The 56,735-nt window shown below is 61.6% G+C and carries 50 protein-coding genes (1 of these 50 cut by a window edge); 21 read left to right on the top strand and 29 right to left on the bottom strand.

Going from position 1 to position 56,735, the window contains the following annotated elements:
• The first annotated feature begins 18 nt into the window (after window positions 1-18).
• Both AC1RDQ_RS03340 and AC1RDQ_RS03335 read left to right on the top strand, forming a co-directional pair.
• Window positions 19-645, top strand: a complete 627-nt coding sequence (locus tag AC1RDQ_RS03340) for a response regulator transcription factor (protein WP_057713957.1) — start codon at window positions 19-21, stop codon at window positions 643-645.
• Window positions 646-3,873 (top strand): transporter substrate-binding domain-containing protein, encoded by a 3,228-nt coding sequence (locus tag AC1RDQ_RS03335; protein WP_492586314.1) that lies wholly within the window; start codon window positions 646-648, stop codon window positions 3,871-3,873.
• A 3-nt stretch (window positions 3,874-3,876) separates the two neighbouring features.
• Here the strand turns inward: AC1RDQ_RS03335 and dkgB are convergent, their stop codons facing one another.
• Window positions 3,877-4,680 carry a 2,5-didehydrogluconate reductase DkgB gene (gene dkgB, locus AC1RDQ_RS03330; RefSeq protein WP_150814190.1) on the bottom strand — a complete coding sequence of 268 codons (804 nt, stop codon included), beginning with the start codon at window positions 4,678-4,680 and terminating at the stop codon, window positions 3,877-3,879.
• Between the two features lie 253 nt (window positions 4,681-4,933).
• The gene (locus tag AC1RDQ_RS03325) at window positions 4,934-5,842 is read right to left on the bottom strand and encodes a LysR family transcriptional regulator (RefSeq protein WP_057713960.1); all 909 of its coding nucleotides are present in this window, start codon (window positions 5,840-5,842) and stop codon (window positions 4,934-4,936) included.
• 104 nt (window positions 5,843-5,946) lie between these two features.
• Here AC1RDQ_RS03325 and AC1RDQ_RS03320 point away from each other — a divergent pair, with 104 nt between their 5' ends.
• From AC1RDQ_RS03320 to AC1RDQ_RS03300, 5 genes are all read left to right on the top strand, one after another.
• Entirely contained in the window at window positions 5,947-6,813 is an 867-nt protein-coding gene (locus tag AC1RDQ_RS03320; protein WP_492586312.1) for a pirin family protein, read from the top strand.
• 93 nt (window positions 6,814-6,906) lie between these two features.
• A complete protein-coding gene (locus AC1RDQ_RS03315; RefSeq protein ID WP_090456879.1) occupies window positions 6,907-7,590 on the top strand; it encodes an isochorismatase family protein in 684 nt (227 codons plus the stop codon).
• Window positions 7,591-7,646: 56 nt separating this feature from the next.
• The gene (ycaC, locus tag AC1RDQ_RS03310; RefSeq protein WP_150814187.1) at window positions 7,647-8,273 is read left to right on the top strand and encodes an isochorismate family cysteine hydrolase YcaC; all 627 of its coding nucleotides are present in this window, start codon (window positions 7,647-7,649) and stop codon (window positions 8,271-8,273) included.
• A gap of 222 nt (window positions 8,274-8,495) precedes the next feature.
• The gene (locus AC1RDQ_RS03305; RefSeq protein WP_492586310.1) at window positions 8,496-9,938 is read left to right on the top strand and encodes a mechanosensitive ion channel domain-containing protein; all 1,443 of its coding nucleotides are present in this window, start codon (window positions 8,496-8,498) and stop codon (window positions 9,936-9,938) included.
• A gap of 264 nt (window positions 9,939-10,202) precedes the next feature.
• A complete protein-coding gene (locus AC1RDQ_RS03300; protein ID WP_150814185.1) occupies window positions 10,203-10,643 on the top strand; it encodes a carboxymuconolactone decarboxylase family protein in 441 nt (146 codons plus the stop codon).
• 12 nt (window positions 10,644-10,655) lie between these two features.
• Here AC1RDQ_RS03300 and AC1RDQ_RS03295 read toward each other — a convergent pair whose 3' ends face one another.
• The 4 genes from AC1RDQ_RS03295 to AC1RDQ_RS03280 form a co-directional block, all read right to left on the bottom strand.
• A complete protein-coding gene (locus AC1RDQ_RS03295; protein ID WP_057713965.1) occupies window positions 10,656-12,248 on the bottom strand; it encodes a DHA2 family efflux MFS transporter permease subunit in 1,593 nt (530 codons plus the stop codon).
• Complete coding sequence (locus AC1RDQ_RS03290; protein WP_492586308.1) at window positions 12,245-13,366, bottom strand: HlyD family secretion protein; 1,122 nt, start codon at window positions 13,364-13,366, stop codon at window positions 12,245-12,247. The genes AC1RDQ_RS03295 and AC1RDQ_RS03290 overlap by 4 nt, the downstream gene beginning before the upstream one ends.
• 587 nt (window positions 13,367-13,953) lie before the next feature.
• Entirely contained in the window at window positions 13,954-15,135 is a 1,182-nt protein-coding gene (locus tag AC1RDQ_RS03285; RefSeq protein WP_057713967.1) for an acetyl-CoA C-acyltransferase family protein, read from the bottom strand.
• On the bottom strand, window positions 15,132-15,914 hold the full coding sequence (locus AC1RDQ_RS03280) for an enoyl-CoA hydratase-related protein (RefSeq protein ID WP_150814183.1): 783 nt from the start codon (window positions 15,912-15,914) through the stop codon (window positions 15,132-15,134). Before AC1RDQ_RS03280 ends, AC1RDQ_RS03285 begins: the two co-directional genes overlap by 4 nt.
• Window positions 15,915-16,132: 218 nt before the next feature.
• Here AC1RDQ_RS03280 and AC1RDQ_RS03275 point away from each other — a divergent pair, with 218 nt between their 5' ends.
• Genes AC1RDQ_RS03275 through AC1RDQ_RS03265 form a run of 3 tightly spaced genes read left to right on the top strand, consistent with a single transcriptional unit; the run spans window position 16,133 to window position 19,602 of the window.
• Window positions 16,133-17,239 (top strand): polyamine ABC transporter substrate-binding protein, encoded by a 1,107-nt coding sequence (locus AC1RDQ_RS03275; protein ID WP_057713969.1) that lies wholly within the window; start codon window positions 16,133-16,135, stop codon window positions 17,237-17,239.
• A 39-nt stretch (window positions 17,240-17,278) separates the two neighbouring features.
• Window positions 17,279-18,697, top strand: a complete 1,419-nt coding sequence (locus AC1RDQ_RS03270; RefSeq protein WP_492586306.1) for an aminotransferase — start codon at window positions 17,279-17,281, stop codon at window positions 18,695-18,697.
• Window positions 18,694-19,602, top strand: a complete 909-nt coding sequence (locus tag AC1RDQ_RS03265; protein WP_057713971.1) for a LuxR C-terminal-related transcriptional regulator — start codon at window positions 18,694-18,696, stop codon at window positions 19,600-19,602. Before AC1RDQ_RS03270 ends, AC1RDQ_RS03265 begins: the two co-directional genes overlap by 4 nt.
• Before the next feature lie 134 nt (window positions 19,603-19,736).
• Here the strand turns inward: AC1RDQ_RS03265 and AC1RDQ_RS03260 are convergent, their stop codons facing one another.
• The 16 genes from AC1RDQ_RS03260 to paaF form a co-directional block, all read right to left on the bottom strand.
• On the bottom strand, window positions 19,737-20,051 hold the full coding sequence (locus tag AC1RDQ_RS03260) for a hypothetical protein (protein ID WP_492586304.1): 315 nt from the start codon (window positions 20,049-20,051) through the stop codon (window positions 19,737-19,739).
• A gap of 650 nt (window positions 20,052-20,701) precedes the next feature.
• The gene (paaZ, locus tag AC1RDQ_RS03255; protein ID WP_349735405.1) at window positions 20,702-22,771 is read right to left on the bottom strand and encodes a phenylacetic acid degradation bifunctional protein PaaZ; all 2,070 of its coding nucleotides are present in this window, start codon (window positions 22,769-22,771) and stop codon (window positions 20,702-20,704) included.
• Between the two features lie 57 nt (window positions 22,772-22,828).
• Complete coding sequence (locus tag AC1RDQ_RS03250; protein WP_492586302.1) at window positions 22,829-24,082, bottom strand: OprD family porin; 1,254 nt, start codon at window positions 24,080-24,082, stop codon at window positions 22,829-22,831.
• Window positions 24,083-24,116: 34 nt separating this feature from the next.
• Window positions 24,117-25,763 carry a cation acetate symporter gene (locus AC1RDQ_RS03245; RefSeq protein WP_492586300.1) on the bottom strand — a complete coding sequence of 549 codons (1,647 nt, stop codon included), beginning with the start codon at window positions 25,761-25,763 and terminating at the stop codon, window positions 24,117-24,119.
• A complete protein-coding gene (locus tag AC1RDQ_RS03240; protein WP_492586298.1) occupies window positions 25,760-26,068 on the bottom strand; it encodes a DUF485 domain-containing protein in 309 nt (102 codons plus the stop codon). Before AC1RDQ_RS03240 ends, AC1RDQ_RS03245 begins: the two co-directional genes overlap by 4 nt.
• A 178-nt stretch (window positions 26,069-26,246) precedes the next feature.
• Window positions 26,247-27,323: a 1,2-phenylacetyl-CoA epoxidase subunit PaaE gene (gene paaE / locus AC1RDQ_RS03235; protein ID WP_492586296.1), complete on the bottom strand. Its 1,077-nt coding sequence runs from the start codon at window positions 27,321-27,323 to the stop codon at window positions 26,247-26,249.
• Between the two features lie 34 nt (window positions 27,324-27,357).
• The gene (gene paaD / locus AC1RDQ_RS03230; protein ID WP_057713978.1) at window positions 27,358-27,891 is read right to left on the bottom strand and encodes a 1,2-phenylacetyl-CoA epoxidase subunit PaaD; all 534 of its coding nucleotides are present in this window, start codon (window positions 27,889-27,891) and stop codon (window positions 27,358-27,360) included.
• Window positions 27,878-28,639: a 1,2-phenylacetyl-CoA epoxidase subunit PaaC gene (gene paaC, locus AC1RDQ_RS03225; RefSeq protein WP_492586294.1), complete on the bottom strand. Its 762-nt coding sequence runs from the start codon at window positions 28,637-28,639 to the stop codon at window positions 27,878-27,880. Before paaC ends, paaD begins: the two co-directional genes overlap by 14 nt.
• Before the next feature lie 8 nt (window positions 28,640-28,647).
• A complete protein-coding gene (gene paaB / locus AC1RDQ_RS03220; protein WP_007943393.1) occupies window positions 28,648-28,929 on the bottom strand; it encodes a 1,2-phenylacetyl-CoA epoxidase subunit PaaB in 282 nt (93 codons plus the stop codon).
• Between the two features lie 28 nt (window positions 28,930-28,957).
• A complete protein-coding gene (gene paaA, locus AC1RDQ_RS03215) occupies window positions 28,958-29,947 on the bottom strand; it encodes a 1,2-phenylacetyl-CoA epoxidase subunit PaaA (RefSeq protein WP_223531706.1) in 990 nt (329 codons plus the stop codon).
• Between the two features lie 1,286 nt (window positions 29,948-31,233).
• Window positions 31,234-32,559, bottom strand: coding sequence for a phenylacetate--CoA ligase PaaK (paaK, locus tag AC1RDQ_RS03210; protein WP_057713982.1), 1,326 nt, complete (start codon window positions 32,557-32,559; stop codon window positions 31,234-31,236).
• Window positions 32,560-32,658: 99 nt separating this feature from the next.
• Window positions 32,659-33,870 carry a 3-oxoadipyl-CoA thiolase gene (gene pcaF / locus AC1RDQ_RS03205; protein ID WP_492586292.1) on the bottom strand — a complete coding sequence of 404 codons (1,212 nt, stop codon included), beginning with the start codon at window positions 33,868-33,870 and terminating at the stop codon, window positions 32,659-32,661.
• Window positions 33,863-34,312, bottom strand: coding sequence for a hydroxyphenylacetyl-CoA thioesterase PaaI (gene paaI, locus AC1RDQ_RS03200; RefSeq protein ID WP_492586290.1), 450 nt, complete (start codon window positions 34,310-34,312; stop codon window positions 33,863-33,865). Before paaI ends, pcaF begins: the two co-directional genes overlap by 8 nt.
• The gene (gene paaH, locus AC1RDQ_RS03195) at window positions 34,305-35,822 is read right to left on the bottom strand and encodes a 3-hydroxyacyl-CoA dehydrogenase PaaH (protein ID WP_492586288.1); all 1,518 of its coding nucleotides are present in this window, start codon (window positions 35,820-35,822) and stop codon (window positions 34,305-34,307) included. Before paaH ends, paaI begins: the two co-directional genes overlap by 8 nt.
• 3 nt (window positions 35,823-35,825) lie before the next feature.
• Window positions 35,826-36,617, bottom strand: coding sequence for a 2-(1,2-epoxy-1,2-dihydrophenyl)acetyl-CoA isomerase PaaG (gene paaG, locus AC1RDQ_RS03190; RefSeq protein WP_492586286.1), 792 nt, complete (start codon window positions 36,615-36,617; stop codon window positions 35,826-35,828).
• A gap of 51 nt (window positions 36,618-36,668) precedes the next feature.
• On the bottom strand, window positions 36,669-37,442 hold the full coding sequence (paaF, locus tag AC1RDQ_RS03185; protein WP_492586284.1) for a 2,3-dehydroadipyl-CoA hydratase PaaF: 774 nt from the start codon (window positions 37,440-37,442) through the stop codon (window positions 36,669-36,671).
• Between the two features lie 348 nt (window positions 37,443-37,790).
• Between paaF and paaY the strand changes: the two genes are divergently transcribed.
• From paaY to feaR, 3 genes are all read left to right on the top strand, one after another.
• Window positions 37,791-38,387 carry a phenylacetic acid degradation protein PaaY gene (gene paaY, locus AC1RDQ_RS03180; protein ID WP_492586282.1) on the top strand — a complete coding sequence of 199 codons (597 nt, stop codon included), beginning with the start codon at window positions 37,791-37,793 and terminating at the stop codon, window positions 38,385-38,387.
• Between the two features lie 176 nt (window positions 38,388-38,563).
• The gene (paaX, locus tag AC1RDQ_RS03175) at window positions 38,564-39,487 is read left to right on the top strand and encodes a phenylacetic acid degradation operon negative regulatory protein PaaX (RefSeq protein ID WP_007972019.1); all 924 of its coding nucleotides are present in this window, start codon (window positions 38,564-38,566) and stop codon (window positions 39,485-39,487) included.
• A 101-nt stretch (window positions 39,488-39,588) separates the two neighbouring features.
• On the top strand, window positions 39,589-40,503 hold the full coding sequence (gene feaR / locus AC1RDQ_RS03170; protein WP_492586280.1) for a transcriptional regulator FeaR: 915 nt from the start codon (window positions 39,589-39,591) through the stop codon (window positions 40,501-40,503).
• A gap of 131 nt (window positions 40,504-40,634) precedes the next feature.
• On the opposite strand, the gene tynA is transcribed toward feaR, so the two are convergent.
• Window positions 40,635-42,923, bottom strand: a complete 2,289-nt coding sequence (gene tynA / locus AC1RDQ_RS03165) for a primary-amine oxidase (protein WP_492586278.1) — start codon at window positions 42,921-42,923, stop codon at window positions 40,635-40,637.
• Window positions 42,924-43,156: 233 nt separating this feature from the next.
• Here tynA and AC1RDQ_RS03160 point away from each other — a divergent pair, with 233 nt between their 5' ends.
• From AC1RDQ_RS03160 to AC1RDQ_RS03150, 3 genes are all read left to right on the top strand, one after another.
• Window positions 43,157-43,657: a sigma-70 family RNA polymerase sigma factor gene (locus AC1RDQ_RS03160; RefSeq protein WP_492586276.1), complete on the top strand. Its 501-nt coding sequence runs from the start codon at window positions 43,157-43,159 to the stop codon at window positions 43,655-43,657.
• 40 nt (window positions 43,658-43,697) lie between these two features.
• Entirely contained in the window at window positions 43,698-44,681 is a 984-nt protein-coding gene (locus AC1RDQ_RS03155) for a FecR family protein (RefSeq protein ID WP_492586274.1), read from the top strand.
• Window positions 44,682-44,779: 98 nt separating this feature from the next.
• The gene (locus tag AC1RDQ_RS03150) at window positions 44,780-47,203 is read left to right on the top strand and encodes a TonB-dependent siderophore receptor (RefSeq protein WP_154863640.1); all 2,424 of its coding nucleotides are present in this window, start codon (window positions 44,780-44,782) and stop codon (window positions 47,201-47,203) included.
• Between the two features lie 86 nt (window positions 47,204-47,289).
• On the opposite strand, the gene AC1RDQ_RS03145 is transcribed toward AC1RDQ_RS03150, so the two are convergent.
• Window positions 47,290-48,441: an MFS transporter gene (locus tag AC1RDQ_RS03145; RefSeq protein ID WP_492586272.1), complete on the bottom strand. Its 1,152-nt coding sequence runs from the start codon at window positions 48,439-48,441 to the stop codon at window positions 47,290-47,292.
• Between the two features lie 165 nt (window positions 48,442-48,606).
• Between AC1RDQ_RS03145 and AC1RDQ_RS03140 the strand changes: the two genes are divergently transcribed.
• The gene (locus tag AC1RDQ_RS03140) at window positions 48,607-49,599 is read left to right on the top strand and encodes a diaminopimelate epimerase (protein WP_489848190.1); all 993 of its coding nucleotides are present in this window, start codon (window positions 48,607-48,609) and stop codon (window positions 49,597-49,599) included.
• Window positions 49,600-49,710: 111 nt separating this feature from the next.
• Here AC1RDQ_RS03140 and codA read toward each other — a convergent pair whose 3' ends face one another.
• The 4 genes from codA to AC1RDQ_RS03120 form a co-directional block, all read right to left on the bottom strand.
• Window positions 49,711-50,955, bottom strand: coding sequence for a cytosine deaminase (gene codA / locus AC1RDQ_RS03135; RefSeq protein WP_090456830.1), 1,245 nt, complete (start codon window positions 50,953-50,955; stop codon window positions 49,711-49,713).
• A gap of 121 nt (window positions 50,956-51,076) precedes the next feature.
• Entirely contained in the window at window positions 51,077-51,898 is an 822-nt protein-coding gene (locus AC1RDQ_RS03130; protein WP_492586270.1) for an alpha/beta fold hydrolase, read from the bottom strand.
• 210 nt (window positions 51,899-52,108) lie between these two features.
• Window positions 52,109-52,465: a 6-carboxytetrahydropterin synthase QueD gene (gene queD / locus AC1RDQ_RS03125; protein ID WP_008021670.1), complete on the bottom strand. Its 357-nt coding sequence runs from the start codon at window positions 52,463-52,465 to the stop codon at window positions 52,109-52,111.
• A gap of 75 nt (window positions 52,466-52,540) precedes the next feature.
• Complete coding sequence (locus AC1RDQ_RS03120) at window positions 52,541-53,620, bottom strand: hypothetical protein (protein WP_057713998.1); 1,080 nt, start codon at window positions 53,618-53,620, stop codon at window positions 52,541-52,543.
• 234 nt (window positions 53,621-53,854) lie between these two features.
• Here AC1RDQ_RS03120 and AC1RDQ_RS03115 point away from each other — a divergent pair, with 234 nt between their 5' ends.
• From AC1RDQ_RS03115 to AC1RDQ_RS03100, 4 genes are read left to right on the top strand one after another with little or no spacing between them, the layout of a single operon-like run.
• The gene (locus tag AC1RDQ_RS03115) at window positions 53,855-54,163 is read left to right on the top strand and encodes a PepSY domain-containing protein (RefSeq protein WP_090456824.1); all 309 of its coding nucleotides are present in this window, start codon (window positions 53,855-53,857) and stop codon (window positions 54,161-54,163) included.
• Window positions 54,163-54,483 carry a PepSY domain-containing protein gene (locus AC1RDQ_RS03110; RefSeq protein ID WP_057714000.1) on the top strand — a complete coding sequence of 107 codons (321 nt, stop codon included), beginning with the start codon at window positions 54,163-54,165 and terminating at the stop codon, window positions 54,481-54,483. The genes AC1RDQ_RS03115 and AC1RDQ_RS03110 overlap by 1 nt, the downstream gene beginning before the upstream one ends.
• 3 nt (window positions 54,484-54,486) lie before the next feature.
• Window positions 54,487-55,155 (top strand): response regulator transcription factor, encoded by a 669-nt coding sequence (locus AC1RDQ_RS03105; protein ID WP_057714001.1) that lies wholly within the window; start codon window positions 54,487-54,489, stop codon window positions 55,153-55,155.
• Window positions 55,152-56,468: a sensor histidine kinase gene (locus AC1RDQ_RS03100; RefSeq protein ID WP_492586268.1), complete on the top strand. Its 1,317-nt coding sequence runs from the start codon at window positions 55,152-55,154 to the stop codon at window positions 56,466-56,468. Before AC1RDQ_RS03105 ends, AC1RDQ_RS03100 begins: the two co-directional genes overlap by 4 nt.
• Window positions 56,469-56,648: 180 nt before the next feature.
• Here the strand turns inward: AC1RDQ_RS03100 and AC1RDQ_RS03095 are convergent, their stop codons facing one another.
• A protein-coding gene (locus AC1RDQ_RS03095; RefSeq protein WP_407515724.1) for an MFS transporter crosses the window boundary here: on the bottom strand, window positions 56,649-56,735 show its final stretch. 1,590 nt of this gene lie beyond the right edge of the window; the window shows 87 of its 1,677 coding nt (coding positions 1,591-1,677); the start codon falls outside the window, past its right edge — the gene reads right to left on this strand; its stop codon occupies window positions 56,649-56,651.

The following is a 56,735-nucleotide window of genomic DNA, read 5'->3' as shown; positions in this document are numbered from 1 at the left end:
GTTTGCACGGGAGATGTCATGAAGTCAGCACTGATTGCGGAAGATCATCCGGTGGTTCGCTCCATGATCAAACTCGTACTCAAGGGCGAAGGGTTCAAGCGGATTTACGAGGCCTGCCGTGGCGATAAGGTCCTGACGTTGATCCGGGAGCATCAACCGGATGTCGTGCTGCTTGATCTGGGCCTTCCCGGTGTGGCGGGGCTTGAGGTGATGGACCGTATCAAGACCGAAAAGATGCGATGTCGGGTGGTGGTGTTCACCTCGCTGGAGGCCCAGTTCTATCAGGACCGCTGCATGCGTGCCGGGGCTGTTGCCTATGTTTGCAAGAGCAAGGACCTGGATGACCTGAAGGCGGCGGTGAATTGCGTGATGGCCGGCTACACCTATTTCGCTCAGATTCCCTCCAGTTCCGTGTCGATGGGGGAGTTGCAACGCAGCGAAAAGCAGTTGATCGACAGGCTGTCCAATCGTGAGTTGACCATCCTGCAGTACCTGGCCCGGGGGTCGAAAAACCTCGAAATCGCCGAGATCATGCACCTGAGCTACAAGACCGTCAGTACCTACAAGACCCGACTCACCCTCAAGCTCAACGTGAACTCGTCGGTGCACTTGAGGGATTTCGCCCTGCGCAATCATCTGATCTGAATGAACGCACTCCGACGACTGGCAGGTGGGGTACTGATCGGCCTTCTTCTCTGGGCATCGACGGTCTGTGCACAACAGTCGTTGACCCTGTTGGGACGCTCGAGTGTCGAAGGCCTGAGCGTCAGGTTGTCGGAAACCGAGTCGCGCTGGCTACAGAAAAAGGGCCGGTTGGTGCTGGCTGTCTCGGCGCCGGACTATCCCCCCTTCGAGTTCAACACGGCGGGCAAGGTATTCGAAGGCCTGACAGCCGATTACGCCGGCTTGCTCGAACAATTGCTGAACGTCGTCATTGAGGTCCAACGTTATCCGTCGCGGGCCGACGCGGTGCAGGCCATCAAGGAAGGGCAGGCAGACCTGCTGGGAACGGCCAATCGATTTGAAGCCGAAGATCCACAGTTACAGATGTCCAGCGCGTACGCGGTCGATCAACCGGTGCTGGTCACGCGCACCGATTTCCCTCCGGTGCGCGACCCGACACTGGCCGGCAAGCGGCTGGTGATGCTGTATCACTACCTGCCCGAATACAGCGTGCAACAGTTCTATTCCAGGGCGCAGGTCCAGCTGTTTCCTTCGACATTGGCGGCGATGGGCGCCGTGGCTTTCGGCCAGGCCGATGTCTACCTGGGCGATGCGATCAATGCCCATTACCTGATCAGCAGAAATTACCTGAACAACGTACACCTGACGGACTTCTCGCCCATGGAGTCCGGGCGTTTTGCCTTTGCGATGGCCCGCGACAACGATTCGCTGTTGCGCATCGTCAACAAGGCGCTGGCGGCCATCACCACCAATGAACAAATGAACATCCTGCGTCGTTGGGGGGCAAACGGGGTGTCTATCCCCGGCACCCAGTCATTGCAATTGAGCGTGGCCGAACAACGCTGGCTCGAACGCCACCCACGGGTGAGGGTCGCGATCAATGAAAACATTCCGCCGATTTCATTTATCGATAGCGAAGGCAAGTTCCGCGGTATTGGCGTCGATGTGCTGACGAAAATCAGTTTGCGCACCGGCTTGCAATTCGATATCCGGGGCATGAAATCGGTAGCCGAGATGATGACCGGCATCAGGAGCGGGCAGATCGATGTGCTGGCCGGTATCGGCCTCAGTTCCCAGCGTGAAGATCAATTGCTGTTCACCCGGGCGTTCCTGAGCAGCCCTTCGGTGCTGGTGACCCGCGTGGCCGCGGACAGCCCCAGGACGCTGGATGACATGGCAGGGCGAACCCTGGCACTGACCCAGGGCAACATTGTCGGCGAGTACCTTCGCCAGCATTACCCGCTGATCCAGCTGGTGGATTCACCATTGTCGACGGACGCCATGGAAATGGTCGCCCAAGGCAAGACCCACGGCGGCATCAACTCCTTGATCAGTGCCCGTTACCTGATTTCCCGGCAGTATCGCGATCGCCTGCAAGTGACCAGCACCGTGGGCACCGACCCTGCACGAAGCACCCTGGCGACCAGTCGCGAGGCCACCGAGCTGCATTCGATCCTGGACAAGGCGCTGTTGAGCATCCCTCCAGAAGAAATTGACGAGCTGACCCAGCCCTGGCGCTATGACTCGATGGTCGAGCAGAGTTACTGGTTGCGACACCGGCAGGCGATCGTGAAGGCGTTTGCAGTGGCGGGTGTCTTGCTGTTGCTCGCGTTGGCCGGGATCGTCTGGCAGCGGCGCCAGATTCGCCAGCGTCAGCAATTGCTCGGACAACTGCAGGAAGCCAAGGACGCGGCGGACGACGCCAACCGGGCCAAGACCACGTTCCTGGCCACCATGAGCCATGAAATCCGCACGCCGATGAACGCCTTGATCGGCATGCTCGAACTGGCGCTGAAGCGGGCCGATGAAGGGGAGACCGACCGCGCCGCCATCGAGGTGGCGTCCAACGCCGGGCAGCAATTGCTGGATTTGATCGGCGACATTCTGGACGTCGCGCGGATCGAATCCGGGCATTTGTCACTGGCGCCGGAGCGGGTCAATCTGCAGGCGCTGGTGACGTCGGTCTGCCGGGTTTTCGAAGGGCTGGCGGTGCAGAAGAATCTGCAGTGGCGGGTCGAACTCGACGAACACAGTGACTGTGACGTGATGCTCGACCCCACGCGCTTCAAACAGGTGCTGTCGAATCTGCTGAGCAATGCGATCAAGTTCACCCGGGAAGGCCAGGTGAAGCTGACGCTGGGAGTGCGACCTCAAGCCCCGGCGCACCTCGCCGTCAGCGTACAGATCGAGGACAGCGGCATCGGCATCAGTGCTTTCGACCAGCAACGCCTGTTCAGCCCGTTCGTGCAGGCGGGCAACAGCCAGCAGAGCGCCCGGCAAGGATCCGGCCTGGGTCTGGTGATCAGTCGTACCCTGTGCGAAATGATGGGCGGTCGGTTGCAACTCGACAGTCAGCCTGGGCATGGGACGCGGGTGGACATCAGCCTGGTGCTGCCCGCCCTGCAAGCGTTACCCGCGGGGGGCAAGCCCCTGGATCCGGCGCAGCTCACGACCCGGGCGTTGTCGATACTGGTGGTCGACGATTATCCGGCCAATCGCCTGTTGCTCTCGCGGCAGCTGAGCTACCTGGGCCATCGCGTGGTGCTGGCTGAAGACGGGGCGCAGGGGCTTGAACAGTGGCGCGGGCAAGGGTTCGATCTGGTCATCACCGACTGCAACATGCCGGTGCTCAGTGGTTACGAATTGGCGGGTGCGATACGTGCGCAAGAGCGGGTGCAGGGGTTGTCGCCGACGCTGATACTAGGCTTTACCGCCAATGCGCAGGCCGAGGAGAAGGTCCGATGCCAGGCGGCGGGCATGAACGATTGCCTGTTCAAACCCATTCGCCTGGTGGATTTGCAGGCGTGGCTGGCCCAGCGGTTTGCCAGCGCACCCTCAGCGCTTACTGACGACCATGGCGTCGCCGAATTCGATTTGAGCGGGCTGGAGCGCTTTGCGGATGCGGACCGTGAGCTGATCGATCAACTGTTACACGATCTGGCGCTGAGCAACCGCGAGGATCGCGTGCATTTACTGGCCTTGCATGCCGGCGGCAATCGCCCGGGCTTGCAGGAACTGGCACACCGGATCAAGGGCGGGGCGCTGATGGTGCGAGCGCTCGCCCTGGTCGAGTGTTGCGAACAACTGGAGCAGGCGTGCAATGACGGTCGCGGGGTACTGATCGACGACGCCGTCGACCAGCTACAGCAAGCCATGGCCCGCCTGGACCGGCATCTCGAGCAGGATTGAGGCTCAATCCCAGTTCGGTGCGATGCCTTTCGGGCTGGTCAAGCGGTGGCCGCGATCCAGCGTTGCGATCAAGGCCATGTCGGCTTCGCTCAAGGTCAGTTCGCGAGCCTTCAAGTTGCTTTCAAGGTTGGCCCGGCGAGTGGACGACGGGATCACGGCGTAACCCGATTGCATGGCCCAGGCCAGTGTGACCTGCGCCGGTGTCGCATGCAGACGTTCGGCGATCTGCTGGATGAGCGGATCCTTGAGGACTTCACCGTAAGCCAGAGTCATGTACGAGGTGATGCCGATGCCCTGGCTGCGTGCGAACTCGACGACCTCGCGGTTTTGCAGGTAAGGGTGCAGTTCGATCTGGTGGGTGGCGATGTGCTCGGCACCCGTGGCGGCGATCGCCTGTTTCATCAGGTCGATGGTGAAATTGGACACGCCGATCTGCCGGGTCAGGCCCAGGTGTTTGGCTTCGAGCAGGGCGCCCATGAATTCTTCGACCGGCACCTGATCGTCCGGCGACGGCCAGTGGATCAGGGTCAGGTCCAGGTAGTCGGTCTGCAGTTTGCGCAGGCTTTCTTTCAAGCTGTCGATCAGACGATCACCGGCCAGGTTGGCGACCCAGATCTTGCTGGTGATGAACAACTCTTCCCGGGCGATGCCGCTGGCGGCGATAGCCTCGCCGACGTCGGCTTCGTTCTCGTAGATTTGTGCGGTATCGATCACTCGGTAGCCGAGCGCCAGGGCGGTGCTCACCGAATTGATGACCACCTGGCCTTGCAGGCGAAACGTACCCAGGCCGAAAGCGGGAATAGACATTGAAGACTCCAGAGGTTGCAGTGGGAATGGGCGGCAGTATCCGCGCCTGTATCCGTGAGAAAAACCGCTGGATTGGCAAAGCAATGTTTACCGGAAATCAAGAATCGGGGCAGGAAGATGTGTTGATGGTGTCTGGTCTGACGCCATCGCGAGCAAGCTCGCTCCCACAGGGGATTTGTGGTGCATATAGATCCAATGTGGGAGCGAGCTTGCTCGCGATAGCCATCACTCGGTCCAAAGCCTTACCCCGCCCTTAAGCAATATCACTGCGGCTGAACTCCTCCCCGAGAAAATCGATCAACGTGCGCACCGAAGGCAGCAGGCCCCGACGCGAGGGGAAGATCGCATGGATGACACCGCTTTTCGGTGCCCAGCCCGGCACCAGTTCCACCAGTTGCCCGGCAGCGATTTCATCGCGCACCACCACACTGGGCAGGTGCACGATGCCGATCCCGGCAACCGCCGCATGGCGCAAGGCCAACAGGTCATCGGTGACCATGCGCGGTGCATGCCGGATCATCGCGGTGCTGCCATCGGCCCCGAACAGTTCCCACTGATATTCGCGCTGCGCCGCGCCCCAGTGCAGGCTCGGCAAACCGCTGAGGTCGGCCGGGGAGGCCGGTGTCGACAGGCGCGATAAAAAGGCCGGGCTGCCGACCACGCTCTGGGTGCTGTTGCCCAGCACCTTCATCACCATGTCGGTGTTTTCCAGCGGGGGGAAACGTACCCGCAGGGCAATGTCGAAGCCCTCATGGATCAAGTCGACCCGGCGGTTGGTGCTCTCGATGAACAACTCCACCAGCGGGTACTTGAGCATGTAGCGGGTCAGCATCGGCCCGACCCAGGAATTGAGCAGCGCCGTCGGGCAACTGACACGCACCAGGCCCTGAGGCTCGGAGCGATTGCGTTCGATCAGTTCGGCGGCGCTTTCCGCCTCCACCCGCATGGCCAGGCAGCGCTGGTAATAGGCCTGGCCGATTTCCGTCAATGAGCAATGCCGACTGGTGCGGTGCAGCAGGCGCACGCCGAGACGTTCTTCAAGCTCGGCAATGCGTCGGCTGAGCTTGGACTTGGGCATGTCCAGTGCCCGGCCGGCCGCGGCGAAACCGTGATGCTCCACCACTTGGGTGAAGTAGTAGAGGGTGTTGAGGTCTTCCACCATCGTTCTCCAGATAGAACGCTAAAGCTGATTTTTGCAGTCTAGCGCAGCAAAGGTCACGGTTTTAAGCTTTGTCCATGGCTTCACTCACCTCACCAGGAGACACCATGAAAAACATCATCGGTATCTACACCAGTCCACGGACCCATTGGGTTGGCGACGGTTTTCCGGTTCGCACGCTGTTTTCCTACGACAACCTGGGCAAGCACATCAGCCCGTTCCTGTTGCTGGATCACGCCGGCCCCGCTGAATTCACCCCGACCAGCGAGCGACGTGGCGTTGGTCGGCATCCTCATCGTGGCTTCGAAACCGTGACTATCGTTTACAAGGGCGAACTGGAGCACCGGGACTCCACCGGCAGTGGCGGCAAGATCGGCCCTGGCGATGTGCAATGGATGACCGCTGCCTCGGGGATCCTGCATGAAGAGTTTCACTCCGAAGGTTTCGCCAAGAGCGGCGGCACCCTGGAGATGGTGCAACTGTGGGTCAACCTGCCGGCCAGGGACAAAATGGCCGACCCCGGCTACCAGACGATTCTCGACCGTGACATCCCGGCCATCCCCTTGAAGGACAACGCCGGCAGCCTGCGCCTGATCGCCGGCGAGTTCGATGGCCACAAAGGCCCGGCGCGCACCTTCACCCCAGTCGACGTGTGGGACATTCGTTTGAATGCCGGCAAGTTGCTCACACTTGACCTGCATGAAGGGCGCAACACCGCGCTGGTGGTTCTGCGTGGCACGGTTCAGGTCAACGGCCTGGAACCGGTGCGCCAGGGGCAACTGGCCCTGTTCGACCGCAAGGGCGATCAGGTGAGCCTCGAAGCCAGCGAAGACGCGGTGGTGTTGTTGCTCAGCGGCGAACCGATAGACGAGCCGATCGTCGGCCACGGGCCGTTCGTGATGAACACCGAGCAAGAAATCCACCAGGCCTTCGCCGACTTCCAGTCCGGTCGCTTCGGCCGGATGCACGCTTAGTTCGCAACGCTTTTACACCCGACTCTACACAGGATGAGTAGGCCGGTTTTCAGGCCAGGGATGGCTGTTGCCCAAAAGAAAGAGGAAACGCACATGAACACTGCCTACGCGGCCAACTTCAACGGCCAGAAACCGACCATCGACCCCAATGACAGCGCGATGCTGCTGATCGATCACCAGAGCGGACTGTTCCAGATCGTCAAGGACATGGACGTGCCCCAATTGCGCGCCAACGCCATTGCCCTGGCCAAGGCCGCGACCCTGCTCAAGATGCCGGTGATCACCACTGCTTCTGTTCCCCAGGGGCCGAACGGGCCGTTGATCCCGGAAATCCACGAGGCCGCGCCCCATGCGCAGTACGTGGCGCGCAAAGGTGAAATCAACGCCTGGGACAACCCGGAGTTTCACGCGGCGGTCAAAGCCACCGGCAAGAAAACCCTGGTGATCGCCGGCACCTTGACCAGCGTGTGCCTGGCGTTCCCGTCCATCGCCGCCGTGCATGAGGGCTACAAGGTGTTTGCCGTGGTCGACGCCTCCGGCAACCACTCGAAACTGGCCACTGATCTGACCGTTGCCCGTCTGGCCCAGGCCGGGGTGGTGCCGATCGACATCATGGCTACGCTCTCAGAGCTGCAAGGTTCGTGGAACCGCCCGGACGCCGAGCAGTGGGCCGCTGTCTACGCCCAGGCCATGCCGCATTATCAATTGCTGATCGAGAGCTACCTCAAGGCCCAGCAAGTGGCGAACGAACACGAAGCGCTGGACTCCCAGCGCTAACCGGTTACCCCACGCCGATTTCCAATCGGCATCGATAACATGCGAGGACTACTGCAATGACTACTTCCTACAAGCGTCTGGACAAGGACAACGCCGCGGTTTTGATGGTTGATCATCAGGCGGGACTGCTGTCTCTGGTGCGCGACATCGATCCGGATCGATTCAAGAACAACGTGCTGGCGCTGGCTGACCTGGCCAAGTACTTCAAGCTGCCGACCATCCTCACCACCAGTTTCGAAACCGGTCCCAACGGACCGCTGGTGCCCGAACTCAAGGCACTCTTTCCGGATGCGCCATACATCGCTCGCCCGGGCCAGATCAACGCCTGGGACAACGAAGATTTCGTCAAGGCGATCAAGGCAACTGGCAAGAAACAACTGATCATCGCCGGTGTGGTGACGGAGGTGTGCGTGGCGTTCCCGGCGCTTTCGGCGCTGGCCGAAGGTTTTGACGTGTTCGTGGTCACCGACGCGTCCGGCACCTTCAACGAACTGACCCGCGAATCGGCGTGGCACCGTATGACCGCTCAGGGCGCGCAACTGATGACCTGGTTCGGCCTGGCCTGTGAACTGCACCGCGACTGGCGCAACGACATCGAAGGGTTGGGCACGCTGTTCTCCAACCATATCCCGGATTACCGCAACCTGATGACCAGCTACAGCACACTGGCCAACAGCAAGTAACTTCGGCATCACTCATCCCCCCTGTGGGAGCGGGCTTGCTCGCGAAGGCTGCTTAACTTTCAACCTATGTGTTGACTGTTATACCGCTTTCGCGAGCAAGCCCGCTCCCACATTGGTTTTGTGGTGTTTTTGGGAGGGTGTTCATCCCGCCAAATCAAATGCTCCTACACTGAGGCCAATCCATGCGATCTTCGCGTTATTGGCCCTGGCTGGAGTTGCTTGATGCTGTCATTGCTCACCGAACACCCGCTGATTTGCGCGATGGCGCTGATCCTGATCGATCTTGGGTTGTGGTACTTGCTCAGTGCACTTGGCAGCGCCTGGCGGCTATTGGTACGGGTGGTGATTTTTTCGTTGTTCAGCCTGCTGTTGTTCAACGAAGGCCTGAACCCGATGGAGCCGCCGCCCTGGGCTGACAACGTACCCTTGCATCTGGCTGCCACCGGCTTGCAGATCGGCTGGTGGTTGTTCGGCGCGCGGACCCTGACCGTGCTGATCGGCGCGGTGATGATGCAACGGGTCGGGCACACCGGGCGATTGCTTCAGGATCTGCTCGGTGCGGTGATTTTCCTGATCGCGGTCATTGCCGCCCTGGCCTATGTGCTCGATCTGCCGGTCAAGGGCGTGCTGGCGACGTCCGGTGCGTTGGCGATCATCGTCGGGCTGGCCTTGCAAAGTACCCTCAGTGACGTGTTTTCCGGGATCGTCCTGAACACCACCAAGCCCTATCAACTCGATGACTACATCTCCATCGATGGCATGGAGGGCCGGGTCACCGACATCGACTGGCGTGCCACGCGCCTGCAGACCTCCCAGGGTTGCATGGCAGTGATTCCCAACTCCCTGGCAGCCAAGGCCAAGATCATCAATTTCAGTCGGCCGAGCGATATGTTCGGCATCTCCGTTTCGTTGGAAGTGAGCCCCCACGCGCGGCCGAACACGGTGATCGATGCTTTGGAGCGGGCCATTCAAGGCTGTCGTGCGTTGCTCGATAAACCGTCGCCAAGCGTTGGCCTGAAAACCGCCAGCAACACCGGAGTGGTCTACGAAATCAGCGGCTTTGTCGCGTCGATGGACGAGAAACGTTCAGTGCGCAACCAGCTGTACGATCTGGCCTATCGGCACTTGCAGGCATCCGGGGTCAGTTTGTTGTCGAGCGTGGAGCCCAGTCCGCCGGTCAACTCGACTCGCAAACGCGCGTTGCTCGACAGCTCGCCGATTTTCTCCACCTTGCGCCAGGAAGAGAAAGACACCTTCAGCCAGAACATGACCCTGCAAACCTTTCGCGCCGGGGAGGTGATCCTGGAAGCGGGGCAGGTCAGCGATCACTTGTTCATTATCGAATCCGGCGTGATCTCGGTGACCTTGATGCGTCACGGAGCGCCATACGAATCCGGACGCATGGGGCCGGGGGAGGTGTTTGGCGAGGCAGGTATTCTCACCGACAGCGCGCTGCCTGCGCAGTTTACCGCCAAGACATTCAGTGGCCTGTACCGCATCGAAAAGTCATACCTCAAGCCGTGCCTGGATGCCCGTCACGATATCAACGATGCAATGCAGGCCTTGCTCGATTACCGGCTGCAAAAAGCGAAATCCCTGACTCAGGACCTACCGGTGGCGGTGGAGAAAAAGGGCTTCCTGCGATGGTTGCGCAGTCGGGTGTGAATGGCCGCTGCGCGGATCGTCGGATCGCCGCCCGGAGCAGGCTCGCTCCCACAGGGGAATGCGATCAAATGTGGGAGCGAGCTTGCTCGCGATGACGGCAGCGAACTCACCAAAAGTGAAGAGTGAAACCCATCACCCCCGCGTTTCCACCAACAACCAGGAAGGCACCGCCAATGGCCTCCTCGACTTCTGAAAGATTGGCTATTTGTGTAGAACGGTCGGGGGACTAACGTAGTCACACACCCACCTGCCCTGGAGCACCCCATGCAACCTCGTATCGATTTCTACACCGCGTCCCCTGACGCCCTCAAAGCGATGATCGCTTTGGAAACCGCCGTTTCGAAACTGCCGCTGGAAAAGAACCTGATCGAACTGGTCAAACTGCGTGCCTCGCAAATCAACGGCTGCGCCTTCTGCATCGACATGCACACTGCTGATGCGATCAAGGGCGGTGAAACCCCGCGCCGCCTGTTCGCCGTGACAGCCTGGCGCGAAGCACCGTTCTTTACCGAGCGCGAACGCGCTGCGCTGCTCTGGACTGAATCCCTGACCCAGCTCAGCCTGACCCACGCTCCGGATGAAGACTACGAAATGGTCAGCACCCAGTTCTCGCCCAAGGAAATGGTTGACCTGACCGTGGCCATCAGCACCATCAACAGCTGGAACCGTCTGGCCGTAGGTTTTCGCAAAATGCCTCAGGCCTGACCCGAACAAGCATCAATGAGCGTCGGCACTCGGCGCGGCCGGTGGTTGTACCTTGCGCATCAAAGGCACCATCGCCGTGGCGATAATGAAGCAGACCATGATCATCAAGAACGCGTCGCCATAGGTTTGCGTCTGGGCTTCGCGGTAGGTCAGCAACCATAGTTGATGCAGGCTGGCGGTGACCCCGGCGTCACCGCTCTGGCCGAGGGCGGCGAAGTTGTTGCCGACCTGGGACAGCCATTGGTTGAGCGCCTCGTTGGTGCTGTTGAGGTTCTCCGCCAACCGGGTGAAATGCAGGTTGGTGCGGTCGTTGAGGATGGTCGCGCACGCGGCGATGCCGATGGCCCCGCCCAGGTTGCGCATCAGGTTGAACAACCCCGACGCATGCTTGAGCCGTGCCGGCGCCAGGCCGCCGAGGGTCAAGGTCACCGCCGGCGGCACCGCCAATTGCTGGGCAATCCCGCGCAAGGCTTGCGGCAGCATCAACTCCTTGGCCCCCCAGTCATGGGTGATCGGGCTGAAATCCCACATCGACAAGGCGAACAGCCCAAGCCCGAACATCATGATCCAGCGCAGGTCGACGCGATTGGCCAGAAAGGCATACAGCGGAATCGCCATGATCTGGAACACTCCGGTGGAGAAAACCGCCAGACCAATGTCCAGCGCTCCGTAGCCACGCACCCGACCAAGGAACAGCGGCGTCAGGTAAATGGTGGCGAACAGGCCGATGCCGGTGACGAACGAGAAGAAACAACCGAGGGCGAAATTGCGGTCCTTCAAGGCGCGCAGATCGACAATCGGGTTGGCTACATGCAAGGTCCGGCCGATGAACGCCAGCCCGGCCAGGCCACTGATCCACGCGGTGGTCAGGATCGTGCGGTCGCTGAACCAGTTCCAGCGCGGGCCTTCTTCGAGGGTGTATTCCAGACAGCCAAGGAACAGCGCCAGAAACACCATGCTCAAGTAATCCGCGCCTTTGAGCAGCGACAGTTCCGGCTGGTCGATTTTTACCAGCATCGGCACGGCCACGGCGACGAAGATGCCGGGGACCAGGTTGATGTAGAACAGCCAGTGCCAGGACGATATGTCGGTGATCCAGCCACCGATCACCGGCCCCAGGGTCGGTGCCAGGGACGCCACTGCGCCGATGGTCGCTGCGGCGATCACCCGTTGTTTGCCGGTGAAGAACACGAAGGCCGTGGTGAACACCAGCGGGATCATCGAGCCGCCCAGAAACCCTTGCAGGGCGCGGAAGGCGATCATGCTCTGGATGTTCCAGGCTATGCCGCACAGCAGGCTGGCCAGGGTGAAACCCACCGCCGATGCGCAGAACAGCCAGCGCGTCGAGAACACCCGCGACAGCCAACCGGACAGCGGGATCACGATGATTTCGGCGATCAGGTAGCTGGTTTGTACCCACGCGGTTTCGTCGGTGCCGGCGGAAAGCCCGCCGCCGATGTCACGCAACGAAGCCGAGACAATCTGGATGTCCAGCAGGGCAATGAACATGCCGATGCACATGCTGGCGAAGGCGAAAACCTTGGTCGCCGTCGCCATGTTCGCGGCATTGAACGGTTGCGCCGGGGCGGCGAGGGCACGGCTCATGGCGCGCTGGCCACGGCTGGCGCTTCAGGCGCCTTGCGCGTGTCCACTTCAGCGGTGACCGACAACCCCGGACGCAAGTGGCCAAGCACACTGTCGGCCGGGTCGAGGTGAATCCGCACCGGCACCCGCTGCACGATCTTGGTGAAGTTGCCGGTAGCGTTTTCCGGCGGCAATACGCTGAATTGCGAACCGCTGGCGGGGGCGAGGCTGTCCAGGTGACCGTGGAATTCCTGCCCCGACAGCACGTCGGCACGGATCACCACCCGTTGCCCCGGCACCATGTGCGCCAGTTGGTCTTCCTTGAAGTTGGCATCGACCCACAGACCGCTGGTCGGCACCACCGAGAGTAATTGCGAGCCGGCCTGGGCATAGGCGCCGACCCGTGCCCGGCGATTGCCGATCACACCGTCAACCGGTGCCTTCAGTTCGGTGTAGCCGACATTCAATTGCGCCAGGTCGCGCTCAGCCTTGGCCTGGATCAAGGCGGCCCGGGCTTGTTGTTTCTGGGTGTCGATCACATTCAACTGGCGTTGTGCGGCCAGCAATTCAGCCTGGGCGCGGTTGCTTTGGGCCTGGGCCGTCTTGAACGTGGTATTGGCCCGCTGGGCACTTTCAACCGAGACGGCGTTGGTGATCACCAGTTTTTTGTAGCGGGCATCGTCATCCCGCGAACGGACGGCTTCGGCACCGGCGGCGTCGATGCCGGCACGGGCCTGGCCGATGACGGCCTGTTGCAGTTGCTCGGTGGCGTCGAGGTTGGCGAGCAGGGCCTGCTGGGCGGCCACTGCGCCTTCGGCCTTGGTCAGGTGGGCGCGGTAATCGCGAGAATCGAGACGGATCAGCACGTCGCCGGCCTTGACCTTCTGATTATCGGTTACCAGCACTTCGTCGATGTAGCCCGCCACTTTCGGCCCGATCACCGTCACATCGCCGCCGATGTAGGCGTCGTCGGTTTCCTCGATGAAGCGTCCGGCAGTCCACCAATGCGTGCCATACACACCGGCCAGCACCAGTGCCGCGATGCCCAGTGTTGGCAACACCAGGCGTTTGAGCAGGGGAGGTTTGGCGGCAGTCACCGGGGCAGCCAGGTCGGGTTCAACGGTGGGCATGCTGGTCATGGAGGATTACCTGTGGGGGCGGCGGTTAATTATGATGATCATAATATGACGAATGTAATATTATGTGGCAAATGGTTTTTGCTGCCGGTCGTCAGGTGGTTTGTTCAAAGAGGAAGAGATTTTGTGAGCGCTGGAGAAACATTGTAGGAGCGAGCCTGCTCGCGAAAAATGCCCAGACAACGCGCTCATCCAGACACCCCGCGTCATCGTTGACGTCCATCGCGAGCAGGCTCGCTCCTACAGGGAATCGGGGGCACCCGCCAAAGCCAGGTCGGCCCGAAGGCCGCCTGGCTTTTGCTTTGGCTTTTGATCTTCTTGCCCCCTCGAGAGGCCGAGTGGAGGTTCTGCGCAGTGGGCAACCCGGCATGGATGCCGGGTTAGCCGCGTACGGCCATGGATGGCCGATCGCGGCGGGCCCACGGAGCAGGACCGGAGCGAGGGAATGCCGAGCCTGGGCGAGGCACCGAACGTCAGGGGCAAGAGCCCTTGGTTACTTGGGGCTCTTCCAAGTAACCCGCTGTAAAAGCGGAACCGTCAGCCGCCGTTACAGCAGAAATGGATATGCACCCACTCCAAATGTGCAGCTATCAAACCCGCTCAAAAATCGCCGCAATCCCCTGGCCGCCACCGATGCACATGGTCACCAGTGCGTAACGGCCGCCGGTGCGGTGCAGTTCGTGGATGGCCTTGGTGGCGATGATTGCGCCGGTCGCGCCCACCGGGTGGCCCAGGGCGATACCCGATCCGTTCGGGTTGACCTTGGCCGGGTCGAGGTCCAGCTCCTGGCTGACGGCGCAGGCCTGGGCCGCGAAGGCGATGTTGGCTTCGATCACGTCCAGGTCGGCGACGGTCAGGCCGGCGCGCTTGAGCGCCAGGCGGGTGGCCGGGATCGGGCCCAGGCCCATGAATTCCGGTTCGACGCCGGCGTGGGCGTAGCTGACCAGGCGGGCGAGGGGTTTCAGGTTATTGGCCTGGACCGCATTGCCGCTGGCCATGACCAGTGCGGCGGCGCCGTCGTTCAGACCCGAGGCGTTGCCGGCGGTGACCGAACCGTCCTTCTTGAACGCCGGCTTCATTGCTGCCAGCTGTTCCAGGGACGTGGCGCGCGGATGTTCGTCGACGCTGAACAGTTTGACGCCTTTGCGATCCTGGATCTCCACGGTCGCGATCTGCTCGCTGAAGTAGCCGTTGGCAATCGCGTGGGCCGCGCGTTGCTGGTCTTCGAAAGCCAGGGCGTCCTGCATTTCGCGGGTGATGCCGTTGCGCGCGGCGACGTTCTCGGCGGTGATGCCCATGTGGATGCCATGGAAGGGGTCATGCAGGATGCCGAGCATGTAGTCGATGACCTGGGCGTTGCCCATGCGCGAACCCCAACGGGCGGCCGGCATCAGGTACGGGCCACGGCTCATGGATTCGGCACCGGCACCGACGACGATGTCGGCATCGCCGAGCATCAGGGTCTGGGCGGCGTTGATGATCGCTTGCAGGCCCGAACCGCAGAGGCGGTTGACGTTGTAGGCCGGGGTTTCCTTCGGAATGCCGGCGTTCATCGCCGCGACGCGGGAGATGTACGCATCGCGGGTTTCGGTCGGGATCACGTTGCCCATCACCAGATGGCCAACGAGCGCCGGGTCCACGGCGGCTCGCTCCAGGGCGGCTTTCACGGCCGTGGTCGCGAGGTCGGCCAACGGCACGTCCTTGAGCGAGCCACCGAACGTACCGATGGCGGTACGGGCGGCGCTGACGACGTAGATTTCTGGAGTGTTCATGGCTGGTTTCCTTTCGGTGGATTCTTATCTGTACTGCGATTGAGCAGGGCGTTCAAGGCGGTTTTGGCCTCGTCGGTATTCAGGCGCTGAATGAACAGCGTGTTTTCTTCGCGCAGGGTGGCTTCCAGTTCGGCCAGGCAAGCCTGTTTCATCAGCAGCCGGGACTGGCGCAAGGCTTGCTGGGGCATGGCCAGAAAGCGCTGGGCGATTTTTTTCGCCGCCGCCAGGCATTGTTCGCCGTCATCGAAGGCTTCGTTGGCCAGGCCCCAGGCCACCGCTTCGTTGCCGTCCAGGCCGTTGCCCAACAGGAGCAGGCTCGCGGCACGGGCATGGCCGAGCCGGCGTGGCAGCAACAGGCTGGCGCCAAATTCGGGGCACAGGCCGATGTTGACGAACGGCATGCGCAGCTTGGCGTTGCGGGTGACCAGTACTTGATCGCAATGCAGCAGCAATGTGGTGCCAATACCGATGGCCGCACCGCAGACTGCCGCGATCAGCGGTTTTTGCAGGCGCGTGACGACCTTCATCAGGTGGAACGCCGGGGCGTCCAGATGAGTCGGCGGGTGCTGGAGGAAATCCACCAGGTCATTGCCGCTGGTAAAGCACGCCGGGCCACCGGTGATGATGATCACGCCGGTCTGCGGGTCTTCGTCGGCGGCCAGCAACAGCTCGGCCAGTTGCGTGTACATGGCGTTGTTCAGCGCATTGAGCTTGTCCGGGCGGTCGATGGTCAGCGTCAACACGCCGTCGCGTTGCTCGTGTTTGATCAGGTCGGTCATCGCAGGCTCTGCAGGGTCGGTTCAGGGCTGCCACTTTAAGCGCCGGACAAACCCCGGATCTATGGCAAAACGGGTCAACTGTACTGCCGCTTTTTGCCATGCCGGTATGCCCAAAAAGCGACACACACCCATTCGGGGTATGGCCGCGCCCGGCGAATCCACCAATAGTGGGGGCATCCGCTCATCCAGAGCCGAACTCGCTATAAGGTGCATTTGCTATGGGCAAGACGCTGCTTAAGGTGATTTCCAGTCTGTTTGTTGTACCGCTGACATTGAATGCCTACGCCGCTCAAGTGGACGACAGCCATACGCTGCGGTTGTACAACTGGGCGGATTACATCGGTGAAAAAACCGTGGCCGACTTCGAAAAGGCCACCGGCATCAAGGTCATCTACGACACCTTCGATGCCTACGAAACGGTGCAGGCCAAATTGCTCACCGGCCACTCCGGTTATGACCTGATCGTGTTGAACGCGTCCCTGGCGCCACCGCTGATCAAGGCCAAGGTGTTCCAGCCGCTGGACAAGAAACTGCTGCCGGGCTGGACCAACCTGGACCCGAAAGTCCTGGAGGATCTGCAAGGGTACGATCCGGGCACCACCTACTCGGCGCCTTATACCTGGGGTAGCAACGGCGTCACCTACAACGTCGACAAGATCAAGGAACGCATGCCGGACGCGCCGATCGGCTCGTTGGCGATGATCTTCGATCCGAAGATCGTCTCGCGCTTCGCCGACTGCGGCGTGACCCTGCTCGATGCCCCGACCGAAGTCATTCCCATGGCCCTGAAGTACCTGGGACGTGATCCGAGAAGCGCCGCACCGGAAGATCTGAAAGCCGCCCAGGACTTGCTGTTGTCCGTGCGGCCGTACATCCGCAAGTTCGACTCGGTCAATTACCTGACCAGCCTGCCCAACGGCGACGTGTGCATGGCAATGACCTGGTCCGGCGACTACGCCACCGCCATGGCCCGCGCCGCAGAAGCCAAAAAGAAGATCGACCTGGCGTACTTCATCCCCAAGGAAGGCTCGCTGATCTGGTTCGACAACCTATACATCCCGGCCGACGCGCCCCACGTCGCCAATGCCCACAAGTTTCTCGAGTACCTGATGCAGCCGCAGGTGATGGCGGACGTGAGCGACTTCATCAATTACGCCAACAGCAACGCCGCGGCCACCCCGTTGTTGAGCGCCGATGTGCGCAACAACCCGGCGATTTACCCCGACGCGCAAACTCGCGAGCGGCTGTTTCCGCAGAAGACCCAGAACGCCAAGGACATGCGGGCGATTACCCGGGTCTGGAGCACCGTGAAAAGCGGCATCTGATTTGTTCGAACGTTAGTCAATTCGGTTAGAGGTTTATTTATGGCGACGCCAACACGCACCGTTTTTTCCCCTGCGGACGAGTCCCGGCTGGTCAAGGCCGACAAGGCTCACCATATGCACGGCTATCACGTGTTCGACGAACACGCCGAACAGGGTTCGCTGAACATCGTCGCTGGCGATGGCGCCTACATCTACGACACCCAGGGCAACCGCTTTCTCGATGCGGTGGGCGGCATGTGGTGCACCAACATCGGCCTGGGTCGTGAGGAAATGGCCGAGGCCATCGCCGACCAGGTGCGTCAGCTGGCCTATTCGAACCCGTTTTCCGACATGTCGAACAACGTCGCCATCGAGCTGTGCGAAAAACTCGCCAGCCTGGCCCCCGGCGACCTCGACCATGTGTTCCTGACCACCGGCGGCTCCACCGCCGTGGACACTGCGTACCGGCTGATCCAGTACTACCAGAACTGCCGAGGAAAACCCGAGAAGAAGCACATCATCGCGCGGTTCAACGCCTATCACGGCTCCACCACCCTGACCATGTCGATCGGCAACAAGGCCGCCGACCGGGTGCCGGAGTTCGACTACGCCAACCCGCTGATCCACCACGTCTCCAACCCGAATCCGTACCGCGCGCCCGATGGCATGGACGAGGCGCAGTTCCTCGAGTTCCTGGTCAAGGAATTCGAAGACAAGATCCTCTCGATTGGCGCGGACAAGGTTGCCGGGTTCTTCGCCGAGCCGATCATGGGCTCGGGCGGGGTGATCATTCCGCCCCGGGGCTATCTCAAACGCATGTGGGACGTCTGCCAGCGCTACGACATCCTGTTCGTCGCCGACGAGGTGGTCACTTCGTTCGGGCGCCTGGGCAAGTTCTTTGCCTCTTATGAGGTGTTCGACGTGCAGCCCGACATCATCACCACCGCCAAGGGCCTGACCTCGGCCTACCTGCCGCTGGGCGCGTGCATCTTTTCCGAGCGCATCTGGAAAGTCATCGCCGAGCCGGGCAAGGGCCGCTGCTTCACCCACGGCTTCACCTACAGTGGGCATCCGGTGTGCTGCACGGCGGCGCTGAAGAACATCGAAATCATCGAGAGGGAAAACCTGCTGGCCCATGTCGACACGGTGGGGGCTTATCTGGAAGAGCGCCTGGCAACCTTGCGGGACTTGCCGCTGGTGGGGGATGTGCGTTGCCAGAAACTCATGGCCTGCGTGGAGTTCGTCGCCGATAAACGCACCAAGGCGCTGTTCCCCGACGAGATCAACATCGGCGAGAAAATCCACGTGCGGGCCCAGGCCCGGGGCTTGCTGGTGCGGCCGATCATGCACCTCAATGTCATGTCGCCACCGTTGATCCTGACGTCTGCCCAGGTCGATGAAATCGTCGAGACCTTGCGCACATGCATTCTGGAAGTGGCCGCCGAGCTCGAAGCGAGCGGACAGTACGCGGGCCAATGATTTCGTCAGTCAGGCTGTTACCAAGGGCGTGTCCAGCCGCTAGACTGCGGGGCATGAGCAAACCAGACGACGATACGCTGATCGCGGTGCCCTTCGGGGCATTGCACAAATGGCATGGGGGAATGCGCGAGGCATTCGCCCACATCGATGAGCCTGACGCCTTGCAACACCTGGCGTCGGCGTTGGCGCAACTGGTGTCCGTCGAGTCGATGATGATCAGCCTGGAGCGTAAGGACCGCGCGCCCCAGTTGCTGCATCAGCGCGGGATTGCGCAGGAGTATCAGGTCTCGATTCTGGAGCGCTATTTTGCCGGGGGTTATTTGCTCGACCCGTTCTGCCTGGCGGTGGAGCAGGGGTTGGCGCAAGGCTTCTATCACCTTGAGGAAATTGCCCCGGACAACTTCTTCGACAGTGACTACTACAAATCCTATTACCTGAAGGCGGGCTGCTCGGAAGACAGCTACTACATTGTCGATATCGGCAATGACACGAAGATTTCCGTCAGCCTCTATCAGGGTTTCGGCGGTGAATGCCTGAGCGCCGAACAGCTGAACCTGCTGCGCGCCGTGGAACCGCTGGTGCGCGAATTCATCAGCGAATTCAGTCAACGGGGCATGCTGCGCAGTCGCGAGATCCAGTGCGATAAAGACCAGGGCATGCGCGATGATCTCAAGCACCGGGTGCAGTCGGCGTTCGAGCATTTCGGCAGCGACTTGCTCACTGAACGAGAGCGGCAAGTGGCGCATATGGTGTTGCGCGGGCATTCGGTGAAATCTACGGCCAGCCAGATGAACATCTCACCGGAAACCGTGCGCATGCACCGCAAGAACCTGTACCTGAAACTGGAGGTGGGTTCGCAGTCGGAGTTGTTTGCGCTGTTTATCGAGTGGTTGCGCAGGCACTAACCAGAATTTTTGGCCTACCGATACCCCTGTAGGAGCGAGCCTGCTCGCGAAGAACGTCCAGACGACGCGTTCTGTCAGACCGCCCGCGTTATCGTTGGCCTCCATCGCGAGCAAGCTCGCTCCTACAGGGTTGGTCAGTGCGCCCGCAACCGTCGCCCGACCACATCCAGCACATCACAGCCATCGCGTAACGGGATGGCGCAGAGCAATGAAAAGTCGCTGAGAATGGAGGATTCGCACTCGATCGAGCCGCGCATGGACAGGTTTTCCAGCACTTGGGTGACGGCGCGGATTCGGTAGTTGGCGGCGTCCATCAGGACGTCGAGCGGTGCGTGGGTGTCGACGAAGAGGGTGGGCATTTCACTGCAATTGCTGGTGAGTGCCATGAAGCGATTGTTGGGGTGTGGGGTTGGTTTTTCGTAGGGTGGATCGGGATGAATGGTTTTCATGCTTTCTAACTCTAGGAAAGGAAAATCGAAGCTACCGAAAGCCTTCCTACGGGCTAGGGTGGCAGCCATGTACGGGGTAGGAATATCGAGTCCCTAGCACCTCGACCACGCCGAAGCGTGCCCGTACATAGCCGCCGCAGCTGATCTTACGGACGCATTTCAACGGCCGCAAACCAGGTAATTGGCGCCAACGTGGTACTAGGGAAACTGGAGGTTCCTACACCCCGCCACTGAAATTCAGTGACCACCAAAGACTATCGATTGAGCACCTTTCAAACCAGTTCATGCGGATCGCCGCAATTCGAAGGAAATCTCCGAAGACCTTGCCCGGAAATCTCCTAGGACCTGTGGAACTTGTATCCGCAAAACGGGGGGAGTGAGTTGTGGGTGAGGCACAACGGGCATGACCGAAGCCTAGGAAAAACAGAAATGTCCTACGCCAATTGACGCCTGGATCACCTCAACCCTGTGGGAGCCAGTGAGCACAAAATTGAAGTTTGACAGAGAACGAACTGTGGGAGCGAGCTTGCTCGCGATGGCGGACTGTCAGGCACTATTGATGTTGACTGACACTCCCTCATCGCGAGCAAGCTCGCTCCCACAGGGGGTGGCGGTTGACCACGAGATCTGTGGTCAACCGGGGTTTCTGATCAATCTTCGCGTTTGACCACCAGGGTCAGAATGTCATAACTGGCCACCAGTTCACCCAACTGGTTGGTCACTTCCACATCCCACGCCACCACCCCTTGCGGGATGCCCTGCGGGCTCTTCTTGCCCTGGTCGATCTTGCGTTTGCAGGTCAGGCGCGCCTGGATGGTGTCGCCGATGCCCACCGGGTTGATGAAGCGCAAGGTGTCCAGGCCATAGTTGGCCAGCACCGGCCCCGGAGCGGGGGAAACAAACAGCCCGGCCGCCGCCGAAAGCACGAAGTAACCGTGGGCGATGCGCTTGCCGAACTGCGATTCCTTGGCCGCGATCTCGTCGAAGTGCATGTAGAAGTGGTCGCCCGACAGGCAGCCGAAGTTCACCAGGTCGGCTTCGGTGACGGTGCGGCGGTGGGTCAGCAGCGACTCGCCGATCTGCAGGTCCTGGAAATGGCGACGGAACGGATGCACGTCGGTTTCGATGACCTTGGCCCCGCGCACGTACTCGCCGGTGACCGCTGCCAGCATGGTCGGAGAACCTTGTACCGCCGCGCGTTGCAGGTAGTGTTTCACCGCGCGCAGGCCGCCGAGTTCTTCGCCGCCACCGGCACGCCCCGGGCCGCCGTGCTTGAGCTGTGGCAGCGGCGAGCCGTGACCGGTGGATTCGCCGGCAGAGTGGCGATCCAGTACCAGCAAGCGGCCGTGCCAGGCAGCAGCGACCGGGATGGCCTTGGCGGCGATTTGCGGATCCTTGGTCACCAGACTGGCCACCAGGCTGCCTTTGCCGCGGGCGGCCAGGGCCAATGCTTCGTCGAGATCGTCGTAGGCCATCAGCGTGCTGACCGGACCGAACGCTTCGATATCGTGGGCGCCGCCCTCGGCATGGGGGTCGCGGGCCTGCAACAGGGTCGGGGCGAAGAACGCGCCCTTGTCGACGTTTTCACCACGGGGTTCGAAACCGTCGCGGGCACCAAACAGCATGTCGCTGCTCTGCAACAGGCTTTCCAGACGCTCAGCCACGTCTTTCTGCTGATCGTGAGACGCCAGTGCGCCCATGCGTACGCCTTCCACCGACGGGTCGCCGACCACCACTTTGGCCAGGCGATCACGCAGGCGCGTAGCCACGGCATCAATGTGCTTGGCCGGGACGATGGCGCGGCGGATGGCGGTGCATTTCTGCCCGGCCTTGGTGGTCATTTCCCGGGCGACTTCCTTGATGAACAGCTCGAACTCTTCGTCATCCGGGGTTACGTCCGGGGCGAGGATCGCGCAGTTCAGGGAGTCGGCTTCGGCGTTGAACGGCACCGAATTGCGGATCAGGTTCGGGTTGACCCGCAGCTTGGCCGCGGTGTCGGCGGAACCGGTGAAGGTCACCACGTCCTGGCCTTGCAGGCGGTCGAGCAGGTCGCCGGTGCTGCCGATGATCAGTTGCAGGCTGCCCGCCGGCAGCAGGCCGGATTCGTCCATCAGGCGCACCACGGCTTCGGTCAGGTAGCTGGTGGCGCTGGCCGGCTTGACGATGCACGGCATGCCGGCGAGGAAGCTCGGGGCGAACTTTTCCAGCATGCCCCAGATCGGGAAGTTGAAGGCGTTGATGTGCACCGCCAGGCCGCCGCGAGGCACCAGAATGTGCGTACCGGCGAAGGTGCCCATTTTGCTCAGCTGCATCGCCGGGCCTTCGTGGACGATGTTGCCCGACGGCAGCTCGCGGGAGCCGAGGCTGGCGTAGGTGAACAGTGTGCTGTTGCCGCCTTCGATGTCGATCCAGCTGTCGGCGCGGGTCGCGCCGCTGTGGTGGGAAATCGCGTAGAGCTGTTCCTTGCGCTCGCTCAGGTACAGGGCCAGGGCCTTGAGACGCTGGGCACGTTGCTGGAAGTCCAGCGCCATCAGGCCGCTGACGCCTTGGCGGCGACCGTGTTCGATGGCTTCGGCGAAGTCCGGACGCTCTTCGTGGGTGCGGGCGATTTCATGGCCGTCGATGGCGCTGCGCAGGACCTGCGCGCCGTGTTGGCCGATCCAGCGACCGGCGATGAAGCTTTGCAGGGTGGGGGCATGCAGTGCAGGTGAAGAGGACATCACGATTGCTCCTGGTTATGAAGGGTTGTGGCGCGGTGGCGACCGCGCCTTTCGGAATTACCAAAGCGCCAGGGTGTAACCGACGATCAGCCGGTTCTCATCGAGGGCGGTAGTCAAGCCATTGCCGGAACGGAAGGTCACGTTGCGCCAGCGCAGGCTGACGTTCTTGAACACACCGCTCTGGACGACGTAGCTGATATCGGTGTCGCGCTCCCATTCGCGACCGTTGTCGACGGTGCCTGCCTTGACGTGGCGACCGTCGGTGTAGCGGGTCATGAAGGTCAGGCCGGGAATGCCTTGCGCCGCGAAGTCATAGTCGTAACGCAGCTGCCAGGAATCCTCCTCGGCGCGGGTGAAGGTGTTGAAGGTCACCAGGTTGACCACGTACGGATCGCCGCCGTTGAGGAACGGAAAGGCGCTGTCGCCGGACAATTGCTGGTAGGCGGCACTGACCTTGTGGGCGCCGTGGGACACCGTGAACATGCCGTTGAAGTTACGGTTGTCGATGCGCCCGGCCTGCTCGGCGCCGTCGCCCCGGCTGTCGAAATAACGCAGATCGCTGCGCAGGTTGAAGCCGTTGCCCAACGGTTGCGTATGCACCAGTCCGGCGAATTGCTGGCGATAAATCTGTTCGAGCTTGCCGTAGTAGTAGCTCACATTCAGTTGCGGGCTGAACGCGTAGGTGCCGCCGCCGAAGTCGAAGTGATCGCTGGTGGCGGCGCCGAAGCCGATGTCATCGTTGCTGGAGGAGTCCCGCAGGTTGGCCTTGGTCAGGCGTCCGGCATTCACCGTCAGGCCGTCGATTTCCTGGCTGGTCAGCAAGCCACCTTCAAATGTCGAACCCAACAGGCGTGTGTCGTTGTAAGTCGCTACTGGCAACAAGGGCTGCAGGGTGCCGAGTTTCAACACGCTTTTGGATACTTTCAATTTACCGGTCAGGCCCAGTTCGCTGTACTCGTCGTCGGGCTCATGGCTCTGCGGGCCAAACGGCAGCAGCCCGGTGCCACGGCGGTCGGGACTGGAGTCGAGCTTGATCCCCAGCTCCCCCAGCGCGTCGAGACCGAAACCGAAGGTGCCGTCGGTGAAGCCGGACTCGATGCGCGCAGTGAATCCCTGGGCCCATTCTTCGGCTTTGGATTGCGGCGCGTTGTCCTGACGGAAATCGCGATTGATGTAGTGGTTGCGCATATCAATGCGGGCCTTGCTGTCGCCGATGAAGTCGGCCATGGCGCTGGGGGCGATCATGGGCAGACTCAATGCGGCGGCCAGTGAAAACAGTGATTCACAAGACGTGGTACGTGCGGGTTTCATTATTTTTATTCCCTGCCAACTGATCGGTCGTCGTTTAGTGTTTGCTGGCGCCAGTGGCACCGATGCCGGTCATCGAGCGGATGAACTGCGCCAGATAACGGCCACGCTCAAGGGCTGCACGGGGCGAGGTGTCGGTGACGGAAAACAGCCATGCACTAAAGAACGCCAGGCTCATGGAAAACAGGGCCGGGTTGGAGTACGGGAACAGCGCCTTGTCGTGATGCATCACGTTGACCCACACCGCCGGGCTCAGCACCAGCAACACAATCGCCGAGACCAGTCCGGACAGGCTGCCAAGGACCGCGCCGCGGGTGGTCAGGCCTTTCCAGTACATCGAAAGGAACAGCACCGGGAAATTCACCGACGCGGCAATGGCCAGCACCAGACCCGAGAGGAAGGCAATGTTCTGCGATTCGAACAGCAGGCCGAGGATGATCGCCAGTACACCGATGCACAGGGTGGCGATTCGCGACACGCGCATTTCCTGTTGCTCGCTGGCCTGGCCTTTGCGCATCACGCAGGCATACAGGTCATGGGACACCGCCGAGGCGCCGGACAGCGCCAGCCCGGCAACCACCGCCAGGATGGTGGCGAAGGCGACCGCCGAGATGAAGCCGAGGAACAGGTTGCCGCCTACCGCGTGGGCCAGGTGCACCGCGACCATGTTGCCGCCGCCGATGATCGCGCCGCTGGCGTCACGAAACGCCGGATCGGTGCCGACCATGACGATGGCGCCGAAGCCGACGATGATCAGCAGCAAGTAGAAGTAGCCGATGAAACCGGTGGCGTAGAACACGCTTTTACGCGCTTCCTTGGCATCGCTGACGGTGAAGAAACGCATCAGGATGTGCGGCAGGCCGGCGGTGCCGAACATCATGCCCAGCCCCAGGGAGATCGCATCGATCGGGTTGGACAGCAAGCCGCCGGGGGCCATGATCGCGTTGCCCTTGGCGTGCACGGCGGTGGCACCGGCAAACATCGCCTCAGTGCTGAAGCCGAAGTGCTTGAGCACCATGAACGCCATGAAGCTGGTGCCGAACAGCAGCATCACCGCCTTGATGATCTGCACCCAGGTGGTGGCGAGCATGCCGCCGAAGGTCACGTAGAACACCATCAACACGCCGACCAGCATCACTGCATAGAGGTAGTCGATGCCGAACAACAGTTCGATCAGCTTGCCGGCGCCGACCATCTGCGCCACCAGGTACATCAGGGCCACGGTCAGGGTGCCGAAGGCCGAGGTCAGGCGCACCGGGGTCTGTTCCAGGCGATAGGACACCACGTCGGCAAAGGTGTATTTGCCCAGGTTGCGCAGGCGCTCGGCAATCAGGAACAGGATGATCGGCCAGCCGGCCAGCACGCCCAATGCGTAGAGCAGGCCGTCGTAGCCATTGAGGAACATCATCGCGGAAATGCCGAGGAACGAGGCTGCCGAGATCATGTCGCCGGCAATCGCCAGACCGTTCTGGAAGCCGGTCATGCCGCCGCCAGCGGTATAAAAATCGCTGGTGGAGCGGGTACGCAGTGCCGCCCAGCGTGTCACGCCAAGGGTGAACAACACGAACACCAGGAACATGCCGATGGCGTTCCAATTCAATGGGCGGGCCACGCCGTCGGCGGCCATCGCAACATCAGTGACAGCCGCCAGCGGCAGCAGGAACAGTGCAAGAAGGCGGTTCATCGGGCGCACTCCTGCTTGAGTTTTTCATTCAGCGGATCGATCACGTTGTTGGCGCGATAGACATAGAAACCGGTCAGCGCAAAGGCCAGCCCGACGATGACGACACCCACCAGCATGCCCACGGTGGTCACGCCGCCGCTCAGGGATTGGCCGAGGGTAGAAGGGGAGAAAGCCACCAGCAGCACGAAGCCGTAATAGATCACCAGCATGGCCAGGCTCAGTGACCAGTACAGCTTCTGTTTGCGACGAACCAGCTGGATGAAATCCGGGTGCTGGCGGATGAGTTCTATGTCTTGGGGGGTCATGACGCGCGCTCCTTTGTTGTTTTTGTTTTGGGTGAAACGTTGTATTCGTGCCGAATCACCGGCCCCCTGTGGGAGCGAGCTCGCTCGCGATGAGGCCATTACATTCAGCATTGATGGTGGCTGACCCACCGCTATCGCGAGCAAGCTCGCTCCCACAGGGTTTTGCGTGAGGCGGATATCAGAGCTGATCGAAATCCAGCACCACCTTGTCGCTGATCGGGAAGGCCTGGCACGACAGCACGTAGCCGGCGGCCACTTCGTAGTCTTCCAGGGCGTGGTTGCTGTCCATTTCCACTTCACCTTCGATGACCTTGCACTTGCAGGTCGAGCACACGCCGGCCTTGCACGAGTAGGGCAGTTCGGCCCCTTGGGCGTTGCCCGCATCGAGAATGCTCTGGCTGTTGCGCGGCAGGTCGAACGCCAGGGCGCGGCCATCGCTGATGACGGTGATCTGGCTGACCGCTGAATCCACCTGGCGCGCCGCCTCACGGGCTTCGCGCTTCTGCTGGCTGCCGGCGGCGGCGAACAGTTCGAAGTGAATGCGCTCAGGCGCCATGCCCTTGGCCTTGAGGCTGTCGCGCACGGTCTCGGTCATTTCCTGCGGGCCGCAGATGAAGGCGGCGTCGAGGGCCTTGACGTCGAGCCAGCGGCTGAACAGTTGCTCGCATTTCTCGGCGTTGATCCGGCCGTTGTACAGGTCGACATCCTGCTGCTCGCGGCTGAACACGAAGATCAGGTTCAGGCGTTGCAGGTAGCGGTTTTTCAGGTCTTCGAGCTGTTCGCGGAACAGCGCACCGGAGCTGGAGCGGTTGCCGTACAACAGGGTGACGCGGCTGTGGGGCTCGGTTTCCAGGGTGGTCTTGATGATCGACAGGATCGGCGTGATGCCGCTGCCTGCCGCCACGGCCAGGTAGTTGCCATGGCGCGCCGGGTCGAGTTCGACGCAGAAATGCCCGGCGGGCGGCATCACTTCCAGGGTGTGCCCGGCTTTCAACTGTTCGTTGGCAAATGCCGAGAAACGTCCGCCGGTAACACGCTTGACGGCGATGCGCAGCTCACCGTCGTTGACCCCGGTGCAGATCGAGTAGGAGCGGCGTACTTCTTCGCCGTCCAGTTGCGTGCGCATCACCAGGTGCTGGCCCTGGGTGAAGTGGAAGCTGTCCTGCAAGTGCTGCGGAATCTCGAAGGCGATGGACACCGCGTCACGGGTCTCGGCGCGCACGTCCTTGATGGTCAGGCTGTGAAATTTACTCATTGTTGTTCTCCAGCTGGGACGGCCGATTCGCCGCTCAGATGCACTTGAAATAGTCGAACGGTTCCCGGCAATCGACGCAGCGGTACAGGGCCTTGCAGGCGGTGGAGCCGAACTCGCTGAGGACCTCGGTGTGGGCGCTGCCGCATTGCGGGCACACAACCTGCGGGTTCTCGCCGAGCAGGCTGCGCTTGCTGGTGCTGCCCTCGGGCGGCGCGATGCCGTAAGCGCGCAGGCGTTCGCGGCCGCTGTCGCTGATCCAGTCGGTGGTCCAGGCCGGGGTCAACTTGCGCTCCAATTGCGGCGCCTTGAATCCGGCGAGTTCCAGGGCTTCGCGGATGTCGCTTTCGATCACTTCGGTGGCCGGGCAACCGGAATAGGTCGGCGTGACCACCACGTGAAGGTGACCGGCCTGCCAGTCGAGATCGCGGACGATGCCCAGGTCGACCACGCTGACCACTGGCACTTCCGGGTCCATGACCTCTGCCAGAATCGCCCAAGCGGCAGCCAGGTCGGTCGGTTGAGCCGGCCGGGCGCCGAGGTCGCTGGCGATCAGCTCACCAGGTTGCATCGGGGTACGCTCGTGGCAGGCACTGCATTTCGGCCAGCAGGATGCCTAAGTGTTCGGTGTGCAGGCCCTTGCGTGCATTCAGGTAGAAATAGCTCGGCGCCGCGGGGACGGGCAGGGTGGCGCTGGTGAAGATCTGCTCGATTTTTGCTTGCCACTGGGTGGCGACGCTGGCGATGTCCGGGGTGATGCCGGCTGCGCACAGACGCTGTTCGCTGTCATCGGCGGCGATCAGTTCAACGGTGAAGCGCCAGACCTCTGGAATCGCGGCGAGCATGCGCCGATTGCTTTCCTCGGTGCCGTCGCCCATACGCTCGATCCATTCGCCGGAGCGACGCAGGTGATAGGTCACTTCCTTCACGGCTTTGGCGGCAATCCCGGCAATGCGCTCGTCGCTGGACTGGCTCAGGCCTTGCAGCACCGGCAAATGCCAGGCGTCATAGAGGAACTGCTTGAGCATGGTCACCGCGAAGTCGCCGTTGGGTTGTTCCACCAGCAGCAGGTTGCGATAGGCGCGCTCGTCGCGACGAAACGCCAGGTGATCGGCATCACGGCCGTCGTCCAGCAGTTCGGCGGCGTACTCCAGCCAGTTGCGCGCCTGGCCCACCAGGTCGAGGCCGACGTTCATCAGCGCCAGTTCTTCTTCCAGCGCCGGGGCCTTGCCGCACCATTGGCACAGGCGCTGGCCCTGGATCAGGGCGCTGTCGCCGAGGCGCAGCAGGTATTCGATCAGATCGGTCTTGTTATTCATGGTCGACCTCACATGTGCCCGACTTCGGCCGGCAGCTCGTAGAAGCTGGCGTGGCGGTAGACTTTGTCGTCCGACGGATCGAACAGCGGGTCTTTTTCATCCGGCGACGAAGCGGTGATCAATGCCGAAGGCACCACCCACAGGCTCACGCCTTCGCTGCGACGGGTGTAGAGCTCGCGTGCGTTCTCGATGGCCATGGTGGTGTCGGCGGCATGCACGCTGCCGACGTGCTTGTGGTTGAGGCCGTGCTTGCTGCGCACGAAGACTTCGAAGAGGGTCCACTCGGACATTTCAGTTACTCCACATCAGGTGGCCGGATCAGGCGGCGTTCTTGTTTTGTTTTTTGCGGGCGTGGGCAACGGCGGCTTCACGAACCCAGGCGCCGTCTTCGATCGCCTTGCGGCGGGTGGCGACGCGTTCCTGGTTGCACGGGCCGTTGCCCTTGAGCACTTCGTAGAATTCGTTCCACTGGATTTCGCCGAAGTCGTAGTGGCCGCGTTCGGCGTTCCACTTCAGGTCCGGGTCGGGGCAGGTGCAGCCCAATAGCTCAAGCTGCGGGATGGTCTGGTCGATGAAGCGCTGGCGCAGTTCGTCGTTGCTCTGGCGCTTGATTTTCCAGGCCATGGACTGGGCGCTGTTCGGCGAATGTTCATCGCTTGGGCCAAACATCATCAGCGACGGCCACCACAGGCGGTTGATCGCGTCCTGGACCATGTCTTTTTGCGCCTGGGTACCGTGACGCATCATGGTCAGGAGGATTTCGTAGCCCTGGCGCTGGTGGAAACTCTCTTCCTTGCAGATGCGGATCATCGCCCGGGAATATGGGCCGTAGGAGGTGCGCTGCAGCACCACCTGGTTGACGATCGCCGCGCCATCCACCAGCCAGCCCACCGCGCCCATGTCGGCCCAGTTCAGCGTCGGGTAATTGAAGATGCTCGAGTACTTGGCCTTGCCGCTGTGCAGCTTGGCGATTTCTTCATCGCGGTCGGCGCCCAGGGTTTCCATGGCGCTGTACAGGTATAGGCCGTGGCCGGCTTCGTCCTGGATCTTGGCCATCAGTTGCAGTTTGCGTTTGAGGCTTGGCGCGCGGGTGACCCAGTTGCCTTCGGGCAGCATGCCGACGATTTCGGAGTGGGCGTGCTGGGAAATTTGCCGGATCAGGGTCTGGCGGTAGGCATCTGGCATCCAGTTCTTGGCTTCGATCTTGATTTCTGAATCGATTTTTTCCTGGAAGGCGCGTTCCTGTTCGGACATTTCCGAGAGGTCCTTGATGCGCTTTACGCCGGTTTCTACGAGCTGTGCGTACATTTTTGAGTTCCCGCCTTGAATCTGTTCTGGGGCATGGAGAACTTTATAAGCGATACAGAATTTAATATCAAACACAAAATGACGTGTCGTAATTGTTTTTTGTATCGCTTTGGGATGAATGGGGGGGAGGTCGGCGTACATATCCATTTCTTTGGTAACGGCCACTGGCGGTTTCGCCCTTACGGCGACTCACTTTTTTTTCAAACGCCAAAAAAAAGTAAGCAAAAAAAGGCTCGCCCCGAGCGTCCGGCCCCTCGCTAAGGCTCGGCGTTCCTTCGCTCCGGCATTCATCCGGGGGCATTGCCCTCCGGTTTGCTTCGCTGCACCTACATGCAATGTGTTCGACTGCGTCGAACGGCGCTGCGCGCCAATCCCCGGATGAATACCTCCACTCAGCCTCCCGAAGGGGCGGGTGGATCAAGATCAAGAGCTGCAGGCGAGCTAACGCTCGGCCTGATGAGTGGTGAAGAGCATCGGTGTACGCCGATCTGCTTTTGCTCTTCTGTGGGGGCGAGCTTGCTCGCGATGGCGGCCTGACAGCCGACCTGGTTTTTGCAGATGTCCCCAACCCCTGTGGGAGCGGGCTTGCCCGCGAAGGCGGCCTGACAGCCGACCAATTTCTTGCAGACCTACCCGGATCAACTGTAGGAGCGAGCCTGCTCGCGAAGGCGGCCCGACAGCCGACCTGATTCTGGCGGATGTACCTCGGCCCTGTGGGAGCGGGCTTGCCCGCGAAGGCGGCCTGCCAGCCGACCGAAATCTTGCAGATGTACTCGATACCTGTGGGAGCGAGCTTGCTCGCGATAGCGACCTGCCAGCCGACCAGGTACATCACAGTCGAACGAACCCAGCCAACAGGCCGGCCGGTAGGCCGCCTCGGGCGCTGTTGCGGTGTACGCCCCCTCGTGAGGCCGAGTGGAGGTTCTGCGCAGTGGGCAACCCGGCATGGATGCCGGGTTAGCCGCCCCCGGCCATGGATGGCCGATGGCGGCGGGCCCACGGAGCAGGACCGGAGCGAGGGCATGCCGAGCCTAAGCGAGGCACCGAATGTCAGGGGCAAGAGCCCTTGGTTACTTGGGGCTTTTCCAAGTGACCCGCCGTAAGGGCGGAACCCTAAGCGGCCGTTACCGCAGCAATGGATATGTACACCCGTAAAAAACACGTCGCCTGACACAAAGCCATCGCGAGCAAGCTCGCTCCCACAGGAATAGTGATCGGCGCCAAAGTCGGTAAAGCCCCGGCAAAAAAAAGCCCCGCAAAAAGCGGGGCCATAAAGGGTGCAGCAGTCATGCTTTAGGACGTTTATCCACTACGTGGCAAGCCTTGCCTTCCGAGCGCTTGATCGAATGGAACGGCTGCAAAACGATCCGCGAACTGATCCCGATGTACGTCTTGATATGCCGGCTCAATTCCCCGCAAACAGCCTTCTGCTGTTCATCGCCCAGGTGCTGGTGCTCAGCCTTGAGCTCGACATGCACATCAACGCTGTCCAGGTTGCCATTGCGATACAGATGAATCTCATAGCACTCGGCAAGTTGTTTGACTTTCAGAACCTGCTCTTCGATCTGCGTCGGAAACACGTTAACGCCGCGGATGATCAGCATGTCATCGCTGCGTCCGGTGATCTTGTCGATGCGTCGCATGGGACGCGCGGTGCCCGGCAGCAGGCGCGTCAGGTCGCGGGTGCGGTAGCGGATCATCGGCAGGGCTTCTTTGCTCAGGGAGGTGAACACCAGTTCGCCCATCTGCCCGTCCGGCAGTACTTCGCCCGTGACCGGGTCGATGATTTCCGGGTAGAAGTGGTCTTCCCAGATGGTCGGGCCGTCCTTGGTTTCGGCGCATTCCATGGCCACGCCCGGGCCCATGATTTCCGACAGGCCGTAGATGTCCAGGGCGGTGATGCCCATGCGTGCTTCGATGGCGCTGCGCAGTTCGGCGGTCCACGGCTCGGCGCCGAAGATGCCCAGGCGCAGGGCCAGTTTGTGCGGGTCGATGCCCTGGCGCTCGATTTCATCGGCGATGTTGAGCATGTAGGACGGCGTGACCATGATGATGTCCGGCTGGAAATCCTTGATCAGCTGCACCTGTTTTTCGGTCTGGCCACCGGACATCGGGATCACCGTACAGCCCAGGCGTTCGGCACCGTAGTGCGCGCCGAGGCCGCCGGTGAACAGGCCGTAGCCATAGGAAATGTGCACCTTGTCGCCACGATGGCCACCGGCGGCGCGGATCGAACGCGCAACCACGTTGGCCCAGGTGTCGATGTCATTCTGGGTGTAGCCGACCACGGTCGGTTTGCCGGTGGTGCCGCTGGACGCGTGCAGGCGCACGATGTCGTGCATCGGCACGGCAAACATGCCGTAGGGGTAGTTGTCCCGCAGGTCGGACTTGGTGGTGAAAGGGAATTTCGCCAGGTCGTCCAGGGACTTGATGTCGTCGGGGTGCACGCCCAGCGCATCGAAGCGCTGACGGTACAGCGGCACGTTGTTGTAGGCGTGGTTCAGGCTCCAGCGCAGGCGCTCCAGCTGATGCTGGCGCAGCTCGTCGATGCTGGCGGTTTCCAGCGGGTCCAGCACAGGGTTCAGCACGGCTTGGGCAATTGGCATGTTCATGTGTTCACTCGAATTGTTTTTGTGTTCCAGCCCTTTTGCACAAGGGCTTTGAGTGCATGCCCCAAGGATACCTCTCGGCTCCCCGGGAATCGCGATTCTTTAGTGGGATAGACGCTCGATGATCAGCGCGATTCCCTGGCCGACACCGATGCACATGGTGCACAGGGCGTAGCGGCCGTTCCGTTCTTCAAGCTCATGCAGGGCGGTGGTGACCAAGCGTGCGCCGCTCATGCCCAACGGGTGGCCCAGGGCGATGGCGCCGCCGTTGGGGTTGACCCGCGGATCGGTGTCGCTCAGGCCCAGTTCGCGCAGCACCGCCAGGCCCTGTGCGGCGAAGGCTTCGTTGAGCTCGATCACGTCCATGTCGGCCAGGCTCAGGTTGGCCACCTCCAGCACCTTGCGGGTGGCTGGCACCGGGCCGATGCCCATGATCCGTGGTTCAACGCCAGCCGTGGCCATGGCCACGACCCGGCCACGGGCGGTCAGGCCGTGGCGTTTGGCGGCTTCCGGGCTGGCCAGCAGCAGCGCGCAGGCACCGTCGTTGACCCCGGAGGCGTTGCCGGCGGTGATGCTGCCGCCTTCGCGGAACGGCGTGCCGAGTTTGGCAAGCTGCTCAAGGGTGGTATCGCCGCGAGGATGTTCGTCGTGCTCAACCAACTTGGCCGGGCCTTTGCGCTGGGGGATTTCCACCGGGACGATCTCTTTGGCCAGACGCCCGCTGGCCTGGGCAGCGGTAGCGCGTTGCTGGCTGCGCAGGGCGAAGGCGTCCTGGTCGGCCCGGGAGATGTTGAACTGTTCGGCGACGTTCTCTGCCGTTTCCGGCATGGAGTCGATGCCATAGGCCTTTTTCATCAACGGATTGACGAAGCGCCAGCCGATGGTGGTATCGAAGATTTCGGCCGCACGGGAAAACGCCTGCTCGGCCTTGCCCATCACCAGTGGCGCGCGGGACATGGACTCGACGCCACCGACCAGCATCAGCCCGGTTTCGCCACTGCGAATGGCGCGGGCGGCGGTGCCGATGGCATCGAGCCCGGAGCCGCACAGGCGATTGAGGGTGGTACCCGGCACGCTGACCGGCAACCCGGCCAGCAGTGCCGACATGCGCGCGACGTTGCGGTTGTCTTCGCCGGCCTGGTTGGCGCAGCCGTAGATCACGTCGTCAACCGTGTTCCAGTCCACTTGCGGGTGGCGGCGCAGCAGTTCGCGCAGCGGTACCGCGCCGAGGTCGTCGGCGCGCACGCTGCTCAGGACACCGGCGTAACGGCCAATCGGGGTCCGGACTGCGTCGATGATCAGGGCGTCATTCATTCGGGTTCTCCTGCGTCAGCACCGGGCCGCGCACTTTGTAGGATTTGCCATGGAACAGGGCGATCAACTGGCCCTGCTGGTTTTCGATGCGCACGTCGTAGTTGCCAGTGCGACCCGAACGGCTCTGCTCGATGCAGTCGGCGTTCAGCGTGTCACCCAGGCGCGCCGGGGCGATGTAGTCGATGCTGCAACCGATGGCCACGGTGGCTTCGTTGTAACTGTTGCAGGCAAAGGCGAATGCCGAATCGGCGAGGGCGAACAGGTAGCCGCCGTGGCAGGTGCCGTGACCCTGGATCATGTCGGCCTGCACCGTCATGCCCACTCGCGCGCAACCGGGGCCGGCCGAGAGCAGGCGCATGCCCATGGCCTGGCTGGCGGCGTCGCGCTGGAACAGCGATTGCGCGCATTCACTGGCCAGGGTCATGGCTTCATGGTTAGTCATGGAATGTTCTCCCTTCGGTGGCGCGACGGCGCAGCAGCAGCGACGGCCGGTAGCGTTCTTCGCCATAACTGGCTTGCAGGTTTTCCAGCGTTTCAAGAATGTGCGAAAGGCCAATGGCATCGGCCCAGGCCAGCGGCCCCTGTGGATAATTGACCCCGGCGCGCATGGCCAGATCGATGTCGGCGGCCGAGGCCACGCCTTGCAGCAGGGCGTCGGCGGCTTCGTTGGCGAGCATGGCTACAGTGCGCAGGACGGCGAGGGCCGGGCTGTCGCTGAGCAGGCTGACCATGAGGCCGGCCCGTTGCAGCAGGGCAACGCCTTGTTCGAGGGCCAGCGGTTCAATGCCTGCCGCATGGCTGATAGCGATGCGTTTGGCGTTGCCGTAATCGAACGCCAGATCCAGCAGGATCAGGTTACGCAGCCCATCCTCCCGGGCGCGCTGGCAGGCCATGCGGCCATCGCTCAGGGCCAGCACCGCGTCACCCACTCGCAGCAATCCGCGGCCGTCGCGCCGGATGACTTCGACACCTTGCTCGCTCAAGCGCGCCAGCAAACCTTGGGCGATGCCAAGGTCACCTTCGGCGATACAAGTCTCGACGCTCGCGCTGCTGCTGATTTCAGCTGCTTGCGGACGTTCGGCGCCTTGGGCGTAGCTGTAGAAACCCTGTCCGCTTTTACGTCCCAGACGCCCGCCATCCACCAGTTCTTTCTGGATCAGCGACGGCAGGAAGCGGGTGTCCTGGTAATAAGCGTCGAACACCGAGCAGGTCACGGCGTAGTTGACGTCATGGCCGATCAAGTCGGTCAGTTCGAACGCGCCCATGGCAAAGCCGCCGGCCTCGCGCATCAACGCATCCAGGGTTGAGCAGTCGGCCGCGCCTTCCTGCAGCATCCGCAGGCTTTCGGCATAGAACGGCCGGGCCACGCGGTTGACGATGAAGCCCGGTGTGGAGCGGGTGTGCACCGGTTTTTTGCCCCAGGCCTTGGCCGTGTCGTACAGGCACTCGGCGAGTGCCGGATCGCTGGCCAGGCCGCAGACGACTTCCACCAGCGCCATCACCGGTGCCGGGTTGAAGAAGTGCAGGCCGAGCAAGCGTTGTGGATGATCAAGCTGCGCGGCGATGCTGGTGATCGACAGCGACGAGGTGTTGCTGGCGAGGATGCAATGCTCGCCGCAGATGCCTTCGAGCTGGCGGAACAGCGCGCGCTTGATCTCAAGGTTCTCGACGATGGCTTCGATGATCAGATCGCAGTCGGCCAGGGTTTCGATGACTTCCACCGCTTGCAGGCGCGCAACGGTGGCGCTGCGCGACTCGGCCGACAGCTTGCCGTTCTCGACTCGCTTGCCCAGTTGTCGGTCGATGCCTTCAATCGCTTGGGCGGCTGCACCGGGACGATTGTCCAGCAGCAAGACCGGATGGCCGGCCTGGGCCGCGACCTGGGCGATACCGGCACCCATGGCCCCGGCGCCGATCACGGCGATGCGTGCAGATGTGTTCAATGCGGTCATGGCTCAGCGTCCCTTGAAAACTGGGGTGCGTTTTTCCATGAAGGCACCGACGCCTTCGCGGTAGTCCTCGCTGCGCCCGGCCAGACGTTGCAGGTCTTTCTCCAGCTCGAGCTGTTCGTCAAAGCTGTTGCTCATGCTGGCGTTCAGGCTGCGTTTGATCAGCGCCAGACCGTAGGTCGGTTGTGTGGCGAGGTGGCGGGCCAGCTTCAGGGCTTCATCGCGCAGTTCGGCGTCTTCCACACACTGGTAAATCAAGCCCCATTGCTCGGCTTGTTCGGCGCTAAGGCGGTTGCCCAGTAGTGCCAAAGCCTTGGCCCGGGCCATGCCCACAAGACGCGGCAGGGTCCAGGTGCCGCCTGAATCAGGGATCAGGCCAATCTTGCAGAACGCCTGGATGAAACTGGCCGAACGCGCCGCCAGTACCAGGTCACAGGCCAGCGGAATGTTGGCGCCAGCCCCGGCGGCCACGCCGTTGACCGCGCAGATCACCGGCAGCGGCAGGTCGCGCAACTGGCGGATCAGCGGGTTGTAGAACTTCTCGATGGACTCGCCCAGATCCGGTACGGCGCTGCCCGGCGCGACATTGCGGTCGCTCAGGTCCTGCCCGGCGCAGAAGCCGCGACCTTCACCGGTCAGCAGCAGCACGCGCACGTCCGGGTTCTGCCGCACTTGCTTGAGTGCTTCCTTCACTTCGCCATGCATCTGGGTGTTGAAGCTGTTGAGCTGGTCTGGCCGGTTGAGGCTGAGCAGGGCGACGCCGGCGTTGATGGAAAACAGGATGTGTTCGAAGTTCATGGTCTTGGCGTTCTCTTGGCAGTCGTTCGAATTCGGATGTCAGTGGCCGTTTTATTGCCCGGTGAAAGTCGGGCTGCGCTTTTCCTGGAAGGCCGCAATGCCCTCGTCGCGGTCGCGGGTGCCGGCCAGCACGGTGAAGGCGTGACGCTCGAAACGCAGGCCGGTGGCCAGGTCCGTGTCCATGGCCTTGAGCAGCGCCTCCTTGGCCAGGCGCACCGCCAGTGGCGCCTTGGCCGCAATGCTGCGAGCGATGTGCAGGGCGCGATCGACGGTAAATTCCGGCTGGGTCACTTCGCTGACCAGACCGACGCGCTGGGCCTGACGGGCGTCGATCGGCTCGCCCGTCAGCACCATTTGCATGGCCATGGATTTGCCGACGGCGCGCAGCAGACGTTGGGTACCACCGGCGCCGGGCATGATCCCGAGGTTGATTTCCGGCTGGCCGAAGCGGGCGTCTTCGCCGGCAATAATGATGTCGGCGTGCATCGCCAGTTCGCAGCCGCCGCCGAGGGCGAAGCCGTTGACCGCGGCGATCAGCGGTTTGCTGAAGCGGGTGATGGCTTGCCACGAGGCCTGGCGCGGGTCGTCGAGGATGCCGACCAGATTGCGCTCGGCCATTTCCTTGATGTCGGCACCGGCGGCGAAGGCTTTGCGGCTGCCGGTGAGCACCACGGCACGGGTGTCGGGGTCGGCTTGCGCGATGTTCAGTTCAGCGGCCAGTTCGCCCAGCAACTCGGTGGTCAGGGCGTTCAGGGCTTGCGGGCGCTGCAGGGTAATCAGGCGGACACCAGGCTCGATCAATTCGACGGCAAGGGTCAGAGGCATGGCGGATGCTCTCACGGTGCACGCTCGGCGGGGTGCCGGCTCGTTATTGGATCGGCCGCATGGGCCGGTTTTGCCCAAGTATAGCTATAACGTGATACGTAAAAGCAATACGTAAATAGATTTAATGTGTCTTATTGATGTGCGTTTTGATTTTTCATCTTCCCGCTGAAGGAGTGCTGATAGCGGGTTCTGCCTAGAAAACATTGGGTTTTATGGTGATTTTTGAGGCGTGCTGGCATTCGTCGGAAAGGTGTATTTCAAGTGATACGGTTTTTAGTCTTTGTGCTGTTAAAAGTGATGTGATACAAAATGAGTCATTATTTGCATCGCTTTGTGAAGGAAGCTTCCATGACCTGCTACAGCCTTGATGGCCTGACTCCGGTGGTTGATCCGAGCGCTTATGTGCATCCGTCCGCCGTATTGATCGGTGACGTGATCATCGGCCCCCATTGCTATGTCGGCCCGCTGGCCAGCCTGCGCGGGGATTTCGGGCGGATCGTGCTGGAAGAGGGCGCCAACCTGCAGGACACCTGCGTGATGCACGGTTTCCCCGACAGCGACACCGTGGTCGAGCGCAATGGCCACATCGGCCACGGTGCGGTGCTGCACGGTTGCCGGATTGGCGCCGATGCGCTGGTGGGCATGAATGCGGTGGTGATGGACAACGCCCGGATCGGTCCGCGTTCATTCGTTTCGGCGGCGGCGTTCGTCAAGGCCGGTTTCGAATGCCCGGAGCAGTCGCTGGTCATGGGCGCACCGGCCAGCATCAAGCGCAGCCTCAGCGATCAGGAAGTGGCGTGGAAGCAGGCGGGCACACGTGAGTATCAGGAATTGGCCAAGCGTTGCCTGGAACAGATGCAGGTCTGCGAGCCGCTGGCCGAGCCGGAAGCTGATCGCCCGCGCATCAGCGACAGGGGGTTGCGGCCCAAGGGCAGTTCCCAGTGAATACAAATCCCTTTGTAGGAGCGAGCTTGCTCGCGATGGACGTCAACGATGACGCGGGCTGTCTGAATGCCCGTGTTGTCCGGACGTTTTTCGCGAGCAGGCTCGCTCCTACAGGTGGATGCGATTAACAGGCAGAGTTTCGGTATATTCCTTTTCTTTTTTTACACGGAACGCCCATGTCGTCCCTGACTCCCTTGAACCATCTGATTACCCGCTTCCAGGAGCAGACGCCGATCCGCGCCAGTTCCTTGATCATCACGTTGTACGGGGATGCCATCGAACCCCATGGCGGCACCGTCTGGCTGGGCAGCCTGATTCAGTTGCTCGAGCCCATCGGCATCAACGAGCGGCTGATTCGCACCTCGATTTTTCGCCTGACCAAAGAAGGCTGGCTGACCGCCGAGAAGGTCGGTCGCCGCAGTTACTACAGCCTGACCGGCACCGGTCGCCGGCGTTTCGACAAGGCCTTCAAGCGGGTCTACAGCACTACGATGCCGGCCTGGGATGGTTCCTGGTGCCTGGTGATGCTCTCGCAACTGACCCAGGACAAACGCAAACAGGTGCGTGAAGAACTGGAGTGGCAGGGTTTCGGCGCGATTTCGCCGGTGGTGCTGGCCTGTCCGCGCAGCGACCGTTCCGACGTCAACGCGACCCTGCTCGACCTCGGCGCGCAGGAAGACACCATTGTCTTCGAAACCACCGCCCAGGATGTACTGGCCTCCAAGGCCCTGCGCCTGCAGGTGCGCGAGAGCTGGAACATCGAGGAGCTGGCCGCGCACTACAGCGAGTTCATCCAGCTGTTCCGGCCGCTGTGGCAAGCCCTGCGCGAGCAGGAAAACCTGCAACCGGCCGACTGCTTCCTGGCGCGGGTGCTGCTGATTCACGAGTACCGCAAGCTGCTGCTGCGCGACCCGCAACTGCCGGACGAGTTGCTGCCCGGCGATTGGGAAGGCCGCGCCGCCCGCCAGTTGTGCCGCAACATTTACCGTTTGATCTACGCCAAGGCCGAAGAATGGCTGAACGCCGCACTGGAAACGGCCGACGGCCCGTTGCCGGATGTGGGTGAAAGCTTCTATCGGCGTTTTGGCGGACTGAAATAGCACGTCATTGTTCAGGGAGTGGTGCGGTTCAGGAGACTCGAAGTATCCGATGTCGTGTGGATTGACGTAGACAATAAAAATAAGCCTGCGTGAGGCCTGACATGATTTCCACAACAGCACAGCGCCATGATGGGTTCGACCAGTGGATCCATCAGATCAACCAGATCTGTGGCGCCTTCAACGCACAACCCCTGGGCAGCGACTTTTCCGGACGTATCCGCGAATATCAGAGCGATGCGCTCAAACTCAGTTTCGTCGACGTGTGCCAGGCGCGTTTGTACCGTACGCCCCAGGAAGTCGCGGCGGGCGAGGGCGGCAAGTATTTTGCGGTGTTCCAACTCGACGGCACGGCGGGCATGGCCCAAGGCGACGACAAGGTCTTGCTGTCCCCCGGCGACATCACGCTGATCGATGCTTCGCGGCCCAGCGACTTCACCTACGGCGAAAACTCCCGGCAGTTGTCGCTGATCCTGCCATATCAACTGGTCGAGCAAACCCTGCGCTTCAATCAGGTCAAGTGCGGCCACCGGATTGCAGCAACCTCGCCCATCGCGATGCTCTCGCACCGGTTGATCCTCGATGCCACCCGCCAGCAGCACCTGACCCGGCAGGAAAGCGAAGCGACCCTGGAGGCGATTGTCAGTCTGTTGCGCCCGGCGATCAGCCAGGCCGACGATTGCACCGATGCCCATGAGCGGATCTTTCGCAAGACGCTCACCTGCATCGACGAAAACATTCGCTCCGAAGACCTGTGCCCGGAATGGCTGGCGCGGGAAGTCGGCATCTCCACCCGTGGCCTGTACCGGATGTTTGCCAAGAAAGGGCTGGTGGTCGCGCGCTACATCAAGAACCGTCGCCTGGACCTGTGCGCCGAATCCCTGCGCCAATCGGGCAAGGAGGAGAAGTTGTCGGTGCTGGGGTATTCGTGGGGGTTTTCCGATTCGAGTTACTTCTCGACAGCGTTCAAGTCGCGCTTCGGCATTGCGCCGGGGGAGTATCGCAAGCGGCATGCGTGAGATTTTGCCTGTACCTGTAGGAGCGAGCTTGCTCGCGAAAAACGTCAGGACAACGCGGGTATTCAGACAGCCCGCGTCATCGTTGACATCCATCGCGAGCGGGCTCGCTCCTACAGGTTTTTGCGTGTGCCTTATTTCGGTGAGCTGAGGTTCAACGTCGGCGTTTCATCGAAGAAATTCCACGGCTTCAAGAGCACATGCACCCATTCGGTCGGCATGATCGGCCACTCTTCGGCGCGGGCGATGTGGGTGGTGCCGGTGGTCAGCCAGACCACGTCGTCGGTGTTCTCGATGGAGTGATTGTCCTGGGTGAACTGCCCCAGGCCCGAGTCCTTGTCCGAGCGGTTCGGGTATTTGCCTTCCGGGTACTTTTCCTCCGGGTTGTATTGCGTCACCCACAGCTGCTTGTCCATGAAACTCAGGCGGTGGTAGAGCCATTCGTCCTTGCCGAAGTTGGCACCCTTGGCCACCGGGTGCGTGCCGCCGGCATAAGGGATCAGCTGATAGGAAACCGGGTTGCCGACCTTGTTCTCCTTGCTGAAGTTGGTCAGCAGGCGCACGGTCGACGGGTCGAACTTCTGCGCCGCTTGCTGTTCGGTAGTGACCACTTTGGTTTCGGTCTGCATGGTGCTGGTGCGTGGCCCGCCACGGTCGTTGGGCAACACCACCGGGTTCACTTCCACCAGCGAGTTTTGCTCGCCGTCCACGTCCATATCGAGACGGAAGTTGTAGATGTGCTGGTGTGTGGTGCCGACGATGTTGTGGTCGAGCAGGGTACCGTAGCGCGTGTCTTCCCTGGCGGTGTCTTCGTGCATGGTTTTCGATTTCACACCCTTGACCGCTTCGATACCGGTGGCGCCGGCGTCGATGCCGATGGTGCCGTTCTGCTGGAAGACCCAGTCGAAGATGTAGTCGTAGTTGCCCACGGTGCTGATCCAGCGCACCACCAGCTCACGGCGCTCGGTACTGAGGTTGGGCTGGCCCATTTCCTGGTGTTTGTATTCGGGGCCGGCGTAGCGTTCGAACACCGCCATGGCGCGCGGGATTGCGGTCGGTGCGCCGGTGTAGTCGGCGATGGTGGCGTCCAGCAGCACGGCGTTTTGCGGGGCGTCTTTGCCACGGGCAATCGGCGAGGTCAGGGTGCCCATGCCGTAGTCGCCGGAGTCGAGGTAGGCCTTGAAGTACCAACCGACGTCCGGGTCGCCGTAAGGCACGATCATGCCGCCCAGCGAGCCTTCGTACATGATCTTGCGTTTCTTGCCTTTGTCGTCGTAGGTGACGGTGGACAGGATCGGCCCGACCCGCGAATCGAGGCGAACATGGAAGTCCCAGTTCTGCCAGTGAATGCTGTTGCCGCTGATGGTGTAGTTCTTGCCCTCGGGCTCGATGATTTCCAGCGGTTTGACTGCGACGCCCTGGCGTCCGCGACCGTCATACGGCGTCGGATTCATCGGCACCGGAATGAGCGCTTCGTCTTCGATCTTGATCAGCTTCTTCTGTTCCAGGTCGACAATCGCCACCAGGCCTTCAATCGGGTGCGCCCAGTAGTTGCCGTCACCGGTGTTGAGGTAGCTGACGATTTTCAGCAGGCGCTTGTCCTGCGCCAGGCCGTCCTTGCCGTCGAAGAAACCGACAGTCAGCGGCGTGGCCACAACCTTTTTCACATCGTTGATGCCGCGCTTGGCCAGGGCCTGGGCGTATTCCGGGCTGGTTTCCACAGCCGTCTGCACCGTTGCGAAATCGTCCAGCAGCACCATGCCGTGGGCGCGTTCGATTGGTTTCCAGGACTTGAGTTCTTTTATGTCGAGGTCGACCAGGGCTTCGATCACGTGCTTGCCGTCGAGCACCACGATTGAGGCCTCACGCGGCTGGGCGACGTTTTGCCCGGTGAAGACGAAGTTCCACACCTGATCCTTCGGCGGCTCCTTGACCGAGACTTCGGTGAAGCGGAAGCCAGGCTTGTAGTTTTCCGATTTCTTGACGATGTCCACTGCCGTGGTGATTTCGGCTGCGCTCAGGGGGTTGAGCGGGTTGGGGCGGGTCTCGACGACGAAGGTCTTGTCCAGCCCGGACTGGAACACCTGGTTGATAAAGTCCTTGGACATGAACGCCGTATGGTCCTTGAACACCACCGGCACCGTCAGCTCGATACGCTTGCCGTTGAGCATCGCCACTTTGCTGTCGGGCTTGACCTTGAGGTAGACCCCGTCCTTGGCAATGGTGAACAGGTTGGCGTAATCGTCCCATTTCACCGTGGCGCCAAATTCCTCAAGACCCGCTTGCAGCGGCACCATTTCGGCGTGACCGCCGTGGGCCTGGGCATTACCCGTCCAGAACGGCAGGCCGAGGGTGCTCAGGGTGATGGCCAGGGCGAGGCGGGCCAGCGGTGTTCTCTTGGGCGATGCTTTGGGGCTGAACATGTGTGAATTCCTGGGTGAAAGCCGGGTACGGGCATTTCTGCACTTTGTTACAACCAGTCAATGGCTGCATTTGAATGCCTGCCAGATTTCTTTGGTTCCGTGCCGCAATTGAGCTTTCCTGACGAAATGCACAATGGCAAGGGGATAAAGTGCCCTGTGTGGCGGACGCAAACCATTGCTTCAAGTTAATAGGAAGCATTACTATTCACGCCCCGTCTCCACAGCACACCGCAATGACCCTCAAGCTGCCCCGCAGACACGGCTTTTTCGAGCATTACGAAGAGTTGGTTGGCACCTGGACCCGTCGCCTGAGGAATCGTCAGCAGGCCGAGGACCTGGCCCACGATACCTTCGTGCGGGTGCTTGAGTCCGATTCGGGGGTGGTGCAGCAGCCCCGGGCGTATTTGCACCAGACCGCGCGCAACATTGCCGTGGATGGTTATCGGCGTGAGGACCGGCGGGGCGCCATGGAGTCAGAGGCGATCGATCTCAGTGAGTCGCCGACCGGCGACCCGGAGCATTTCATGCACGCGATCCAGCTGGCTGATTCCATCGAACGGGCGCTCACCGAGCTGCCGGTCAACTGCCGCAAGGTGTTTGTCTGGCAGAAAATCGAGGGCCTGACCCAGGCCGAAATCGCCGAACGCCTGGGGCTGTCCAAGAACATGGTGGAAAAGTATATGATCCGCACGCTTCGGCATCTGCGCGATCGCCTGGACGGGTTGCAGTCATGACCGGCCGCGCCTTCTCCTCCCCAGCCAAACAGGAACTTCCATGATGGATACTCGTGATTGTGCGTGCGGGCAAACAGCGGTTCGCGATGACGCGGCGCAGTGGTTTGTGCGTTTGCAGGAGCCTGTTGCCGATGTCGAAGTGCGGCGTCAGTTTCAACTCTGGCTGGAGCAGCACCCCCAGCACCTTAGCGAATTCGAAGTGCTCCAGGGCTTGTGGAGCGCCGCCGACCTGGTGCCGACGGCGCGCTTGCGGGCCCTGTGTGAAACCCCGCCAGCCCTGAAAAAACGTCGTCCCGTGCTGCGTTACGCGGTGGCTGCCAGCGTGTTGGCGGTAGCGCTCGGCCTGGGTTTGTTCAGCGGCCTGAATCATCCGGCGCCTTATATCGCCGAGTTTTCAACGGCCCTGAATGAGCGACGCCAGGTGGCGTTGCCCGATGGCTCGGTGGTCGATCTGGACAGCCGCAGCCGGATTCAGGTGCGCTTTGAAAAGGATCGCCGCAACGTCGAGCTGACCGAAGGCGAAGCGATGTTCAGCGTCGAGCATGACACTGGCCGGCCTTTCGTGGTCGCGGCGGGCAGCGGCAAGGTCACGGTCACCGGCACCCGATTCGACGTACGACATGGCGCCAGCGAAACCCGGGTGGTGGTGGAGCGGGGCAGCGTCAAGGTTCAAGGTCGCGACGCCGCCGATAACGATTTCATCAATCTGACGGCAGGCCTTGGCACCCACGTCGATGCCCAGGGCAAAGTTGCCGCCGCCTATGCCGTCAACCCGGCGGAAATGACCGCCTGGCGCAACGGCAAACTGGTGTTCAACAATGCCAGCCTGGCCGATGTCGCCGAGCAGGTCTCGCGCTATCGCGAGAAGCCACTCAAGGTCGCCAGTGCAGCGGTGGGCGATCTGCGCCTGACCAGCGTGTTCAAATCCGACAACACCGATGCGCTGCTCAAGGCCTTGCCGAGCATCCTCCCCGTGGCCGTGCGCACCCTTGGCGATGGCAGCCAGGAAATAATTTCAAAATAAAATTCAGGTTTTTTTCGAGTTCATCGTCTTCCTGTTCAACTGCAACTGGTTTGCATTAACAAGCGCACACTCTTGCGATCCACAGGATTACGTTCGACGTGAAAAATTCCACCGCTAAAAACAACAAACTCCCCTGGTTACCGCTGGCCCTCGCGCTGGCGGTCAACGTTGCGCTGCCCCAGGCCTTTGCCGCCGATGCCATCCGCATCCCGGCGCAACCCTTGGGACAGGCCCTGAGTCAGTTGGGCCAGCAAACCTCGCTTCAGGTGTTCTTCAGCCCTGAACTGGTCGCCGGCAAGCAGGCTCCGGCGGTGGATGGCAACCTTTCCCCGGAAGACGCGCTGCGCCAGTTGCTGCAAGGCAGCGGCCTGCAATACCAGATCGATGAAGGTTCGGTGACGCTGATGCCGGCACCAGCATCGGCGGCCAGCGGTCCACTGGAACTGGGCGTGACTGACATCAAGGTTGTCGGTAACTGGCTCGGCGACGCCGATGCCGCCGTGGTGCAGAACCACCCCGGGGCACGAACCGTGATCCGCCGCGAAGCCATGGTCGAGCAGGGCGCGATGAACGTCGGCGACGTACTCAAACGTGTCCCGGGTGTGCAGGTGCAGGACGCCAACGGAACCGGTGGCAGCGACATTTCCCTCAACGTCGGCGTGCGCGGCCTGACTTCGCGCCTGTCGCCTCGCTCCACCGTGCTGATCGACGGTATCCCGGCGGCGTTCGCTCCTTACGGTCAGCCGCAACTGTCCATGGCGCCGATTTCCTCGGGCAACCTCGACAGCATCGACGTGGTGCGCGGTGCCGGTTCCGTACGCTACGGACCACAAAACGTCGGCGGCGTGATCAACTTCGTGACCCGCGCGATCCCGGAACAAGCCTCCGCGGAAATCGGCACCACCCTGGAAACCTCGCAACACGGTGGCTGGAAGCACATCGACACCGCGTTCATGGGCGGCACCGCCGACAACGGCATGGGCGTGGCGCTGTTGTATTCCGGCGTGAACGGCAACGGTTACCGTGAAAGCAACAACGGCAACGACATCGACGACGTGATCCTCAAGACCCATTGGGCGCCGACCGATGTCGACGATTTCAGCCTCAACTTTCACTACTACGATGCCAAGGCCGACATGCCCGGCGGCCTGACCCAGGCGCAGTACGACGCCGACCCGTTCCAGTCCGTGCGCGACCACGACAACTTCAGCGGCCGCCGCAAGGATGTGTCGTTCAAGTGGGTGCGGCAGATCGACGATCGCACCCAGGCCGAAGTGCTGACCTACTACACCGACAGTTTCCGTGGCAGCAACATCGCCTCCCGTGACCTGAAGACACTCAACTCCTACCCGCGCACCTACTACACCTACGGTATCGAACCACGGGTGTCTCACGTCTTCGATGTGGGCCCTACCACCCAGGAAGTCAGCGTCGGTTATCGCTACCTGAAAGAGGCCATGCACGAAGAGGCCAGCCGTGTGGCGCTGGTCAACAATGAGCCGGTCGTGCGTCCGGGGGCGGACGGCCATGTCTATCAGGACCGTACCGGTGGAACCGAGGCCAATTCGGTCTACGTCGACAACAAGATTGACGTTGGCAACTGGACTGTCACGCCAGGCATTCGCTTCGAGCACATCAGCACCGATTGGCACGATCGCCCGGTACTCGATAACGCCGGTAAACGGGTGCCGGAGAAAAAACGCAGCATCGAGAGCAATGAGCCGCTGCCGGCCCTGAGCGTGATGTATCACATGTCCGATGCCTGGAAGTTGTTCGCCAACTACGAAACCTCGTTCGGCGCGCTGCAGTATTTCCAGCTGGGGCAGGGCGGTATCGGTAATGAGCCCGCCAACGGCCTGGAGCCGGAAAAGGCCAAGACCTACGAAATCGGTACGCGCTACAACGATGACGTGTGGGGCGGTGAAGTGACGCTGTTCTACATCGACTTCGACGACGAACTGCAATACATCAGCAATGACGTGGGCTGGACCAACCTCGGCGCGACCAAGCACCAGGGTATCGAAGCCTCGGTGCACTACGACATGGCCGCGCTGAACCCGATGCTGGACGGCCTGACCGCCAACGCCGGTTTCACCTACACCCGCGCCACCTACGAAGGTGAGATCCCGGGCTTCAAGGGCCGTGACCTGCCGTTCTACTCCCGCCAGGTGGCCACCGCCGGCCTGCGTTACGACGTCAACCGCTGGACTTACAACCTCGATGCGTTCGCCCAGTCCAAGCAGCGCTCGCCGGGCACCGGCGTGAACGCCGATGGCAGCTTCAACGGCGACTACATCACTGAAGGCACCGCTGATGGCCAGTTCGGTGATATCCCGGGTTACGTGCTCTGGAACGCACGTGCCGGCTATGACTTCGGTCCGCAGGTGTCGAACCTGAAACTGGGGGCGGGGGTGAAGAACATCTTCGACAAGCAGTACTTCACCCGTTCCAGCGACAACAACTCGGGCATGTATGTCGGTGCGCCGCGCACGTTCTTTGTGCAGGCCAGTGTCGGGTTCTGATAGACCGAGGTGAATTCATCGCGAGCAAGCTCGCTCCCACAGGTTCCGTGTGATCCCTGTGGGAGCGAGCTTGCTCGCGATGCGTTTCAGACCTTCAACACTCTCCCGCCAATGGCAACCGCCACCAGCAACACCGCCATCAGGGCAAAGGCAAAACTCAAGCTGCTGCCATGGGCGACGAAGCCGATGACGGCGGGGCCTGCCAGTATGCCCGCATAACCCAGGGTGGTAATGGCCGGCACGGCGATGCTTTCGGGCATGACCGTCTGCTTGCCGACCGCGGTGTACAGTATCGGCACAATGTTCGAGCAACCGGCACCCAGCAACGCATAACCCACCAGCGCCGCCTCCCAGCTCGGTGCGAACGTCGCCAGAAACAAACCTGCGGCGGCGGTCAGCCCGCCGGACACAATCACCCGCGTCGCGCCCAACCGCCGTACGATTTTGTCACCGGTCAAACGCCCGACCGTCATGGTCAAGGCAAACGCCGCATAACCGAGCCCCGCATACGCGGTGTCGATGCCACGTTCCTGTGTCAGGAACACCGCGCTCCAGTCCAGCGCAGCGCCTTCGGCGAGGAACACGATGAAGCACATGCCGCCAATGAACAGGACGATGCCATGGGGCACGGCAAACGCCGGTCCCGAACTCTCGCTGCCGTAGGGCAACAGATGCGGCACGGCCTTGGCCAGCGCGATCAGCAGCAACACGATCACCACCAGCGTGGCCCCCAGAGGGGAGATCCCCAGGCCAAGCAATCCGCTGACGCCTGCCGCGCCGACAATCCCGCCCAGGCTGAACAGGCCATGGAACCCCGACATCATGTTTTTGCCGCTGGCGCGCTCGACGATCACCGCTTGCAGGTTGACCGTCGAATCCACGGTGCCCAGCCCCGCGCCGAACATGAACAATGCGGCGATCAGCGCCGGAATCGACGACACCGTCGCCAGCAGCGGCAGGGCGGCACAGATCAGCAGGGTCCCGCCGGCCGTCACCCGCCGGCAGCCGAAACGTGTGGACAGGATCCCGGCCAGCGGCATCGCCAGGATAGAACCTACCCCCAGGCACAGCAGCAACAATCCCAGGGTGCCTTCATCCAGTCCGGCCCGGGCCTTGGCATAGGGCACCAGCGGTGCCCACGCGGCGATGCCGACCCCGGCGATGAAAAAGGCGATGCGCGTGGACATCTGTTCCAGGCGCCCGGGTACGAAGGTGGTTTGGCTGTTGAGGCTGGTCATAACAATCCTTGGCAAAAAGCGTCGCGTCCTCAACGGACAGTGATCGGCCTGTGAGGGTTCGATCAGTGCCCGGAAAGTTTTACGGTCAAACAGGGCGATATGGTTGCACAGCGCCAGTGTTTTTCGCGATATGTTGAACCATTCCAATGACACACGGAGGGCGCCATGGCGCAGAGGTACGATGCACGGGGCAACATTTACATCGTGGTAACGCCCGAAGAACTGCGCCGCCAGGGCATCGACCTGCCCGACCAGGCCAGCCAGGCAGCGCAAACCCTTGAAGCCTGGGCGCTGGCCGCGATCGAGGCTTGCTGCAGCTGGGCTCCAGGCACTCAACCGTCCGGTAGCAAGGATCATCGCAGCGACGGTTTGCTGGTCGGACCGTTTCAGTCGTCGCCTCCCTTTGATCTGTTGATCGTCAACACCGACGGTACCCTGGCCGAGCGCAGTGGCAACGGGCTGACGATTTTTTCCCAGGCCCTCAGTGATCAAGGGCTGTTGCCGCAGAACGAAGCCTGTCTGCTCAGGGTTCACCACGACAAGGCTGATTCGCCTTCGCCGGGGCAGACTTCAGTGAAAGCCGCAGAGGTCGAGGGCGTGAAGGGTTTTTGGCTCGATCTGGGCCAGCCGGGATTCGGGCCGTCGGCGGTCAGTGCTCACGGGGTTGAAGCGGCGATGTTCAATGGTCGCGAACTCAGCCACGTTGAACAATTGTCGGCACTCAATAGTGCATGGTCGCACAGCCAGTTCGCGCGGGTCGGCAATCCCCATTGCGTGACGCTGGTGGAAAGTGCCGAGGACCTGCCGAGCAACGAGCAGATGCGCGAGCCGGCGCTGGGTGAGGGGCTGACGCGAATCGCCTACGCCATGCCGGTCGGCGCAGGCAAGCCTTGTCCGGCGGGAATCAACCTGCAATGGGCAATGCGCGTGTCCGAAGGACACATCGCCGCGCGGGTATTCGAGCGGGGCGAGGGGCCGACGGCGTCGTCGGGGACCAGCGCCAGCGCAGTGGCCTGTGCGGCCTGGCGGGCAGGTTGGGTCAGCGCCGGGGAGGTGAAGGTGACGATGCCGGGTGGCACGGCGCCGATCTTGCTGGCGGAAGAGTTGGGGGAGTTGAGTCGGGTCAGTCTGTTTGGTACGGCTCGAATGATCGATTGATTGTTAGATTGCCATCGCGAGCAAGCTCGCTCCCACAGTGGTTTTATGTCGTTCACAAAACCTGTAGGAGCGAGACTGCTCGCGATGGGGCCAGTCCAGTCAGCGCAAGTTTCAGCCCAGCCCACTGAACTCCACCACCGGCATCGTCCGCTTCATCAAGACCTTGCCATCGCGCACCGAGTACAGCGGCAACCCCTGGCTGCGGATCATCTCGTAATCACTCTCCGCCGACAGAATCAGCAGGTTCGCCGGCCGCCCGCGCTCCAGGCCATAGCGATCGCCGAGGTTCATGGCTCGGGCGCTATTGTCCGTCACCAGGTCCAGCGCACTTTGCAGGTTGCGATAACCGAGCATGTGGCAGATGTGCAGGCCGGCTTCGAGCACCCGCAGAATGTTGCCGTTGCCCAGCGGGTACCACGGATCGACGATGGAGTCCTGGCCGAAGCACACGTTCATGCCTGCTTCCAGCAACTCGTTGACCCGGGTCACGCCCCGGCGTTTCGGAAAACTGTCGAATCGACCTTGCAGGTGGATGCTTTCGGTGGGGCAGGAGACAAAGCTGATCCCCGAGTGCCCGAGCAAGCGAAACAGTTTGGCGCAGTAGGCGTTGTCGTAGGAGCCCATGGCCGTGGTGTGGCTGGCCGTGACCCGCGAACCCATGTCGCGGCTGCGGGCCTCTTCGGCGAGCACTTCGAGAAAGCGTGAATGCGGGTCGTCGGTTTCGTCGCAATGCACATCCACCAGGCAACCGCTGCGTTCGGCCAGGTCCATGAGAAACTTCACCGAGCTGACGCCCTGATCGCGGGTGTATTCGAAATGCGGAATGCCACCTACCACGTCGGCGCCCATGCGGATCGCTTCTTCCATCAATTCGCGACCATTGCGGTAGGACTCGATGCCTTCCTGAGGGAATGCGACGATTTGCAGGTCGACCAGGTGCCGGCTTTCCTCGCGTACTTCGAGCATCGCCTTGAGCGCGGTCAGTTGCGGGTCGGTGACGTCGACGTGGGTGCGCACATGCTGGATTCCGTGGGCGGCGAGGGTCTGGATGGTTTTCTTTGCCCGGGCCTTGGTGTCTTCCTGGGTGATGGTCGCCTTGCGTTCGCCCCAGCACTCGATGCCTTCGAACAGCGTGCCGCTCATGTTCCAGCGCGGCTCGCCGGCGGTCAGGGTTGCGTCGAGGTGGATGTGCGGCTCGACAAAAGGCGGCACCACCAGGTTGCCCCCGGCATCCAGATCGTCAGGGCCCAGGGTCGGGGCTTCGATCTGGCGGCCGATGCTGCTGATCAGGCCGTTTTCCAGGTTCAACTCATGCAGGCCTTCCTGGTTGCGCAGACGGGCATTGATGATGTGCATCGGGCAGATCCTTTTGGCGAATCGTTTAGGCAATGCTCTTACGTTAGCTCGCCAGCGGCGATTCCCGCCAGTGACATTGATCACCACCGTTCAAATGTGGGAGCGGGTTTGTTCTGGAGGATTACTGCAGGGGCAAAAACCGCAGCAGCGCCGCGACTACCGCTTCGGGCGCGTCTTCCTGAACCAGATGACCGGCGTTGGGAATCGGATAAAACCGCGATCCGGGAATCATCTGCTGCAAGGCCCGCCCGCGTTCGATGGGAATCCACTGGTCATCTTCACCCCAGAGAATCTGCACCGGGCAGCGAATCGTCGAGTACAGGCCCTCGGCCTCGCAGGTATAACGCTCGTTCATCTGCGCGATCTGCCGGTAGAACGCCGCTTGCCCCGGCTCTCCCAGCCACGGCTGAACATAGGGGGCGAGTTCGCGGTCCGGGATTTTCCGCTTGATCGCCCCGCGGATGTAAGCCGGCACGATCGCTTGCTGGATGTAATCGGGCAGTCCGCTGAAGGCGGCTTCATGCTGGCGCACATGCTGCACGAACGGCGAACCCCAGGGCGTGAGCGCCACCGGGTCGATCAGTGTCAGGCTGCGGTAATCCTTGCCGTTTAGCAGGTGCGTTCGCAGGGCTGTGGCACCGCCAAAGTCATGGGCCACCACGTCGGGGCGATCCAGGCCCCAATGATCCAGCAACTGCGTCAGCAATTCGTTCTGCACACCCAGGGACACGTCACCATCAACTTTCTCGGATTGCCCGTAGCCCAGCAAATCGAAATAGTGCACCCGGTGCGTGGTGATGAAGTGCGGGGCAATCCGGTGCCAGACATAAGAGGAGAAGGGCGTGCCATGCACGAACACCAGCGGCGGGCCGTCGCCGCGCACGGCGTAGCGCACGGAGTGCCCTTTGAAGCGGTAGGTCTGGGGCAGTGGCCAGTCAGTCATAGGTGTGTCCTCTTGGCGGGTGCGAGGCAAAAAGCATAGGCATAAAAAAACAGCCGATGAAGGCTGTTTTCTTTTTCTCTGACAAAACGCTGTTCCATTGTGGGAGCGAGCTTGTTCGCGATGGCGTTGTGTCAGTCACATCGATGTTGAATGTGGCGCCGTCATCGCGAGCAAGCTCGCTCCCACAGGGTTCTGCATTTGTCTGCCGGCTTATTCGCCGCGATAGATGCAACCGCTGGTGCAGGTCTCGTGGATACGGATCGCGCTGAGTTCCGGCAGCAGAGGCTTCAATTCCTGCCAGATAAACTTGGCCAGCACTTCGCTGGTCGGGTTTTCCAGGCCAGGAATGTCGTTCAGGTAGTTGTGGTCCAGACGCTCGTACAACGGCTTGAAGATCTCCTTGATTTCCGAGAAGTCGCGGATCCAGCCGGTGTGCGGGTCGAGGTCGCCGCTCAGGTGGATTGCCACTTTGAACGAGTGACCGTGCAGGCGCCCGCACTTGTGGCCGTCCGGTACGTGGGGCAGGCGGTGGGCGGATTCGAAGGTAAACTCTTTGAAAATTTCCACAGTATCTTCAGCTCTGTTCAGGTGGCGTTCGCCGCAGCGATTCGGGCAGGTGGCGAGTTTACCAGTTTGTCCTGACTAAAGGGTCAGCAAGCGCTCGCCCAGGCGACCGTTGGCGGCCAGTTCGAGGAATTCGTCGCCCAGGCGGCGGCTTTCGTCCATGGTCGTGCGCCAGTATTTCTGCCGGCTCGGGGCGTCGCCCATGAAACGCTTGAAGTCGTTACGGTCCGGCAGTTTGCCGTAGGGCAGGCGCGCCAGGTACTCCTTCGACGGCGCCAGCAACAGCACGTTCTGCAAGCGAACCGGGCAGGCGCGGCGCCATGGCAGGGTCTTGTCGAACCAGCCGGGAATCACCCGGTCGGTGAAATGCGGGTACAGCACGATGTCGTTGCCGCTGTAGGGCAGGTCCAGGTGGTAATCCAGCAGACCGCCGTCGCGGAAGGTCCCGGCGCCGGCGCCCGGCAGGTCGCGCACGCCTTGCATCACCATCGGGATCGAGCCCGAGGCCAGCAGGGCCTGGCGCAAGTTGCCGGCATTGAGGGCGACGAAGCGCGACGGGAAGTCATTCAAGGCATTGACTGGCGGCGCCAGGCGCGGGTCGTGGATGATCAGGCGTTCGAAGTGTCGTGCCAGCCGCGCCCGGCCGCGCAGGTTGTCGGCGATGACCGACGACAGGCCCAGCCCGAGGCGGCCGCGATGATCGTCGGCGAGCAGACCGTGGCTTTTGACCAACATGATGTTCAGGCGGTAATGGTTGTTGTCGAGGATTGAGGCATCGCGACCGTCGAGCAGGTCATTGAGCATGCGCTGTGAGCTCTGGCTGATCTGCGCCATGGTCACGCCTTTGGCAAAGTGTTGCTCGGTGTAGAGCTGCCCGAGACGCCGGATGCCCTCGGCAGCGTCCGGCAGGCAGGCGCTGGCGAAGCGCCAGGAACCAACCGATGCACCAATCAGCGAGCGTTCCCGCGGTGCCGCCGGCAGCCACTCGCCGAACAGCGCCAGGTCCAGACCCTGAATCCCCAGCGCTTTCGGACCGCCAGCCGCGCCAGGCAAGGTGCCGACGTCGGCGGCGTTCAAGCCGCTGTCACGAATGCGCGCAAAGGCACCTGGACCGGCCTTGAGGGTCAGGGAGGGGAACTTGATGTGGATGGCGGTCATTAAAGTCTCGATGTCGGGCCGACAGAAATTATAAACACGATCACTGTAGGAGCGAGCCTGCTCGCGATAGCGGTGTTGCAGTCACATCATTGTTGGATGTGCCGCCGCCATCGCGAGCAAGCTCGCTCCCACAAAGGAGGGCGGTGTTGCCAATGATGGCAATTCAGTTTCAATTAAGTTCATCCGGTTAAGGTGGCGCCCACAGGCAGTACCTGAAGAAATACGGAGACACCCATGAAAACCCTGACCGCCCTGTTCACCGCGTCGATCCTCGGCATGACCGCAAGCCTCGCCCACGCCCGGGAACTTGGCCCGGATGAAGCGCTGAGATTGCGCGACGCTGGTACCATTGTGTCGTTCGAGACACTCAATGCCAACGCGGTGGCCAGGCATCCGGGTTCCACCGTCAGTGAAACCGAGCTGGAACAGCGTTATGGCAAATACCTGTACAAGGTCGAGCTGCGCGATCCTCAGGGCATCGACTGGGATGTGGAATTAGACGCTGTCAGCGGGCAGGTTCTCAAGGATCATCAGGATTCGTAATGAAGGTGTTTTTATTCAAGCGATGCACCGGTAGCCGGATGGCGCTGTTGCTTCTGGCATTTTGCTCGGCAGTGTTGGCCCGCGACTTGGATCAGGATGAGGCCTTGAGCCTGCGTCAACAGGGCGTGATCCTGCCGCTGGAGCAACTGCTGCAGCAGGCGATGGGTCACTACCCCGGTGCGAAGCTGCTGGAAGCCGAGCTCGAAGAAAAACACGACGTCTACATTTATGAAGTCGAGCTGCTGACCCCTGAGGGCGTGGTCCGCGAACTGGGCATCGACGCCACCACCGGCCGTTTACTCAAAGACAAGGAAGACTGATCCATGCGTTTGCTCCTGGTGGAAGACCATGTGCCCCTGGCCGACGAACTGCTGGCCGGCCTCAATCGCCAGGGGTATGCGGTGGACTGGCTGGCCGATGGTCGCGATGCGGTACATCAGGGCAGCACCGAGCCTTACGACCTGATCATCCTCGACCTCGGTTTGCCCGGCGTGCCGGGGCTTGAGGTGCTGGCGCAATGGCGCGCGGCGGGGCTGGCCACGCCGGTGCTGATCCTGACGGCCCGAGACTCCTGGGCCGAACGCATCGAAGGCCTCAAGGCCGGCGCCGACGACTACCTGACCAAGCCATTCCATCCCGAAGAGTTGTTTTTGCGCATCCAGGCGTTGTTGCGCCGCTCCCATGGCCAGGTCAACCAGCCAACGCTCAAGGCTGCCGGGTTGCATCTGGACGAAGGTCGCCAGTGCGTTGTGCGCGACGGTGCGGACATTCAACTGACCGCCGCGGAGTTTCGCCTGTTGCGTTATTTCATGCTGCACCCCGAGCAGATCCTCTCCAAAAGTCACCTCGCCGAACACCTCTACGACGGTGAAACCGAACGCGATTCCAATGTGCTGGAAGTCCACGTCAACCACTTGCGCCGCAAGCTCGGCAAAAGTGTGATTGAAACCCGTCGCGGCCAGGGTTATCTGTTCGGCGGGCAAGCCCGGTGAGATCGATCCAGCGCCGCTTGAGCCTGGGCCTGATCAGCGTGATGGTGGTCGTTGGCCTGGTGCTGGCGCAAACCAGCCTGTGGCTGTTCGAAATGGGGTTGCAGCGCTACCTCGAAGCCGGGTTGCGCAATGACAGCGAGAACCTGCTGGCGGCACTGGTGCGCGGGCCGCAAGGCTTGCAACTGGATGAGCGACGCCTGTCACCGGCTTATCAACGGCCGTTCTCCGGGCATTATTTCCGCATCGATTTCGCCGACGGCCATTGGCGTTCCCGTTCATTATGGGATCAGGAACTGCCGGTGCTCGATCACCCCGGCCTGCATGGCAACTTGCAACTGGGTCCGGAAGGGCAACAGTTACTGGTGCTGCGTACGGACTATCGACGTTCGGGGTTGCCGATCTCCATCAGCGTCGCCGAGGATTACACGCCAATTCGCGAAAGCTTCCGGCGCATGCAACAGCTCGGGTTTGGTCTCGGTTTGACGGCGCTGCTGCTGATTCTGCTGCTGCAACGGATTACCGTGCGCCGGGCCTTGCGTCCGCTGGAGCAGGCCCGCGAGCAGATTGCGCAGCTTCAGCAGGGCCAGCGTTCGCAACTCGATGATCAGGTGCCGGTGGAACTGGAACCACTGGTGGCGCAGATCAACCATTTGCTGGCCCACACCGAGGACAGCCTCAAGCGCTCACGCAATGCCCTGGGCAACCTCGGCCACGCCTTGAAAACTCCGCTGGCGGTGCTGTTGAGCCTGGCTTCAAGCGAGCAACTCGACGCGCACCCGCAATTGCGCAAGGTCCTCAAGGAGCAACTGGAGCAAGTCCAGCAACGGCTCAATCGGGAACTCAATCGTGCGCGGTTGTCCGGCGATGCGTTGCCGGGCGCACTGTTTGATTGCGATGCGCAACTCCCCGGGTTGCTGGCCACCCTGAACATGATCCATGGCGAACACCTGGCGCTGAGCTACCGCGCACCCACCGGCCTGCAATTGCCCTGGGATCGCGAAGACCTGCTGGAACTGTTGGGCAATCTGCTGGATAACGCCTGCAAGTGGGCGGATGCCGAGGTTCGCCTGAGTGTGGCCGAGACTGCAGAGGGCTTTGAACTCAACGTGGAAGATGACGGCCCGGGCATTCCCGAAGAGCGTCGCGATCAGGTGTTCGGCCGAGGAACGCGGCTGGATGAGCAAACCCATGGGCATGGTTTGGGGCTGGGCATCGTGCGCGACATTGTCGATAGCTGGGGCGGCAAACTGTCGTTGCTGGAAAGCGAATGGGGCGGGCTGAAGGTCGTCATCGAGTTGCCTAAACATACTTGATGTCACACCAGGAACCCTGTGGGAGCGAGCTTGCTCGCGATGGCAATCTGTCTGACACATTGATGTTGAATGTGCTGACGCTATCGTCGGATCGCCGCCCGGAGCAAGCTCGCTCCCACAGTGGTTTTTCATGGCCGCCGATTATGAGTACACCCGGTTCCACAGGGTGAGGTGTCAGGTTTATGTGTGATGAATCTCCCGATCCTTGGTTTCCGGCATGAAGAAAATACCCAGCACCGCCGTCATCACCGCGATGACAATCGGATA

Source organism: Pseudomonas sp. GW823-FHT02E01, assembly GCF_058797535.1.
The sequence above is the reverse complement of the archived record's forward strand: the minus strand, read 5'-3'. Positions and strand labels throughout refer to the sequence as shown.

What these genes read in the sequence shown, in the direction of transcription:
- AC1RDQ_RS03245 (WP_492586300.1), bottom strand. Translation starts at nt 25,763, where the DNA reads ATGAACCGCCTTCTTGCACTGTTCCTGCTGCCGCTGGCGGCTGTCACT.
- AC1RDQ_RS03335 (WP_492586314.1), top strand. Translation starts at nt 646, where the DNA reads ATGAACGCACTCCGACGACTGGCAGGTGGGGTACTGATCGGCCTTCTT.
- AC1RDQ_RS03260 (WP_492586304.1), bottom strand. Translation starts at nt 20,051, where the DNA reads ATGAAAACCATTCATCCCGATCCACCCTACGAAAAACCAACCCCACAC.
- dkgB (WP_150814190.1), bottom strand. Translation starts at nt 4,680, where the DNA reads ATGTCTATTCCCGCTTTCGGCCTGGGTACGTTTCGCCTGCAAGGCCAG.
- paaG (WP_492586286.1), bottom strand. Translation starts at nt 36,617, where the DNA reads ATGAACTTCGAACACATCCTGTTTTCCATCAACGCCGGCGTCGCCCTG.
- AC1RDQ_RS03130 (WP_492586270.1), bottom strand. Translation starts at nt 51,898, where the DNA reads ATGACTGACTGGCCACTGCCCCAGACCTACCGCTTCAAAGGGCACTCC.
- AC1RDQ_RS03140 (WP_489848190.1), top strand. Translation starts at nt 48,607, where the DNA reads ATGGCGCAGAGGTACGATGCACGGGGCAACATTTACATCGTGGTAACG.
- paaK (WP_057713982.1), bottom strand. Translation starts at nt 32,559, where the DNA reads ATGAACATGCCAATTGCCCAAGCCGTGCTGAACCCTGTGCTGGACCCG.
- AC1RDQ_RS03115 (WP_090456824.1), top strand. Translation starts at nt 53,855, where the DNA reads ATGAAAACCCTGACCGCCCTGTTCACCGCGTCGATCCTCGGCATGACC.
- AC1RDQ_RS03270 (WP_492586306.1), top strand. Translation starts at nt 17,279, where the DNA reads ATGGCGACGCCAACACGCACCGTTTTTTCCCCTGCGGACGAGTCCCGG.
- AC1RDQ_RS03315 (WP_090456879.1), top strand. Translation starts at nt 6,907, where the DNA reads ATGAACACTGCCTACGCGGCCAACTTCAACGGCCAGAAACCGACCATC.
- AC1RDQ_RS03120 (WP_057713998.1), bottom strand. Translation starts at nt 53,620, where the DNA reads ATGACCGCCATCCACATCAAGTTCCCCTCCCTGACCCTCAAGGCCGGT.
- AC1RDQ_RS03295 (WP_057713965.1), bottom strand. Translation starts at nt 12,248, where the DNA reads ATGAGCCGTGCCCTCGCCGCCCCGGCGCAACCGTTCAATGCCGCGAAC.
- AC1RDQ_RS03275 (WP_057713969.1), top strand. Translation starts at nt 16,133, where the DNA reads ATGGGCAAGACGCTGCTTAAGGTGATTTCCAGTCTGTTTGTTGTACCG.
- pcaF (WP_492586292.1), bottom strand. Translation starts at nt 33,870, where the DNA reads ATGAATGACGCCCTGATCATCGACGCAGTCCGGACCCCGATTGGCCGT.
- paaX (WP_007972019.1), top strand. Translation starts at nt 38,564, where the DNA reads ATGTCGTCCCTGACTCCCTTGAACCATCTGATTACCCGCTTCCAGGAG.
- AC1RDQ_RS03285 (WP_057713967.1), bottom strand. Translation starts at nt 15,135, where the DNA reads ATGAACACTCCAGAAATCTACGTCGTCAGCGCCGCCCGTACCGCCATC.
- AC1RDQ_RS03160 (WP_492586276.1), top strand. Translation starts at nt 43,157, where the DNA reads ATGACCCTCAAGCTGCCCCGCAGACACGGCTTTTTCGAGCATTACGAA.
- AC1RDQ_RS03290 (WP_492586308.1), bottom strand. Translation starts at nt 13,366, where the DNA reads ATGACCAGCATGCCCACCGTTGAACCCGACCTGGCTGCCCCGGTGACT.
- ycaC (WP_150814187.1), top strand. Translation starts at nt 7,647, where the DNA reads ATGACTACTTCCTACAAGCGTCTGGACAAGGACAACGCCGCGGTTTTG.
- paaC (WP_492586294.1), bottom strand. Translation starts at nt 28,639, where the DNA reads ATGAATAACAAGACCGATCTGATCGAATACCTGCTGCGCCTCGGCGAC.
- AC1RDQ_RS03280 (WP_150814183.1), bottom strand. Translation starts at nt 15,914, where the DNA reads ATGACCGACCTGATCAAACACGAGCAACGCGACGGCGTGTTGACGCTG.
- tynA (WP_492586278.1), bottom strand. Translation starts at nt 42,923, where the DNA reads ATGTTCAGCCCCAAAGCATCGCCCAAGAGAACACCGCTGGCCCGCCTC.
- codA (WP_090456830.1), bottom strand. Translation starts at nt 50,955, where the DNA reads ATGCACATCATCAATGCCCGTCTGCGCAACCAGGAAGGCCTGCATGAG.
- AC1RDQ_RS03300 (WP_150814185.1), top strand. Translation starts at nt 10,203, where the DNA reads ATGCAACCTCGTATCGATTTCTACACCGCGTCCCCTGACGCCCTCAAA.
- paaH (WP_492586288.1), bottom strand. Translation starts at nt 35,822, where the DNA reads ATGACCGCATTGAACACATCTGCACGCATCGCCGTGATCGGCGCCGGG.
- paaI (WP_492586290.1), bottom strand. Translation starts at nt 34,312, where the DNA reads ATGACTAACCATGAAGCCATGACCCTGGCCAGTGAATGCGCGCAATCG.
- paaD (WP_057713978.1), bottom strand. Translation starts at nt 27,891, where the DNA reads ATGCAACCTGGTGAGCTGATCGCCAGCGACCTCGGCGCCCGGCCGGCT.
- AC1RDQ_RS03105 (WP_057714001.1), top strand. Translation starts at nt 54,487, where the DNA reads ATGCGTTTGCTCCTGGTGGAAGACCATGTGCCCCTGGCCGACGAACTG.
- paaY (WP_492586282.1), top strand. Translation starts at nt 37,791, where the DNA reads ATGACCTGCTACAGCCTTGATGGCCTGACTCCGGTGGTTGATCCGAGC.
- AC1RDQ_RS03265 (WP_057713971.1), top strand. Translation starts at nt 18,694, where the DNA reads ATGATTTCGTCAGTCAGGCTGTTACCAAGGGCGTGTCCAGCCGCTAGA.
- paaE (WP_492586296.1), bottom strand. Translation starts at nt 27,323, where the DNA reads ATGAGTAAATTTCACAGCCTGACCATCAAGGACGTGCGCGCCGAGACC.
- paaF (WP_492586284.1), bottom strand. Translation starts at nt 37,442, where the DNA reads ATGCCTCTGACCCTTGCCGTCGAATTGATCGAGCCTGGTGTCCGCCTG.
- AC1RDQ_RS03325 (WP_057713960.1), bottom strand. Translation starts at nt 5,842, where the DNA reads ATGGTGGAAGACCTCAACACCCTCTACTACTTCACCCAAGTGGTGGAG.
- paaA (WP_223531706.1), bottom strand. Translation starts at nt 29,947, where the DNA reads ATGTACGCACAGCTCGTAGAAACCGGCGTAAAGCGCATCAAGGACCTC.
- AC1RDQ_RS03250 (WP_492586302.1), bottom strand. Translation starts at nt 24,082, where the DNA reads ATGAAACCCGCACGTACCACGTCTTGTGAATCACTGTTTTCACTGGCC.
- AC1RDQ_RS03340 (WP_057713957.1), top strand. Translation starts at nt 19, where the DNA reads ATGAAGTCAGCACTGATTGCGGAAGATCATCCGGTGGTTCGCTCCATG.
- paaZ (WP_349735405.1), bottom strand. Translation starts at nt 22,771, where the DNA reads ATGTCCTCTTCACCTGCACTGCATGCCCCCACCCTGCAAAGCTTCATC.
- paaB (WP_007943393.1), bottom strand. Translation starts at nt 28,929, where the DNA reads ATGTCCGAGTGGACCCTCTTCGAAGTCTTCGTGCGCAGCAAGCACGGC.
- feaR (WP_492586280.1), top strand. Translation starts at nt 39,589, where the DNA reads ATGATTTCCACAACAGCACAGCGCCATGATGGGTTCGACCAGTGGATC.
- AC1RDQ_RS03145 (WP_492586272.1), bottom strand. Translation starts at nt 48,441, where the DNA reads ATGACCAGCCTCAACAGCCAAACCACCTTCGTACCCGGGCGCCTGGAA.
- AC1RDQ_RS03155 (WP_492586274.1), top strand. Translation starts at nt 43,698, where the DNA reads ATGATGGATACTCGTGATTGTGCGTGCGGGCAAACAGCGGTTCGCGAT.
- AC1RDQ_RS03240 (WP_492586298.1), bottom strand. Translation starts at nt 26,068, where the DNA reads ATGACCCCCCAAGACATAGAACTCATCCGCCAGCACCCGGATTTCATC.
- AC1RDQ_RS03110 (WP_057714000.1), top strand. Translation starts at nt 54,163, where the DNA reads ATGAAGGTGTTTTTATTCAAGCGATGCACCGGTAGCCGGATGGCGCTG.
- AC1RDQ_RS03305 (WP_492586310.1), top strand. Translation starts at nt 8,496, where the DNA reads ATGCTGTCATTGCTCACCGAACACCCGCTGATTTGCGCGATGGCGCTG.
- AC1RDQ_RS03320 (WP_492586312.1), top strand. Translation starts at nt 5,947, where the DNA reads ATGAAAAACATCATCGGTATCTACACCAGTCCACGGACCCATTGGGTT.